The sequence below is a fragment of the Paenibacillus sp. J22FR5 genome (genome assembly GCF_059691975.1).
This window is the reverse complement of sequence record NZ_JCAUAN010000001.1, coordinates 572,991-630,661: the sequence shown is the minus strand read 5'-3', so window position 1 is coordinate 630,661 and position 57,671 is coordinate 572,991. Positions and strand designations below refer to the sequence as shown.

At 44.3% G+C, this 57,671-nt stretch carries 47 protein-coding genes (1 of these 47 only partly in view); 3 read left to right on the top strand and 44 right to left on the bottom strand.

What is annotated here, in order from left to right:
* Nucleotides 1-283: the beginning of an AraC family transcriptional regulator gene (locus AC58P7_RS02980; RefSeq protein WP_497339909.1), read on the bottom strand. Its footprint begins 752 nt before the window's first position; only the first 283 of its 1,035 coding nucleotides appear in the window; it begins with the start codon at nucleotides 281-283; its stop codon lies beyond the left edge, outside the window.
* A gap of 119 nt (nucleotides 284-402) precedes the next feature.
* Here AC58P7_RS02980 and AC58P7_RS02975 point away from each other — a divergent pair, with 119 nt between their 5' ends.
* A complete protein-coding gene (locus AC58P7_RS02975; RefSeq protein WP_497339908.1) occupies nucleotides 403-987 on the top strand; it encodes an NAD(P)H-dependent oxidoreductase in 585 nt (194 codons plus the stop codon).
* A gap of 500 nt (nucleotides 988-1,487) precedes the next feature.
* Here the strand turns inward: AC58P7_RS02975 and metE are convergent, their stop codons facing one another.
* The 12 genes from metE to AC58P7_RS02915 form a co-directional block, all read right to left on the bottom strand.
* Nucleotides 1,488-3,776: a 5-methyltetrahydropteroyltriglutamate--homocysteine S-methyltransferase gene (gene metE, locus AC58P7_RS02970; protein ID WP_497339907.1), complete on the bottom strand. Its 2,289-nt coding sequence runs from the start codon at nucleotides 3,774-3,776 to the stop codon at nucleotides 1,488-1,490.
* A 101-nt stretch (nucleotides 3,777-3,877) separates the two neighbouring features.
* A complete protein-coding gene (locus AC58P7_RS02965) occupies nucleotides 3,878-4,789 on the bottom strand; it encodes a LysR family transcriptional regulator (protein WP_497339906.1) in 912 nt (303 codons plus the stop codon).
* 508 nt (nucleotides 4,790-5,297) lie between these two features.
* Nucleotides 5,298-5,594 (bottom strand): hypothetical protein, encoded by a 297-nt coding sequence (locus AC58P7_RS02960; RefSeq protein WP_497339905.1) that lies wholly within the window; start codon nucleotides 5,592-5,594, stop codon nucleotides 5,298-5,300.
* Nucleotides 5,572-5,802 carry a carboxymuconolactone decarboxylase family protein gene (locus AC58P7_RS02955; RefSeq protein WP_497339904.1) on the bottom strand — a complete coding sequence of 77 codons (231 nt, stop codon included), beginning with the start codon at nucleotides 5,800-5,802 and terminating at the stop codon, nucleotides 5,572-5,574. The genes AC58P7_RS02960 and AC58P7_RS02955 overlap by 23 nt, the downstream gene beginning before the upstream one ends.
* Nucleotides 5,803-5,961: 159 nt before the next feature.
* A complete protein-coding gene (locus AC58P7_RS02950; RefSeq protein ID WP_497339903.1) occupies nucleotides 5,962-7,119 on the bottom strand; it encodes a Ger(x)C family spore germination protein in 1,158 nt (385 codons plus the stop codon).
* Nucleotides 7,103-8,596 (bottom strand): spore germination protein, encoded by a 1,494-nt coding sequence (locus AC58P7_RS02945; RefSeq protein ID WP_497339902.1) that lies wholly within the window; start codon nucleotides 8,594-8,596, stop codon nucleotides 7,103-7,105. Before AC58P7_RS02945 ends, AC58P7_RS02950 begins: the two co-directional genes overlap by 17 nt.
* Entirely contained in the window at nucleotides 8,593-9,687 is a 1,095-nt protein-coding gene (locus AC58P7_RS02940) for an endospore germination permease (protein ID WP_497339901.1), read from the bottom strand. The genes AC58P7_RS02945 and AC58P7_RS02940 overlap by 4 nt, the downstream gene beginning before the upstream one ends.
* A gap of 358 nt (nucleotides 9,688-10,045) precedes the next feature.
* Complete coding sequence (locus AC58P7_RS02935) at nucleotides 10,046-10,687, bottom strand: FMN-dependent NADH-azoreductase (protein WP_497339900.1); 642 nt, start codon at nucleotides 10,685-10,687, stop codon at nucleotides 10,046-10,048.
* A gap of 311 nt (nucleotides 10,688-10,998) precedes the next feature.
* A complete protein-coding gene (locus tag AC58P7_RS02930) occupies nucleotides 10,999-11,196 on the bottom strand; it encodes a hypothetical protein (RefSeq protein WP_497339899.1) in 198 nt (65 codons plus the stop codon).
* 139 nt (nucleotides 11,197-11,335) lie between these two features.
* Nucleotides 11,336-11,533: a hypothetical protein gene (locus tag AC58P7_RS02925; protein ID WP_497339898.1), complete on the bottom strand. Its 198-nt coding sequence runs from the start codon at nucleotides 11,531-11,533 to the stop codon at nucleotides 11,336-11,338.
* 140 nt (nucleotides 11,534-11,673) lie between these two features.
* A complete protein-coding gene (locus AC58P7_RS02920) occupies nucleotides 11,674-11,871 on the bottom strand; it encodes a hypothetical protein (protein WP_497339897.1) in 198 nt (65 codons plus the stop codon).
* Between the two features lie 227 nt (nucleotides 11,872-12,098).
* Entirely contained in the window at nucleotides 12,099-12,725 is a 627-nt protein-coding gene (locus AC58P7_RS02915) for a sterol desaturase family protein (protein WP_497339896.1), read from the bottom strand.
* Between the two features lie 174 nt (nucleotides 12,726-12,899).
* Between AC58P7_RS02915 and AC58P7_RS02910 the strand changes: the two genes are divergently transcribed.
* Nucleotides 12,900-13,505 (top strand): TetR/AcrR family transcriptional regulator, encoded by a 606-nt coding sequence (locus AC58P7_RS02910; RefSeq protein ID WP_497339895.1) that lies wholly within the window; start codon nucleotides 12,900-12,902, stop codon nucleotides 13,503-13,505.
* 769 nt (nucleotides 13,506-14,274) lie between these two features.
* Here AC58P7_RS02910 and AC58P7_RS02905 read toward each other — a convergent pair.
* The 10 genes from AC58P7_RS02905 to AC58P7_RS02860 form a co-directional block, all read right to left on the bottom strand.
* Nucleotides 14,275-15,180, bottom strand: a complete 906-nt coding sequence (locus AC58P7_RS02905; RefSeq protein WP_497339894.1) for an RNA polymerase sigma-70 factor — start codon at nucleotides 15,178-15,180, stop codon at nucleotides 14,275-14,277.
* A gap of 328 nt (nucleotides 15,181-15,508) precedes the next feature.
* A complete protein-coding gene (locus AC58P7_RS02900) occupies nucleotides 15,509-16,174 on the bottom strand; it encodes a succinate dehydrogenase cytochrome b558 subunit (RefSeq protein ID WP_497339893.1) in 666 nt (221 codons plus the stop codon).
* A gap of 143 nt (nucleotides 16,175-16,317) precedes the next feature.
* A complete protein-coding gene (locus AC58P7_RS02895; RefSeq protein WP_497339892.1) occupies nucleotides 16,318-16,989 on the bottom strand; it encodes an SDR family NAD(P)-dependent oxidoreductase in 672 nt (223 codons plus the stop codon).
* 299 nt (nucleotides 16,990-17,288) lie between these two features.
* Complete coding sequence (locus tag AC58P7_RS02890) at nucleotides 17,289-17,543, bottom strand: hypothetical protein (protein ID WP_497339891.1); 255 nt, start codon at nucleotides 17,541-17,543, stop codon at nucleotides 17,289-17,291.
* A gap of 833 nt (nucleotides 17,544-18,376) precedes the next feature.
* A complete protein-coding gene (locus tag AC58P7_RS02885; RefSeq protein WP_497339890.1) occupies nucleotides 18,377-19,990 on the bottom strand; it encodes a response regulator transcription factor in 1,614 nt (537 codons plus the stop codon).
* A 29-nt stretch (nucleotides 19,991-20,019) separates the two neighbouring features.
* The gene (locus tag AC58P7_RS02880) at nucleotides 20,020-21,789 is read right to left on the bottom strand and encodes a sensor histidine kinase (RefSeq protein ID WP_497339889.1); all 1,770 of its coding nucleotides are present in this window, start codon (nucleotides 21,787-21,789) and stop codon (nucleotides 20,020-20,022) included.
* A 141-nt stretch (nucleotides 21,790-21,930) separates the two neighbouring features.
* Nucleotides 21,931-23,481, bottom strand: a complete 1,551-nt coding sequence (locus AC58P7_RS02875) for an ABC transporter substrate-binding protein (protein WP_497339888.1) — start codon at nucleotides 23,479-23,481, stop codon at nucleotides 21,931-21,933.
* Nucleotides 23,482-23,630: 149 nt separating this feature from the next.
* Nucleotides 23,631-24,518 carry a carbohydrate ABC transporter permease gene (locus AC58P7_RS02870; RefSeq protein WP_497339887.1) on the bottom strand — a complete coding sequence of 296 codons (888 nt, stop codon included), beginning with the start codon at nucleotides 24,516-24,518 and terminating at the stop codon, nucleotides 23,631-23,633.
* Between the two features lie 12 nt (nucleotides 24,519-24,530).
* Nucleotides 24,531-25,496: an ABC transporter permease gene (locus AC58P7_RS02865; protein WP_497339886.1), complete on the bottom strand. Its 966-nt coding sequence runs from the start codon at nucleotides 25,494-25,496 to the stop codon at nucleotides 24,531-24,533.
* Nucleotides 25,497-25,722: 226 nt separating this feature from the next.
* Complete coding sequence (locus tag AC58P7_RS02860) at nucleotides 25,723-27,141, bottom strand: MFS transporter (protein WP_497339885.1); 1,419 nt, start codon at nucleotides 27,139-27,141, stop codon at nucleotides 25,723-25,725.
* Nucleotides 27,142-27,272: 131 nt separating this feature from the next.
* On the opposite strand from AC58P7_RS02860, the gene AC58P7_RS02855 reads away from it, so the two are divergent.
* Nucleotides 27,273-28,517 (top strand): helix-turn-helix domain-containing protein, encoded by a 1,245-nt coding sequence (locus AC58P7_RS02855; protein WP_497339884.1) that lies wholly within the window; start codon nucleotides 27,273-27,275, stop codon nucleotides 28,515-28,517.
* 414 nt (nucleotides 28,518-28,931) lie between these two features.
* Here AC58P7_RS02855 and AC58P7_RS02850 read toward each other — a convergent pair whose 3' ends face one another.
* The 21 genes from AC58P7_RS02850 to AC58P7_RS02750 form a co-directional block, all read right to left on the bottom strand.
* Nucleotides 28,932-31,025 (bottom strand): beta-galactosidase, encoded by a 2,094-nt coding sequence (locus AC58P7_RS02850; protein ID WP_497339883.1) that lies wholly within the window; start codon nucleotides 31,023-31,025, stop codon nucleotides 28,932-28,934.
* Between the two features lie 96 nt (nucleotides 31,026-31,121).
* Nucleotides 31,122-32,672, bottom strand: a complete 1,551-nt coding sequence (locus tag AC58P7_RS02845) for a glycoside hydrolase family 43 protein (protein ID WP_497339882.1) — start codon at nucleotides 32,670-32,672, stop codon at nucleotides 31,122-31,124.
* A 216-nt stretch (nucleotides 32,673-32,888) separates the two neighbouring features.
* Nucleotides 32,889-33,140 carry a DUF3502 domain-containing protein gene (locus AC58P7_RS02840; RefSeq protein ID WP_497339881.1) on the bottom strand — a complete coding sequence of 84 codons (252 nt, stop codon included), beginning with the start codon at nucleotides 33,138-33,140 and terminating at the stop codon, nucleotides 32,889-32,891.
* The gene (locus tag AC58P7_RS02835; RefSeq protein WP_497339954.1) at nucleotides 33,127-33,741 is read right to left on the bottom strand and encodes an SGNH/GDSL hydrolase family protein; all 615 of its coding nucleotides are present in this window, start codon (nucleotides 33,739-33,741) and stop codon (nucleotides 33,127-33,129) included. Before AC58P7_RS02835 ends, AC58P7_RS02840 begins: the two co-directional genes overlap by 14 nt.
* Nucleotides 33,742-33,895: 154 nt before the next feature.
* Nucleotides 33,896-35,488 (bottom strand): response regulator transcription factor, encoded by a 1,593-nt coding sequence (locus AC58P7_RS02830; RefSeq protein ID WP_497339880.1) that lies wholly within the window; start codon nucleotides 35,486-35,488, stop codon nucleotides 33,896-33,898.
* A gap of 29 nt (nucleotides 35,489-35,517) precedes the next feature.
* A complete protein-coding gene (locus tag AC58P7_RS02825; protein ID WP_497339879.1) occupies nucleotides 35,518-37,239 on the bottom strand; it encodes a cache domain-containing sensor histidine kinase in 1,722 nt (573 codons plus the stop codon).
* A gap of 99 nt (nucleotides 37,240-37,338) precedes the next feature.
* The gene (locus AC58P7_RS02820; protein WP_497339878.1) at nucleotides 37,339-39,756 is read right to left on the bottom strand and encodes an alpha-L-rhamnosidase-related protein; all 2,418 of its coding nucleotides are present in this window, start codon (nucleotides 39,754-39,756) and stop codon (nucleotides 37,339-37,341) included.
* 24 nt (nucleotides 39,757-39,780) lie between these two features.
* The gene (locus tag AC58P7_RS02815; protein WP_497339877.1) at nucleotides 39,781-40,617 is read right to left on the bottom strand and encodes a carbohydrate ABC transporter permease; all 837 of its coding nucleotides are present in this window, start codon (nucleotides 40,615-40,617) and stop codon (nucleotides 39,781-39,783) included.
* Nucleotides 40,607-41,512, bottom strand: coding sequence for a carbohydrate ABC transporter permease (locus AC58P7_RS02810; protein ID WP_497339876.1), 906 nt, complete (start codon nucleotides 41,510-41,512; stop codon nucleotides 40,607-40,609). Before AC58P7_RS02810 ends, AC58P7_RS02815 begins: the two co-directional genes overlap by 11 nt.
* A gap of 80 nt (nucleotides 41,513-41,592) precedes the next feature.
* Nucleotides 41,593-42,885 carry an ABC transporter substrate-binding protein gene (locus tag AC58P7_RS02805; protein ID WP_497339875.1) on the bottom strand — a complete coding sequence of 431 codons (1,293 nt, stop codon included), beginning with the start codon at nucleotides 42,883-42,885 and terminating at the stop codon, nucleotides 41,593-41,595.
* Nucleotides 42,886-43,123: 238 nt separating this feature from the next.
* Nucleotides 43,124-44,047, bottom strand: a complete 924-nt coding sequence (locus AC58P7_RS02800) for a nucleoside hydrolase (protein WP_497339874.1) — start codon at nucleotides 44,045-44,047, stop codon at nucleotides 43,124-43,126.
* 36 nt (nucleotides 44,048-44,083) lie between these two features.
* Nucleotides 44,084-46,477 (bottom strand): glycoside hydrolase family 3 N-terminal domain-containing protein, encoded by a 2,394-nt coding sequence (locus AC58P7_RS02795; RefSeq protein WP_497339873.1) that lies wholly within the window; start codon nucleotides 46,475-46,477, stop codon nucleotides 44,084-44,086.
* Nucleotides 46,474-47,550 carry a family 43 glycosylhydrolase gene (locus AC58P7_RS02790; protein ID WP_497339872.1) on the bottom strand — a complete coding sequence of 359 codons (1,077 nt, stop codon included), beginning with the start codon at nucleotides 47,548-47,550 and terminating at the stop codon, nucleotides 46,474-46,476. The genes AC58P7_RS02795 and AC58P7_RS02790 overlap by 4 nt, the downstream gene beginning before the upstream one ends.
* A 25-nt stretch (nucleotides 47,551-47,575) precedes the next feature.
* Nucleotides 47,576-48,433, bottom strand: coding sequence for a nucleoside hydrolase (locus AC58P7_RS02785; RefSeq protein WP_497339871.1), 858 nt, complete (start codon nucleotides 48,431-48,433; stop codon nucleotides 47,576-47,578).
* Nucleotides 48,434-48,590: 157 nt separating this feature from the next.
* The gene (locus tag AC58P7_RS02780) at nucleotides 48,591-49,793 is read right to left on the bottom strand and encodes a multidrug effflux MFS transporter (RefSeq protein WP_497339870.1); all 1,203 of its coding nucleotides are present in this window, start codon (nucleotides 49,791-49,793) and stop codon (nucleotides 48,591-48,593) included.
* On the bottom strand, nucleotides 49,790-52,453 hold the full coding sequence (locus AC58P7_RS02775) for a family 78 glycoside hydrolase catalytic domain (RefSeq protein ID WP_497339869.1): 2,664 nt from the start codon (nucleotides 52,451-52,453) through the stop codon (nucleotides 49,790-49,792). Before AC58P7_RS02775 ends, AC58P7_RS02780 begins: the two co-directional genes overlap by 4 nt.
* A 17-nt stretch (nucleotides 52,454-52,470) precedes the next feature.
* Nucleotides 52,471-53,379 (bottom strand): glycoside hydrolase family 43 protein, encoded by a 909-nt coding sequence (locus tag AC58P7_RS02770; protein ID WP_497339868.1) that lies wholly within the window; start codon nucleotides 53,377-53,379, stop codon nucleotides 52,471-52,473.
* An 11-nt stretch (nucleotides 53,380-53,390) separates the two neighbouring features.
* Complete coding sequence (locus AC58P7_RS02765; RefSeq protein WP_497339867.1) at nucleotides 53,391-53,522, bottom strand: Beta-galactosidase C-terminal domain; 132 nt, start codon at nucleotides 53,520-53,522, stop codon at nucleotides 53,391-53,393.
* 190 nt (nucleotides 53,523-53,712) lie between these two features.
* Nucleotides 53,713-53,982, bottom strand: coding sequence for a beta-galactosidase trimerization domain-containing protein (locus AC58P7_RS02760; RefSeq protein WP_497339866.1), 270 nt, complete (start codon nucleotides 53,980-53,982; stop codon nucleotides 53,713-53,715).
* 307 nt (nucleotides 53,983-54,289) lie between these two features.
* On the bottom strand, nucleotides 54,290-55,288 hold the full coding sequence (locus AC58P7_RS02755) for an SDR family NAD(P)-dependent oxidoreductase (protein WP_497339865.1): 999 nt from the start codon (nucleotides 55,286-55,288) through the stop codon (nucleotides 54,290-54,292).
* A gap of 139 nt (nucleotides 55,289-55,427) precedes the next feature.
* A complete protein-coding gene (locus AC58P7_RS02750) occupies nucleotides 55,428-57,353 on the bottom strand; it encodes a PKD domain-containing protein (RefSeq protein WP_497339864.1) in 1,926 nt (641 codons plus the stop codon).
* Nucleotides 57,354-57,671: the final 318 nt, after the last annotated feature.

Below are 57,671 nucleotides of genomic sequence, written 5' to 3'. Positions count from 1 at the left end.
TTCCCAAAGTCTTGGAATGCAGCATGACATAGCCAAGAACCCCTATATCAGAAAGGCTCAAACGCTGGCCCTGATGAAGCCCGAACATGTCATCACCGGTATATCGGGCAGCTGCCTTGACAATTCGTTCAAAGTCACCCAGAACTATGCGAGCTTCCGGGATTCGGAACAAACCGGCATCCATCCCCGCGAAAGCGCAAAAGGAATCCCAATCGTATCCGCCAAGCGCCATCGTCTTCATTATTGGAAACACAAGAGACACGGATACGTCGTCCCTGTTCATTCAACCTCCTCCTTCCATTGCGTGAATGATCAACTTTTTTGCGTTTTTCATCATTTTTTTATCCTGCCTCCGGACTTATTATTACAATATAACTATCATATCATCATAGAGGTGTAATAATGAAGAATAACATTGCAGTAATCATCGGACATCCAAATCCTGAAAGCTTTTGCAACGCGCTAGCGCAAGCCTATACGAAAGGTGCAATAAGCAGTGGAGCGGAAGTTCGTATCATTGATCTCGGACAGATCGAGTTCAGTCCAGTTCTGAAGTACGGCTACCATAAGCGGACGGAATTAGAGCCTGATTTAGTAGCTGCGCAGGAGACGATCCGCTGGGCAGATCATCTTGTATTCGTCTATCCTAATTGGTGGGGCTCGATACCGGCACTCTTGAAGGGCTTCTTCGACCGGGTGTTTCTACCAGGCTTCGCCTTCAAATACGAAAAACCTACTTCTTTTGTGCCCAAGCAGCTGCTTAAGGGGAAAACTGCGCGCCTCCTCGTGACGATGGATACTCCACTCTGGTACTACAATACAATTTTAAAGAGCGCCCAACACACTATTATGAGGCGCAGCCTTCTGCATTTCGTCGGCATCAAACCCGTAAAAATCACCGAGTTCACAATGGTTAAGTTTAAGAAGAAAGAGAAGCTGGATCAATGGTTACGGAAAGCCGAGGGACTCGGAGCAAAAAGGGGATGATCGCGGAAAACAGATGTACATCTCGTATAGCGCATATGTATACTTTATAAGATGGCTAGCCACTACTAAAAAGGGGAATCTAATGCCGTTGAATCTGCGTCAACTGGCTCTGACAAAGAATAGTTGAACAGTTGTCTTCAACCGTCGGAACAACCTTTCAAGTGCAAAAACGGCAGCCGATTTAGGCAGCCGTTTTTGGTTTTTTTTATGAATTGCGGCGAATCAGATTGGATTGAATGGACTTATCCCTCCCGTATAGCCTGTGAACACTTTTGACACGCCATCATGCTTTCTAAAGGTATCTTCCCTCTGCCACAACCAACCACCGCATAATTAGCCGTATTGGAAGGAATAAAAAATAGTTATTGGCTGCAGTGACTAATAATTAGGTGCTGCATCCCCCTTCGACTTTCAATCAAGTCACCGAACCTGTCCGTGAATCTTGCTTTCCAATGACACAAAACTACCTACATTGTAGAATTTAGGTTCTAACATGCAGCCTAGATTAAAGCGGCATGCTTTACACGAGCAATTTTCGTCGCATCCACCATGTTGCGTAAAGAAGCAACAGTCTCTTCGAGTCCGCGGGTTTTCAGGCCGCAATCCGGATTAATCCAGAATAGATTGGAATCCAACACACGCAAGGCACGTTCGATCATGCCCGTCATCTCCTCCACACTTGGAACACGTGGACTGTGAATATCGTATACACCTAAACCAATACCCAGCTTGTAGGTGTTCAACTCGAAGCTATGAATCAATTCACCATGACTTCGGGATGTTTCAATTGAAATGACATCTGCATCCATCGCCAAGATTGAATCAATCATGTCATGAAATTCGCAATAGCACATATGCGTATGAATTTGCGTTGTCTCCTGCACCGTGCAGGTGGCGATCCGGAAAGCTTTGACCGCCCATGCCAGATAACCTTGTTGCTCCTCTTCCTTAAGCGGCAGTCCTTCGCGAACTGCAGGCTCGTCAACTTGGATCATTCCAATGCCTGCTTGCTCAAGCGCCTCCACTTCTTGTCTAAGCGCATAGGCCAGTTGGTAGGCGATTTGCTCCCGAGGGATGTCATCGCGGACAAATGACCAGTTCATGATTGTAATTGGTCCGGTAAGCATGCCTTTAACAGGACGGCTGGTGCGTGACTGGGCATACCTGGATTCTTCCACAGTCATTTTGCCCATGAATGCAACATCCCCGAATATCACCGGCGGTTTCACACAACGGGAACCGTACGATTGCACCCATCCATTTTGAGTGAAAGCAAAACCTGCCAGCTTTTCGCCAAAAAACTCGACCATATCGGTACGCTCAAATTCCCCATGAACGAGAACGTCTAATCCGATTTCCTCCTGGAGCTTAATCCAGATATCGATTTGCTCACGGATGAACGCTTCATACTGCTCATTGCTCCACTCACCCTTGCGCCATAATTGACGCGCCTTACGAACTTCTGCAGACTGAGGAAAGCTGCCAATGGTTGTTGTTGGAAAAAGCGGCAATTGCCATTTCGATTGTTGTGCAACATGTCTCTCGGCAAAAGGACGGGAACGTTCCGGTTGCTGAGCACTAATTACAGCAACGGTCTGCTGAATAACGCTGCGGTTTCGCTCCTCTGACTGCTGGAGTGCTTGAAGGGCACGATCACATTTTTCCAGTTCCTCTATGATCCCCACGCTGCCTGAGGAAAATGCTTTCGTAATAAGAACAAGCTCATCCAACTTTTCATCGGCATAGGCGAGAGCATTCTGCAGTTCAGATGTGAGTTTAGTCTCCCGTTCTGTAGTTACTGGAACATGGAGTAAGCTGCTCGACGATTGAACAATAAGATGTTCGGGTGATACGAGCTCAGCGAGCTCATCCAATAGCTCGAGCTTATCCCGAAGCGATGCCTTCCAGATACCGCGGCCGTCAATCACGCCCGCACCCAAAACTTTATCCGTAGGAAATCCGAACGTTTTAATGGACTGTAAATTACCGTTGAGACCATGAACGAAATCCAGACCAATTCCTTTGACAGGCAGCGAGATAATGTCAGCGTAGCGATCTACCGATTCAAAATAAGTTTGCAACATAATGTTCAAGTTTGGCACTGATACAGCTATCGTTTCATAGATGGTTTTTAGTCTCTCAACGTCAGCATCGCTTAACTTCGTTACGAGAATCGGTTCATCTATCTGTACCCATTGAACCCCTTCTTCCGCAAGCTCCTGAAGGATTTGTACATAAAGCGGAATCAATTGGCTCAACCAAGCATCAGTTTCCGATGCACTGTAACCTTTGGATAGCTTCAAGAAGGTTAAAGGACCAACGATTACTGGCTTTCCTTCGATTCCGAGCTTTTCCTTAGCTTCCCGGTAAGCTGCTAGAGGCTTGTTCTCCGTAATGACAGGAGATGCGCCGGACAGTTCAGGCACGATATAGTGATAATTGGTATTAAACCACTTCGTCATTTCACTTGCTGCGGCATCCTTCGTTCCCCGTGCGACACCGTAATAGACTGACAAGGGCACGACACTACCCTCAAAGGCAAAACGTTTTGGAATAATGCCAAACATAGCAGCTGTATCAAGAATATGATCGTAATAACTGAAATCATTGACCGGTATAAGATCGATACCCTTCTCCTGCTGCTTGCGTAAATGATTTAAACGGATCTCCTGTAGCTGCAGCTGAAACTCCGATTCTTCAAGCTTACCTGCCCAGAAGGCTTCAAGCGCCTTCTTCCATTCCCTGTCAGCACCAATACGCGGATATCCCAAAACACTGCTTCTTACCATCTGACAAAACCCCTCTACAATTTGTTATACAAAAGATATCATAGAGAAGCAGTTATAATGTAACTGGAATTATCTATATCTAGATATAGATAAAAGCTATATCAAAATTTTATTGGGATAATTGCTTGTTGGAGTGCTGCTACGTAAGCTGCGCCGAGCTTGGATAGCGAAACATTGCTATGAGAAATCCAACCGACATTGATAGTTTCATCACAATCCAAAGGTACAGGAATAATCTCATTTCCATTTAAGTCTGAGCTTAAGACCCCGGTTGATATGGTATATCCGTTCAAGCCGATCAATAAATTGAAAAGCGTTGCCCGGTCATTTACACGGATGCTTTTCTTATGTGACATCGTACTGAGAATTTCTTCGGCAAAATGAAAGGAATTATACTCCCCTTGATCAAAGGACAAATACGGATAGCTCTGGAGCTGGTCAATTGTCACCATGGATTGGTTAGCGAGGGGGTTTTTAATGCTGATAAAAATATGCGGTTTGGCGATAAATAAACTGTTGAATTGCAGATTCGCGCTTTTAAGCAGCTTGTTTATAACCTTTCCATTAAACTCATTCAAGTATAAGATTCCAATTTCGCTCCTCAAGTTTTTTACATCTTCAATAATTTCATAAGTTTTGGTTTCACGTAATGCCAGCTCATATTCATCCTGACCATATTCCGAAACCAGACTCACAAACGCATTCACCGCAAAAGCATAATGCTGAGTCGAAACAGAAAAATGCTGCGAAGAAGGCTTAGCATTGAGGTATCGACTTTCCAATAACTCTGCCTGTTCGACGACTTGCCGCGCATAACTTAGGAATTCAACACCTTCCTTAGAAAGTGATATCCCTTTATTGGATCTTTCAAAGATGGAGGTTTGGATTTCTTCTTCCAGATCTCGGATCGCATTTGAAAGGCTTGGTTGCGAAATAAACAGCCTCTTGGCAGCTTCATTAATAGATCCACGGTTTGCTACCTCAATCACATATTTTAATTGTTGTAAAGTCATATCCCACCTCCGACTTGTAATCCGAACCAGCAACTTACTTAATTTTGAATATGGTTGGAAATAATCTCATTCTGTAAATAAAGATATAAATCTCTAAGACATGTCCCCATCAAATCGTTCATTGTAGATGGATATTAATTCTAGCACATATAGTGCGAATTGTTTTCAGGGAAAATAATTGAAAAAAAATTGTCAACTGGTCGTGACCAAGGACTTTATCCCATAAAACAAAAAAACCGCGATTTACGCGGTAATTAATGAGATAATGTTCTTGTTACCCGACAGGAATGTGGATTCTGACCCCGCCAATTTGTCAGTGATGTCTGTCATTTCTTTCTTCAACAATGTCACCGTTCGCTGACTTCCTCCCTTTCGATTTTTCGGTCTATGGGACGGGGTAAGGTAAGAACGCCGTTTTCGCCTTACCTCCCCTTTATTTCTCTGTTAAATCCACTCTTCCATGTTCTTCATTAATAAAATCATTAATTCCTGACTCTGTCTCACAGAATTACACATGAGTCGTTGAGCGGCTGAGCCAATCTTGGAAATGTATCGTAGTGATGCGCACGGGTCTATCGCCATTTGGAACGAGAGATTGATCATTCACCTCTACGGATCCGTAGTAGAGCGCATTGTCGTCTGTGACCACCTGACGTTTGTCTTGAGTTTCGCTAAAGTATTGCCGAACGAATTCGTCCATACGAATCTGATCTGGACCAGCCACATCGACAATGCCATTCACTGGCGCCCCAAGTGTGAAATCGGCCAACGCGGCTGCAACATCATCCGAAACGATAGGCTGCATAACTTAGGCTAGCTTTGGTCAATCCAAATGCAGCATCAGCAGAACCCGGTACAGTTTTAAATGCTATGTTTATGCGGTTCCAAGCATTAATCGCCATAATCGAGAAAGTCAGGTCCGAGATTTCTTTTTCAGACAACTGTTCGCGAACACGATTATACACGTCGTCGGGTACACCATGCTCAGGGAGCTTGTTCAGGATCTGTGTCATAGTTAGTGTACCTCCTATTTTTTTTTGACACACTAATAAGACAGACAATTGGCGACTTCAATGTGTGACATAAAACATTTCTTTTTATTTTCCCATTACTCATATCTGCTATCCAAAGTTAAGTTTTACTCATAAAAAAAGCCGCAATGTATGCGGCCACTAATCAGGAAGCACTCTGCCTTTATATTTTCCGGTTTGCATAATTTTCACTTTGATATCAATCTTATTTAAGGTGTCCTCTTTTAAAACCAAATGGCCTTCGTCTTTTAAGCGATGCCATTGTTGGGGATTATTTCTATAAATTTCTCCGAACAAATTCAACAGGTCCGACTGCGTGGAAAGGCCCTTTCGATACGTCGTTAGGATTTCATCTCGAACTACTTGTGCAGCTTGTTCTTCCATTGTCTTCACAGAAACATTTATGGTCATTTCTTCAACTACTGCACGAGCCTCTATGTATATGTTAAAGCGTGCTTCATCTTGATCAATTAACATCTGTATCTTATGATGAGGTTTAGTTAATACTAACGTTCCTTCCGGTTTTTTGTTATCGGGTATTTTAACAAAAACGCGTTTCGATTTCTTATTAAACCATCTCACTCCTTTGAGATCGTCTTCTGAAAACCACCCCGTCAATTGATGTTCGTTCATTGCGTATGCACCGTTTATTTTAAACATGGCCTTCTCTTTTTGATCTTCCTGCCATTCTTTTTTCGTGATGGAGAGCGTTGGAAGTATAACCGTTCTGCCCTTTTCGTTAAGTTCAGCAATCTGTTTGTAACCATACTGAGGCTGAATAAAGGATCTTTGCGCATAGGTTTCCTCAGGTGTATCCATGATCGTATCCAGGGGTGAAAAATTAAGTAGTGATTTTTGTGTTAAGATTTCGGAAAAGCTTTCTTTCGTAGAAAACAGCAAAATATTATATCGGTTTTCATGGTAGCGATTTATCGCATCGTAGGATTGTCTGAGCGCAATTTTGTTTTTCAATATGCCTTCCTTTAAGACAACTGCTTTGACATGCCCAAAGTATAACCTTAATTGTGATGTTGCATAAATTGATGATAAAGCTTCAATAACCGTCGTCCCCTCTCCCTTGCCAATCCATACGGGTACATTTTTACCAATTTCTAATTTCTCGCTCTTTGCCACATTCGAAAAATTAAGAATCTGTATATACGTAATAAAATGTCCATCCTTATAATCAAGCCCAAGAGCCGTAACATAAGCCATATTTTGAATGGTTTTGGAATCCCAACATCCTGATACCACTAAAAGTACAGTCAGAACGATATACGATTTAATGATTACTTTCATGCGAAGCTTCCCCTTGCTTATCAGAATCTAAGGTGTTTAGGTCATCAGGTCTTTTTTTATATTGGCTCCAAGGAAGTCGCAAAAAACCTCTTGCCATCTCTTTAAACAGCGGGGGTGACAGAGGCGACATGTAAGGAACTCCGAAGGAGCTCAGTTTACACATATATCCAATGAACAGCACAACACTAACGATTAACCCAAACATTCCGAAAACGGCAGAAATGAAAAAAAACGCAAATCGGAGGACGCTAACGGCTCCGCTTAAATTTTGACTGACTAACGTTGCGCCCGTTACTGATACAATGGCCCCAACAACAATGACACTTGGTGAAACGAACCCTGCTCGAATGGATGCATCCCCAATAATTAACCCGCCTACAACGGTCAATGTCTGGCCAATGGTACTTGGGAGGCGAAGGCCTGCTTCTCTAAAAATCTCCAACAACATCAGTAATATAAACATTTCAATTTGTCCAGAGAACGGCAGGCCAATGCGTGCCGTGGCAATGGTTGCCATCAAATGAAAAGGAATCTGATCCGGGTGAAACGAAGTGAGTGCTATCCAAGCGCCCGGCAATAAGATTGATAAGAGAAAACTGATTACACGAATCAAACGTGCAAACGAAATATACTGGAAACTGGTATATATATCTTCAGGTGATTTTAGTAAAAGTAAAAAGGTCCCCGGCCCAATTAAAACCTTTGGATTACCATCCACGATAATGACAAATCTTCCGTTCAGTAAGCTGGTGACTACCTTGTCCGGCCGGCCTGTATAATCAAATAAAGGCATCAGGGTGTACGGCTTATCGGCAATATTCTGCTCAAGTTGATTGATGCTTTGAAGTCCGTCGACATCAATCATATTCAGTCGTTTTCGAACTTCGTTCAACACCTCGGGAGAAATAATATCCGTAAAATATAACAAGCCTACCTTTGTTCTTGTTCTTCTTCCCAACGTAAATATTTCATAACAGAGGGAATGGCTGCGAATACGTTTTCGAATTAAGGCCACATTGACACCGATATCTTCCACAAATCCATCCTTTGGTCCATTGATGGAAATCTCCGTGCTTGATTCCTCGGGAGTGCGCTCTGGACGACTGGCTATGCACATTCTAAATAAAAGATTCGTCTGTGAGAACAGGAGAAGGAGATCGCCTTGAAAGATCCATTCGGATATTTGCTCCTGCGAGGCAGTGGCTTCTATCGCTGTTAACGGCAATGGAATGGACATATAATCCAATTGCAAATCACATAACCTTTGTTGCCGGTACAAGCTTTCCAGCTCTGGAAGAATGACTTTTGCAATCTGTGAGGAATCACATAATCCTGCGCTATAGATGAGAATAACTTCGGCAGTGCTGCCCTCTTCAAATTGATATTGCTTTATTTCAACGTCCGCTGAGTGAAGAAATTGAGCCTTGATTTTCTGCTTGTTCCAACCTTCTACTGGTTCAAGTTCAGTCCCAGTCATGCAGTTTCCTCCTTGAACTTCTTGGAAAATAACGAGATCGATATACAAACTATCGATACGAACAAAGCCACTACTAAGGAAATTGGAAAATAAAATCGATACATCCATAAATAAAGCGTATATTTCTCAATGGAAATCATTGGTAGTGTTATATAGCTGATCGTAACCAAAAGGTTAAACCAATTGCGTTGTTTCGAAGTTGTAAAAGGCATCATTTCCCCCAGTAAAAATTGCGCGAAGCCGACTCGAATAATCGCGCCAGACATCCACTGGAAGACGGATAAAAAATCGACATGTTCGATATTGCTGCCCAATTTAACCAAGCGCCATTGTTCATACGGAGGCTCAGACTGTTTAGCAGCTTCAACAGGACCGAATTCGGTCACAGCTCCAATTATGGGACCAATCGAGATATACACCATAAGCACTGCGAAAATGGCGATTTTCCACACCCGAACACCGGACTTCAGTCGATGTTGAATTGCTATGATCATCAGCAGTTCAATAAACCCGCCTCCGGCATAAAGCATGCCATGTATGACGGGCTGCCATCCATGCTCCAGAATCGGCTTTAAAAGCGTAAAGTCTTTCTGCGGGGTATTCGAGAAAGCCACAAAATACCCTAGGGCAATCACAATGGGAAGCAGGATACCCGCACTGCTAGCTATCATCCGTAAGCCAGATGTAGCGTAAAAGTGACATGCTAAGCATAAAACAATGAGCAATGCAAATTTGGGTGTACTTGGCGAGTAATCAATATTTTGCCAGATTGCGGTATACAAGACAGTCGACAATCCGATCAGGAACAAATGCAAGCAGATCGGAATTACTATCATCCAAGATACTATGTTGTTGGTCTTGCTAGCTAACCAAGGCTGTAGCTTCTGCTGGCCTGATCTCTTCATAAACAAAACAAGGAGAGCACACCAGGGAAGATATAATACCCCCGTTAATAAAATAGAGATCCAGGCATCTCTTCCAGCTGCATCAAGGAGCAACGGGTTGATCATTACATGACTCATAAGTCCATTCATTAGCATAAAAATCATGCAGACTTGTAAAATACTGATTTTACCGATTGCCTTATCCATTGCCATCACCCATCTGAACCACTAATTATGAAACATATATATTGTTCCTCATGGTACACTATTTATACTTTAATGGAAGGGAATGGAATATAACGACCACCTTCGTTAAGCGATCAAGACTGTGGATCTGATAGTCAACCGATTTGCATAGACAAAAAACACCCTTCTAGTTTGGTATCTTGGAAATGTCGAGCATCCATGCGAACAAAGAAAGGGCTGAGAAGCCCTTGTTACAGGTGCCCCCAGCCCTACTTATATAACTTACATCTTAAAAAGCAAATTCTTCTTTATTCAAATACTTCCAATTCCCTAGATCGTAACCGTAATGGAATAAACAGGCTTCCTGTAGTCTTTGCTATTAAAACTTTCGAGCTAATTCACGAGCTTGTTGAATTGCTTTCTCTTTAATTGCCGGTGCTTGATCAGGTGTTGCAGCAACACCTTCTATAAAGATACCTTCGAATGAAGGAACACCCAAAAATTTCATAATCATAGTTAAGTGACGATGCCCTATTTCAAAGTCTGCAAATGGACCCCCTTGCATATAAAAGTTACCAGTTGCTTGTATATGCACAGCCTTTTTATCGCCAAGTAACCCGACAGGACCTTTATCCGGAACATATTTGAAGGTTTTTCCTGCAACACATATAGAATCAATGTATGCTTTCATAACTGGTGGGAAAGAAAAATTCCACATTGGATTGACAAATACATATTTATCAGCTGCAACAAATTGGTCTACCAGTTCACCTAGACGACTTACTTTCGCTTTTTCTTCTGAGTTCAACTGATTAAAATCAGTGCCAGAACTTAATTTTCCCCATCCGCTAAATACATCTGCATCAATTTGTGGGATGTTTAATCGATAGAGATCAAGATGCACTACTTCATCGTTGGGGTTAGCTTCCCGATATGCATCGATAAATTCTTTTCCAACAGATAAACTATAAGAGTTCTGGTGATCATGCGGATGAGCTGTAATATACAATACTGTTGCCATTTTTGTTAATCTCCTTTATTTTGCTTTTTTTGGGTCACTAATAAGACAATTGGCGACTTCAATGTGTGACATAAAAAATTTATTATTTATATCACTTCGTTTTGAAGTATTTGATTTTCGGCTATTACCTCCCTGAACCAGTGCCTAAACGTTTAATTTCATCTACTGTTATACTGCCTCAATCGACAAGGAATTATTACTTCTCCTAAAATAAGAAATGAAAATGTATTCCTATAATTTTAGGCGCGGCGGATTAGGCCATGATGCCACATACCTACCTTTTAAAACGATCCTCTCCATACCGGATTTGCTTATCTAAAGTAAAGAATGATAAACGCAATTACTCCAAGACCGATCGACCACCACGCTAGTCCCTTTTTAGGGGTAGCTAAGCAAATGAGTCCAAGGAGAACGGCAATGCTGCCCATCCATATGGGTGCATAGAAAAATCCGATAATAGCTAACACGATGCCGATCCAGCCAAGCCATTTTCCTGTCATTTCATTCATGTTCAACATCTCCATTTCAAATTAGTTTTGTATAATCAAGCGAGTGCTCCGAAAAGAAAGTTAATTAAGTTTTCTCTTCGGGAGTTCATTGATGTCACATACCTACCTTTCAAAACGGTCCTCTCCGTACCGGGTTTGCTTATCTAAAGTAAGGAATGATAAGCGCCATCACTCCAAGACCGATCGACCACCACGCCAGTCCTTTTTTAGGGGTAGCCAAGCAAATGAGTCCAAGGAGAACGGCAATGCTGCCCATCCATATGGGTGCATAGAAAAATCCGATAATAGCTAACACGATGCCGATCCAGCCAAGCCATTTTCCTGTCATTTCATTCATGTTCAACATCTCCATTTCAAATTAGTTTTGTATAATCAAGCGAGTGCTTTCGAAAAGAAAGTTAATTAATTTTTCTTTTCGGGAGTTCATTGATGTCACATACTCACCTTTCAAAACGGTCCTCTCCGTACCGGGTTTGCTTATATAAGGTAAGGAATGATAAACGCAATCACTCCAAGACCGATCGACCACCACGCCAGTCCTTTTTTAGGGGTAGCCAAGCAAATGAGTCCGAGGAGAACGGCAATGCTGCCCATCCATACGGGTGCATAGAAAAATCCGATAATAGCTAACACGATGCCGATCCAGCCAAGCCATTTTCCTGTCATTTCATTCATGTTCAACATCTCCATTTCAAATTAGTTTTGTATAATCAAGCGAGTGCTTTCGATTTTACCGAAGGTATTATTGAATGCAGGATCCTGAAGTGCAGAAACCACTTCGCTTCGCTCAGGGATAATATCAATGTCTAAGCAAATACTTATTGTTGACGGCTAAAGCCAACATTACAATCATCAACCACTTTCAACATATATTCAGATATTCCCGGACTCAAGCATCCGTTTTACGATAAGGGCATTCCTTTGTCGTTATAGGAAGTTGATGGCCGCGATTTGGACGCTTTAGGCCGGTTTGTTCTCATGACGATATCCAACACAGGATTGGTTACGCTGTACAACGCTTTCTCATCCAAATGATGGTGCAACAGATGTCTTTTCTTCATCCATTTGCCCCAAGGGGTCAAAGGTTTGATTGGGCGATGGGAAATATAGTGCTTCCATTGATAATAGATTTGAAAGCCAGATGCACCGAACACGACGGCAAAAGACAGATGCCAATCAAACCCCGTCACCATAAACGCCGCCCCAAAAATGACCAAATACGCATATACATCGAAAGAGACTGGTCCGAATAGATATTTCACGTCATTGGGAGATTGATGATGGGCAACATGCCCCTTATATGCAAAGGGAGCAATCTGCGGAAATTCATGCAGAATGTATCGGTGAACCATATATTCGATAAAGACAACAAAAACGGGACCTATGCACATTGCTGCCGCCGTCCGAATACTGCCGAAAGTCGCAATGACTCCGCAACAGCTAAAGAAACAAACAGAGAATAGAAACAAAATAAGACGCTGACCCATAAATTCTTTTACATATTGCATAAAGGGCGTCTCCGTTCTCATAAACGATCTCCTCCTCTTTAATGAACTTAATGTTGATTCATGGTTACACAGCTTATTATAATTAGTTGGAGGTTAAATTCAATGATCAAGATACCCGCAAAAGTCGCTTACCCGACACGTTGCATAAACGATGTTCATTAGTTCACTAAATAGTTACCGGAGAGGCGGAAGAACATGCAGGACAAGACAGATCCTAGAATCATTCGAACGAAACTATCGCTTAGGAATGCCTTAATCGACTTAATAGACGAAAAAGGCTTCGAAGGCACTACCATCCGGAATTTGATGCAGAAGGCCGGCTTGAATCGGGGTACATTTTATTTGCACTACCGCGATAAATACGATCTACTGGAACAGAGCAAAGAGGATATGCTCAAAGTTATTCTAGAAATTGTCAAGGACATCGACCCTATTCAAATAATGAAGTATGCCGCACGTAACGAACCTCATCCGATTTTCCTGGAATTGTTCGATTTTTTTACATTGCATGCTGTATTTTTCAAAGTTCTCTTGGGACCTAAAGGTGATCCGGCATATACTGCCCAAGTGAAACATATTATGCAAAAGCATATTTATAATAAGCTGTCCTTGATTCAGCCCGAGCATATACCGGTGCCGCGCGAGTTCATTATTGCTTATTTGGCATCCGCAAATTTGGGTGTCATTCAGCAATGGTTGGAAAGCGGTATGCAGCTTTCTCCTCGAGAGATGGCCTTGCTGATAACCCGCATGGCCACCTTCGGTCCCTTGCAGACCTTCGGACTGAAGGGAGAGGCATAAGTTATCAGCCAACCATCTGTATAATTTAAGACCTCTCATCACTGGATTAAGCATAAAAGTTCACTTATTAGGGAAGCACCTGCTTCAATCTGCAAAGTCCCGGCCCGTGCCCCGTGCATAACTTAAAAAGCCCGCCCTAAGGATCGCTTTAGTTTGACTATAAATATTGCCATAGTGCCTGTGTGCAATAGACCTTTATTTCTTGATTCCCATTTCCGTAAGATTCACCTTAACTTTCAACGTTCGATATTCTTGTTTCCAATCCTCTTCGTTCCAATTTCGCATTTTACTCCTATCAAATTCCCCTAATCCGAGCGAGCGGGTCGATCCCTTCTTTTTTTAAACAATTGAATTAACTAAATTAGGAGACGTTTTACACGCTTGTAACCATCGCTTTTTGGGAAACGCGTTTAACCGCGGTAAAATCCACATCTAATCCTACGACTGGTTCATTTCACCATTCCTTAAAGAATTTTAGCCGGCATTCCCACGATAGCTCCAACGCCATAGATTCGCTTGTGTTACGAGATCTAGGTCTCTACCAGCTCAAATATGGTTATTGGGTGGCAGTGGGAGAACAGTTTTTGTTCCGGAGTTTCCCCCCTAAAAGCCGCTCGTTCTCCCAGCTACCGCCATCTTATACCGAACATACAAAAAAGGCCGGCCAAGTATTTCTGGCTAACCTGATAATACGAAAAGCCGCAATCAAGCGGCACTCTATAACACTATAGCCCCAGCGACTTAAGCAAATCCGCCACTAATTATTTCTTCAGTTTAATTGCTGTAATTTATCTGGATTCACAATAAAGTAAATTCGTTGAATGGTCATCGTTTGGACATCCCATTCAAAACAAATAACCCCGGTTGGAGTGCCCTCTTTTGTTAACAATATCCCTGGTTGATCATTGACCTCGACCAGCTGTGCCTTTGATTCGGGAAATCGACTTGACGAAAGAGCCTTCAATAAAACGAGCACGCGTTCTCTGCTATATATAGGATTGATTGCGGCGGAAACTTTTCCTCCACCGTCGGCAATAAATATGACATCCTCTGTTAACATGTCCACCAGTGGTTGAAGGTTACCATTCGAAATGGCAGAAATGAAGCGATTCACTAATTCCTTTTCCTCCAGAAGATGCGATGATAGCATTTCATCTTTTGGGGAGGATAAATCTACTTTTTTCTTGACACGACTAAAGATCTTGCGGCAATTGACCTCTGATTTGTTGAACATTTCGCCAATTTCACTATGTTCATATGCAAAAACTTCTCGTAAGATAAACACAGCTCGTTCCAATGGTGTAAGTTTATCCATAAGAATAAGAAACGCATAAGAAATTGTATCATGACGCTCAACGCTTTCTAACGGACTATGATCTTCGAATTGCACTGTTGGTTCTGGAAGCCAATTACCCACGTAGCTTATTCTTTTTTTTCGTGCAGTTTTTAATTCGTTTAAACATCGATTAATCATCATTTTGCTTAAGTACGATTTGATATTATTAATATTGTCATTTAGATATCCATGTATGCTTATAAACAAATCTTGAACCATATCCTCTGCATCTGATCTAGAACCAAGCATACGGTAAGCAATTGAAAATAAATGAGACTTGTAGGTTTTATACAAATCTTCAATGGTATTAGATGATGAATCAATTGTATAACTTTGCATAGTATCCGCCTTTCTTTCATACGAAAAATCTCGCCCCTATCTACTTATTATTAATAAACAGATCGAAATGATTCATTTTATTAAATAAACTATCTAGGTAAAATAAATACTTTCGGAATTGCAGATTGGAAATCATTATGTTACTCCACTGTTGTTTTCCTCCATTTTTTGTTTTGTCACTTATAAGACAATTAGCGATGTCAATGTGTGACAAAAATCTTAACGTAGAAAAGACAACCAATTCAACTGGCTGCCTTTTCCATTAATTATTAAGCTATTGTTTATACAATATTCGCTTTCCATAAGTCAAGCTATAACAAGTCCGCCGTCAACTCCGATTAATTATCCTGTGTTCCAAGCCGATTGCGAATTCATCGCCAGTAAAAGCACAGAGCGAAAGAAAGAACAGCAAGGAGATAAGTACAAATACACCCATACAAATATTAGAAGAAATTTTTTGTGAGCGTGGTGAAATCGTAATGCCCCAGCTGATCAGGAATGCCCAGAGGCCATTGCTGAAATGGAATACTGCCGACAATACGCCGATGACGTAAATGATAAAAAGCACTGGATTTATAGCAATTTGATGCATCGTCGAACCAAGCTCCTCATGCGTAATATTACCCAAGTAAACTTGAAAACGAGTATTAAAAAAATGCCAGAAAACAAAGATAAACGTAAGAACCCCAGTAATGCGTTGCAGAGTGAACGCCCAGTTACGGCCGTACGTGTATTGTCCGGAGTTCAGATTGGACTGATAGGCCATGTACAGTCCATAAATGCCGTGAAACAAAATCGGTAGGTATATCCCAAAAATCTCAAGCAACGGCTTAAGCGGCAGACTATTAATGAAATGCACGTAGTTAACGAACCCTTCTGGTCCGCGTTCAAACGCTTGAAAGTTGATCGATACGTGCACAAAAATAAACCCTCCGAGAGGAATTACCCCGAGTAGCGAGTGGAGTTTGCGCCAGTAATATGAATTTCCTTTCATTTTTCACCTCTCTAAGATGATTTACTTTCCGTTTCGTATGATGCCGCGCAATAAAAGGATCATAATAATGGGTATGCAGGGAAAAGACCGCAAATTTGCATTTGTAAACTTGCCAGCTCATCATATTCTTTTCGGCTTTCCTGTTAATTCAAGTTTTTCATAATGCCTTGTGGGTAAGTCTCTTCAATTACGGTTTTCTTATCATACAGTTGAAACCACGCATCAGCTGCAATATCAGGATCGAAATTGGTTCCTCTTCTTATCAAAGGACTAATGGAAAGATGGCCTACGTATATCCCTTTCGGCGCCAATTTGTCATGTAGATTGAGGACGTAATTTCGTAGCCCCGCCATCGCGATTCCAACATTTCCAAAAATTGCACTCGGATGCATCGACGATAGGTCTGTTGTAAATAACAAAGCCCCTCTCCCTCTCTCAATCATTCCAGGAATGACTTGCCTCGCACTATTAATGGCACCAATAACAAGGTTGTTGTAAGCGTGTAATACACTTTCATCTGTGGTATCCAGTACCGATGTGACCATATTTCCACTATGCGGACTATATTCCAAGACATCAATGTTACCATAGGTATTATTAATGCGCTGAAAGGCCTGGATGAGCTGCATTTTATTGGTTACATCTGCTGCAAAACCTTTTGCTTCAATTCCCATTTTGTTTAATTGCTCACTATAAAGATCTAGCTTTTCCTGCGTTCGTGAGACTAGTGCTACTTGAAATCCATGATGCCCAAACTTTTTGGCTAATGAAAATCCAAGACCTGGACCAGCTCCGATGATAGCGATGGTTTGCATTGTAAATAACCCCTTTTTATACGTTGTGTCATAGTAGTACTTCCTGTGTATTAATATTTATGACACTAATAAGACAATTAGCGACTTCAGTGTGTGACATAAACCAAGTATCAATTTTTATGGATATTTGAGAATGACAGTTCAACGGGCAGCAAGGTAACTTAAAAGTTGCAAAATCTGAAGAGTAATTGAAATTATAGAGCTTCAGGATTTGCAGCATTCGATTTTTCTGCTCCTCCAGCGTCTCGAAGACTTTATTCGTTAGTCGTTTTTGGCCATCTCGTGAGTACGAAATCGTGTTATTGCATTTGCCGTGTTCTTTTTTCAAGCGATAGAATGAGATCCTTCAATAATTTCTTTGCCGGAGTAAAGGATTCCGGAGCTGCCCCCATACTTACATGCTGACAAAATCCCCGACTACACATTGCGATGGTGATTATTTCTTTTTTTGTCGGTGGAAATTGGCCAAGTTTGAATTCCAGTGGTCCCTCCTTTAATTCAAAGTAACCAATTGGCTCAACAATACCTACTAGGCAAACAGGACAATTGCTCAAGGTATCTTCCTCCCTTTCTTTTCTGATTGTTCAAACTCTGATATCAGCAGTAAATTGAAAAGCAACAAGAGAAGAAAAGCCTTGTATTTCTCCAGTTGTTTGTTATTTTTGTTTACACTAATAAGGCAATTGGCGATGTAAATATGTGACATAGTTCAACTAAATTCCAAAATCTACATAAACAGATATGGGCGTGATCGACCTTGAGTTCAATTAGTAGGGGTAGGCCGATTATTTTCAGCGAATTACACGCAAGGAATAGATCGGGTTTGTATCCGGATTGATTCTTAATGTACTCCTATGAACATAAGAAAGGGCCGAGAAGCTCTTGTTACAGGTGCCCCCAGCCCTACCTATACAACTTGCATCTTAAAAAGTAAATTCCTCTTAATTGAAATACTTCCAATTCCCCAGATCGTAACCGTATTGGAATAAACAGGCCTAAAAATTTCATAATCATAGTTAAGTGACGATGACCAATCTCAAAGTCTGCATATGGACCCCCTTGAGCTTAAAAGTTACCAGCAGCTTGAATATAGGCCACTGAAGAACTTATGGTTTTTTAGGGGCGTCTCGCACAAGTTGCAAAAAAGACATCCACCTCCATTTTTTAGGGGGCGGATGTCTTTTTTGGGGGTCTCTAAATCGCTCTACTCGCCGTGTTTTCAATCTATCGGTTTCAATATTCACTTAAGATTTACAGCGAACATAGTCATTGCACCTTGCATTTCCATGCCAAGCAGACCCGAGGATGTGGCGACATCATACCCGTGTCCGTGTTTAAGTTCGCTGTTCTTTGCTTCAATTTTGTACCCCTTCCTTATTTCAACACCTTACATTTTACTTTGATCCCCAAATTGGGATCTGTATTCCATTGGACCAAACCCCGTATATTTTTTGAGAGTTTTCCCGAAATGCGAAAAGTTCGTGTATCCTACCGATGAAGCGATTGCGCTTACGGAAATATTCGTCTGGGACAATAACTCCTTTGCGATATTAATCCTTTCAGTCGAGATATATTCTGTTATCGAGGTGCCTATTTTTTTCTTAAAGAATCTCGAAAGATAATCGGGATGCAAATATACCATTTCTGCAATAGACTCTCGGGAAATGTCTTGATCAATATGATTGGAGATATATCGCTTGATCGTCTCTATAACGGGATCCGTCTCTTCGGCAACTTCGGCTCGATTAAGCGCCTTGCTTATTGCATGATGAACCCAAGTTAACATATCAGCAACGCTTCGTACGGCTTTCTCCGACAAACTTATGGATTCTTCGTCCCCAAATAGTTGATGAGCTTGAATACCTTGTAAATTAAGGTATGAATAAATGGTTTGCATAATATCATGATGAAGCTGATGTAGGGTCTTTACATCGATATTATGGTTTTGCACAAGATCGACAACAAAGTTCTCAACCTTTTGAATAATGGGCTCTTTTTCCCCCGCTTTTAACAAGGTCGTCCATATATGTAGAGCCGGCAGTTCGACGGACTGTGATGTTAAACCTCCTTCTTCATAGAGATAAACGTTCTTGTAGAAGGCTACATTATTACGATCGCGTTCTCTTAAGAGCGCAACCATTCGTGCCATCTCTTGCGCTTCAATAGGTTGACCTAAATAACAAGAGATATCGCAGTAAAAATACTGATTACAAGATTCGATATATGTCGTACACAGGTTAACGAGATGAGCCATATTCCAACCAGACCCATTATGGTTAGAAGTGAAAATACCCAGTAGCTTGCCTTCGTCAAGATGAATGAATATCCCATTCATTTGCTCGTACAAAAAGATTTCATCAGCTGAGTTTTTTAATGCATACTCCATTATTTTCTCGCCGCGTGCATCCAATTCTTTGTTCCATCTCTGCACCGATATCAGCAATGGCATGAAAATGGAATGCTCCGTAATCGGGATTTTATGGCGCTCCACTTTATCGAGGATTGAGGCCGGATTGCTCGGTATCGTATGATTGATAAGGTCTAGCCAGAACCGCTCGATAATAAGGGATTGATGCTTCATCCATAACTGATGAGACTGACTATTCCGATTCATTTCACTGTTGTGATCAATCGCGTTTTGCGCTTTTCGGATCACGACCTCTAAGTCCTTCTTTAGCACTGGCTTCAGTAAATAATCCAAGCTTCCCAGATTCATAGCTTCTTTCGCATATTTGAAATCGGCATGACTCGTAAAAATAATCGCTTGGGTATTTGGAGAATGATTCTTGACCCAAGCCAGCAACTCCAAACCGTTCCCTTGAGGCATTTCAATATCACAAAGCAAGATATCGATACTTTCTTTCTGAAAGATCTCCTTCGCTTGCTTCACTGTAATTGCAATGAATAGCTGAGAAACCCCCAATTTTTCCATTTCCAGATCGGCTGTTACGCCTTCAATAGCAAGCATCTCGTCATCTACAATGAGCATTGTGTAAGACATCTGTTTTTCCTCCAAGAGATCAATTCAAATTATTCAAAATTCGATAGGCTATCCGGGTTGATTGGAAGACAGATCTCAACGACCGCCCCTCCGGCAGCTTTATCATTGCTATACTGGATGGACGCGGTATCGCCGTATAGCAGTTTAATCCTCCGGTGTACATTCCAGATCCCCGTTTGTTCGCCTCGCTCGTTCACGATACTTCGGCCCGCCTGAAGCTTTTCAAGAACATTCTCCTCGAATCCTTTTCCGGTATCTTGAATCCGGACATATATCCGAGAGCCCCTCTTATCGACTGCTTCGAAGTCGATACTGACTTCGATATGAACGGGATGTTCTAAAGTGACCGCATGCTTAATCGAATTCTCCACGAACGACTGAATAAGCAGAGGAGGCACGGGGATATCTGTCAAATAAACAGGGACTTTAATGTTCCATGTCAATTGATTCCGGAATCGCAAGTCCTGAATACGCAAATAATTTCGTGTGTGATCAAGCTCGTCCGACAGCTTGACGAACGATGTGTTGCTTCGGAACATGAAGCGGAAGTATTGAATTAAAGATAGCGTCATCTCCAGAATCAGCTCGAAGTTCTTGACTTTGGCCAGGTTATATATGATGTTGAGCGCATTCAGAAAAAAATGGGGATTCACTTGTAGTTGCAATCGTTGCAGCTCTTCCCTTTGCTTATTAAGCTGCTCCTCAAAGACGTTCACCCGAAGAATCTGAATCTCGGTCATCATGGAATTGAACGAATCGCCGAGCAATTTAAACTCGTTCGAAGATTTATCCAATTCCACCCGAATGCTCCAGTCGCCGCCACGGACCTTCTTCATGACACTGATAATGCGGATCAGAGGAATGACTATCGAACGCCTCATTGAGTAAAGTCCTAACGGAATAAAAAACATGGCGGCAATCGTCATAAACCAAATAATTCGTTGCAGATAGGGAAGTTTGGCAAGTATATGTTGATCCGGTATGAGTGCAACCAGATTAATATTCCCCTTTGTAGAGTTCGAGCCGACGATTAAATATCTCTCGTGCGCACCAGACAAGTAATACTCGTTAAGACTGGCTTGCAGTTGGATACCATTGTCCCGAATGAAAGTTGTATCTGAGAGCGGTTCCCCTTCTTCGTTGGAGAGCAGGATCATTCCTCCCTTACCCAGATCTAGAGACTGCAGAGGACTTAGCAGTTTCTCCGTTCTCAACCAGGAGCCAAGGTAGGCGTGTCCGAATTGAACGATATTGACTAAATAATACGCAGATCCGATACGGTAATACTGCCACCGTTTCTCACGGCTCCCTTTGGGAATCCTTTTAGTGTTGATCAAATCTGAAATAAAGTTTTGAATCTGCTCATTCTCCGCATTCGTTATATTTTGGGCGGTAGAGACTGTCATGAAATCTTTTCTTTGCTCTTCGTAAACGAAGAAGCTCTCAACAGAGCGATATAAATAGATGTCCTTGATTAACTTATTGTACATATATAACTTCGATGAGTAATATTCCTCCTCCGTTACCGCTTGGGACAGTAACTGCATATCGTAACCGTTGCCAACAATGGAGCTCATGTAAGAATCCGCATCGTTCAAACCAGAATCAATCTGACTCATATAGAGATTCAACGAGTTCTTGTAAGAACCGGATACCTGTCCACGAACGACGTCGATCGCGTAGAAGTTATTGTAGATAAGCATAGCCACAAGAGGGACAGTCATAATGATGACGCTGACTGTAAGCTTGGTCCTAATCGAAAGTGTCCACCAATGCAATCTGAGGCGTAAGTTGTTCATATCTCCGGCTCCCCGCTGCTTGAAAATGAGATCTTCTTACTAATATTATAACCAACTCCAATTCCTGGATTCTACTGGATAGGCGCAAGAGACTCCAACCAACATGCGATTGGAGTCTCCCTATTTAAGACGGTTTACTAATTACTTCTTCATAGCAGCCCAAGCGTCAAGTTGCTTCTGCTTCTCAGTGATGACTTTATCAACACCCGCAGCCTTCAACTTGGCGATAAAGTCCGGCAAATTACTGGCTGGATCTAGCGTTCCTGTCTCAAGCCCTTTTCTATACTGACCCAATACATTCTTGATGGCTGTTATTTCGTTTCGGACCGGATCCGGATTGAATATAAATCCGAGGGCTTTTGATTTTTTGGTTCCATCATTGAATGCCTTAATTTTATTCCAATGCTCAGGGTCATCCGTTTTTTGCGTGTAAGATAGAAACGGATTGCCCATGAGCCAATTTGTACTGGCATAACCAACTGTTTGCGGAGTTATTCCAGCCGGGTAATCGATCACATTATCCGACACCTTCACGTAGTGTTTTCCCTCGATGCCCCATATCAATAAATTAGCAATGTCTTTATCGCTATACATGAGGTTGAGGAACATCATGGCACGTTCTGGATTTTTGGAAGTTTGGGGAATGGTCCATAACCCGGTAAGCACATCGGAAGTTGTCGTATAGTTACTCTTCAGGAAGTCAACAACGACCGCTTCCATCCCAATCTGACGATTTGTCTCCTCGAGAGACCCAGGTGTAAACCTGCCAAAGTAAGCAAACGCCTTATTCCCTTTCATGATATCTTGGGCTGATTGTTGAGTCGTAGCTGCATCCTTGTTGATGTACCCCTCTTTGAACCAGCTGTGGAACCGATTAACCCAATCGGCATATTCCTTGGATTCAAAATAATCTTCTACTTTTAATCCATTATCATAACCAGGCAGAACACCGATGCGATCAGAAAGAATATCATGTGTATAAAATGCGTCAAGTGGAGTACCGCCTAAACCTAGCGGAGTGATTCCGGGTTCGTTCTCCTTGATCGTCTTAAATACTTGATTCAAATCATCCAACGAATGGATGGAAGTCACATCGATCTTGTATTTAGTAACCAAGTCCTTGCGCATATAGATTACGGAACCTCCGCCATAATCGTGTAGGGTAGGTACGCCGTACAGCTTCCCGTTGAATTTAGCGCTGTCCAAGAAATTGGTTCCAACTGCTTGCTTAATCCCATTGCCGTATTTCGCTACCAGTTCATCAATAGGTTTGAACTGATCAGCTAACGCTTGTTTAGTGTAGGAGCCATCTGCCCCAAAAGTAATAGCCAAATCAAGCTTTTCATTGCTGGACATCATCAAATTCATTTGTTGCGCAAATTGTCCGATGCTTATGGGTACCAACTTAACGGTAGCATTGATTTTAGCTTGTGCGATTTTGCTGATTTCGGTTTGAACAGTTTCCTTATCCTTCGGGATTGCTCCAAAGACCGGATAGGCAAGCGTTATTTCATAAGGATCTTTCGTTGCATTGTTCGGAGTTGTACTGGAACCTGGACTAGCCGTCTCAGTAGTTGATTTCGGAGACGCGGTACTGTCACCGTTGGACGACGAGCATGCGGTAAGCCCACTCATTCCTAACGCCGCGACAAGGGCCAAACTAACAAGATTCATTTTCTTTTTTAAAACCACTGTACTTCCCCCCAGTTAAGTTTGTCGACTACATCATTATCATAGCTTGCAGTCACTTACACCGCTAACACTCGTCTGACTTTTTTATTAGCGTTTTCATGACTTTATTCAACAATTCCGACATACAATACCGAATCTCAGAGATCACCCTATCCCTTCACAGCGCCGTTCATAATCCCTTTAATAAAGTACTTCTGGAAGAACGGATACGCGAGCAGAATAGGGAGTACCCCAATCACAGCCATCGCCATCCGAATCGAATCCGACGGCATTTGAGCCAAAGCTTCATTGGCGTTGTTCCCCACCATATTGGTCTTGATATAGTCAATGTCTTGCATAATTCGGTTCAATAGATTCTGAATGCTGAACAACTTCGGATTGGTAATATAGATCATACCAAGCGACCAATCATTCCAATACATGATGGACTGGAACAATCCGATCGTCGCCAGAATCGGGGTCGACAGTGGTCGCACAACCGACCAGAAGATTCGTAATTCTCCTGCTCCATCCAACTGCGCCGATTCGAGCAATGCTCCCGGAATGGACGCCTGGAAGAACGTTCTCATGAGCATCACATAAAATCCGTTCATGAGCATACCTGGCACAATCAGTGCCCAGATCGTGTTCTTAATATGAAAGATTTGCGTATACACGAGGTATGAAGGTATTAGACCTCCTGAAAACAACATCGTAATGAAAACAAGGAACATAATCAAGTTGCGATACGGCGTTACGCTCCTGGAGAGAGGATACGCCAATAATGTCGTGAGGACTAAGCCTGCGGACGTTCCGACCACGGTAACGAAAATGGTAACACCGTAAGCACGTGCAATTTCCGATCCTGACTCTATCAGATAGTCGTATGCAACAAAACTGAATTTTTGGGGAATGAAGGAATAGCCGTAGGCGGTGATGGCATTCTGGTCCGTGAGCGATGCTGAGATCAGCAACACGAATGGTATGAGGCAGGCAGCTGTGAACAGCAACAAGACGATATGGCTGAACCATGTCAAGCCTCTGCTTTCATTTTTCATAAGGTCAACTCCTTAAAATAATGCATTTTCTTTACTAAAACGGCGTACGATATAGTTCGTAAGAATGACGAGTACAAAGCCGACGATAGATTGGTAGAATCCCGCCGCGGCTGTCATCCCGAGATCCCCGCCACCCAACAATCCTCTGAATACATAAGTATCAATGGTTGACGTCGTGTTGAACAGAGCCCCGGAAGCCATGGGAATCTGATAGAATAATCCGAAGTCCGAATAGAAAATTCGGCCAATGCTGAGAATAGTAAGCATGATGACAACCGGCCTCAGAATCGGCAGCGTAATATGAAAAATCTGACGCAGGCGGCCTGCACCGTCGATCCTCGCCGCTTCGTAGTATTCTTCTTCAATGCCGAGCAGAGCGGCAAAGTAGATGATGCTGGAATAACCGATGCTAGCCCAGAAATGCACCAGGGTCAGGATAACAGGCCAATACTTGGCTTCTGAGTACCACGAGATCCCATCTTTGATTCCAAACCAGGGAAGTACCGTATTGTTCATAAAACCAGTTTCCGAGCTAAGCAAAGCGTAAACTAGATAACTAACGATGACCATGGAAATCAAATGAGGCAGCGTAATGATACTCTGGTACGCCTTTAGTAGCCTTTTGTTTTTGATCTCGTTCAATAGGATCGCTACGGCTAAGGCTAGTACCGTTCCCAGCACGATGAACACGAGGTTATAAAGAATTGTATTTCGCGTTATGATGAACGCATCGGAAGTCTTGAAGAGGTATTCGAAATTATCGAACCCGACCCAATCGCTTTTCAGAAAGCCTTTTGCGAAATTCACTTTCTTGAAGGCAATGATGATTCCAATCATGGGAAGGTAATTGTTGAAAAAGAGATACAGAAGGCTTGGAATCATCATCAAAAGGAGTGTCCAATGTTTCTTGGAATGGGCCTTCTTTTTCTTTACTTTCACGCCTGTTTGTACGGCAATTGGTGATGCTGCTTGTTCCATATTAAGTTCCCTTCCTTTTGTTTTTATTGTGTGTCTTAGTCCTTATGATAAGTGAAGGGCATTTCGCTAACTAACAATATGATGACTTCTTCAGTATCATTTTGCTGACTTCTTTAAGCTCTATCGTCCCTGATTCCAATCTTCTGTAGGCCGAATTCAGTCCATGTATGCAAGATCCCCCCAACCTTTTCATTTCAGTGGCTGGGGGGATTGATTAAACAGCGTATTAAATGGCTGGATTACTTTCCGCATTTTTTCTTCGCTCTGCAAGTTCTTTTGCAATTTGAATTTGTTTTTCTTCAGTTAGATCAAACCATACGATGGATACTGCAAGTGAACCCAACACTACGGGCAGAACAAATATTAATACCTTAAATCCAAAAAGTGTAGAACTACTTTGTTCAACTCCCGGTACATATCCTATAACAGTCAGTGCCCCAGCGGCTATTGCACCTGACAAAGCAGTTGCAAAGGTTTGAATAAAACCATTGAAAGAACTCATAAATGCATTGATATTCAGTCCAGTCTTCCATTCGGTATAATCGATTGCCGCCGGCATCAATGCCCCTTGGGCAGGACTACCTAATGCACCGAATAGAGTAGTAATAACTGATATAACTATAAAAATCACTAGACCAGTATTATTAGCCGGTATGTATAACAATATGGGGCATGTGATGAGACCCACTACAAAGCTGGCTAAAATAGTAGCTTTCAAACCAAACCGCTTAATTACCAGTTGACTTAAGGCTACGCCAATGAGAGACGGAACCAAACCCACGATTCCCATAATAGCCATCAAGCCTTCATTGTGGAAAAAATATTTAAAAAAATGAATTTGAACAGATGACCTTACCCCAGCTGACAACGAACTTCCAAATAAACCTATATATATGATTACAGCAGCTTTATTTGTAAAGGTAGCTACATACATTTGTTTAAATGAAGGCGATTTTACTTCCTTACTCTTCTGAACGATATATCTTTCCTTTATTTTAGTTGCCTGATATATTGCCGTTAAGACTGTAAAAACAGCAGCTATTCCCATAAATATAGATAATCCCTTGGCATCATCACCGCCACCTAAGGCTTTGTATATGGGCACTGCACCAACTGCAACAATTAGAGCTCCTGCAATAATAAAAAGAAATCCAAATTGCCCCAGAGATACCCTCTCGTCAACTCGTTTAGTAACAGTAGGTACTATCGCATTAGCCGGTAATGTGATAATTGCTGATACTACACTATAAAATGTATACGTTATTACTGCATACACTAAATTTCCGGTAGGACTTAAGTTAGGGACTGTAAACGTTAACCATCCAGTAATACCAAAAGGTACACCTAAGAGTACAAACCACGGTGTGTATTTTCCCCATGGTGTCTTTATCTTATCAATAAAAGCTCCGAAAATTGGTGCTGCTAGAGCATCAATTATACGAATAACTAAAAATAACAGGGCTATATAAGTTGGATTAATTCTCATAAAATCAGTATAGAAGAAGAGCAAATACGTTTGAATCATTTGATAATGAAAAGTATTCGGTGCGTTGCCGATCACGAGGGCTATCTTTTCACTTAACTTTAGTTTTGGCTCTTCAAATTCCCCAATATCTACAGGTTTTATTGCTCTAGTTGCACCCATAACATTTTCCACCATTCATCGTTGTATTTGGGATAGTTAGTGTAAACACTTTCATAAACGATTATGACATACATTCGATTTAATATATGGTATAATAGAGAGATAAATTGTATGAAATAGAGGTACGAGCAATGTCCACAACTAATGATCTTCCCGACTTGGATTTTTTGTGCAAACAGATTCATGAAAGCTTACAGCTTCCAGTTTATTGCAATCCGGTTTCAGACTTTCATGTGGAAGCTATCTGGAGCGTCGACCTTCCAAACCATCCTTTCTTTTCCGATCAGACTGAACTTTTCCGATCTGTGGCTAGTCAAGGAACAAACCTCAATGGTCCGGTTATTCGCGAAACCGATTTGATGGAGCTATTTATCATTCTGCCAGTAAAACGAAACGGACAATATCAAGCCGACATCGTTATTGGCCCCGCTATCCGGCAAAAACCCAGCGACGAGATTTGCGCCAATCTTATGAACGATTACGGAATCCCGAATCAGGAGAGAACGACATGGATGGAATATTGGCACAACCTTCCGATCATGAACCGCATGCGAATGCTGCATATCAGTGTGTTGACAAATTGGACGATCAATCAGGAAACTTTGGACATCACGGACGTACTCCAATCCAGCTTGCAATATAGATTACTGAATCAACAGAAGCAGAAAGTCGAACTTGCACTCGCGGATCGCAGAGAGTCTTCCCTCTTCAATGAGGGAATCGAAGGTGCGAATCAACTTCTTGCCTTAATTCGAAGCGGGAATAAACCAGAGTTGATGAAGCGGCTAGCTGAAGTCCCACCCGGTGAAAACAAGGGACTCTCGAAACGAAGCCAGCTTAGAAACGTTAAGAATCTCGCCATATGTGGTGTCGCCATTAGCATGCGTGCGGCTGTTGAAGGAGGGCTGTATGAGGAATTAGGCTATACGCTCTGCGACTTGCATGTTCAGCATATCGAAGAACTGAACGAAGTCACCATGGTAGAGGCAGCAGCGATTCAAGCATTGTTGGATTTCGCAGACCGTGTCGACCACTGCCGTAAAAACAGTGTTACCAAATCGGTCCATGTGTGCAAGGAATACATCTACCGTCATCTATTTGTAGAAATAACAATAGAGAAGCTTTCGGAGCTGTCCGGACTCAACCCCGACTATTTGTCAAAGTTATTCAAGAAGGAAACCGGCTTAACATTGATGAACTACATCCAAAGGGAACGAATTGAAGAGGCAAAGAAGCTGCTTGACTATTCCAACGACACGATTTCATCGATTGGGGCGCGGCTCACTTTCTATGATCAATCCCATTTCGTTAAAGTATTCAAGAAACACGCAGGAGTAACGCCTAAGCAATACAGGAACGGAATTCGTTTGATCTGAATATACTCAAGGCTTATATCGAAAAGTCGGGACCTTATAAAGACCAGAGGGCTGTCCCAAAAGTCATCTTTGCCTCACCGCTCTTCCCGAAGTCCCGATTCACCTTACTTAGCATACGTATCACGCCTGCGTTTTAAACTATGCTTCGTTTTTTAGAACTAATGCGATCCAGATCAAAACCAGTTTTAAGGGAACGGATACACGCTGAACATTCGAATTCTCCTCTAATCTTCTCATGGTTTCTTCGGTAAATAAGATTCGATATAAATTCCCACAGCCAAATGCTCCTTTTTCAATTCTCTGATTAAAACACAAAAGACCCACAAGAAGGCCACTTTTTCAAAGTTGTCTTTCTTGTGGGCCACAGTCCGGAATATTACCTTCTTGAGTCCATTAATCCGTTTTACTGCAAGGTCATAGTGATACTTTTGGTTCATATAAACCGTATGCCTTACGTTTCAATATCCGAATACCGTTGATGGGCAGCGACAGCGAACCTTCTATGGGCTGGCCATTCTCCAGATCGGTGTAGCTGCGTTCATCCAGGTTAACCTGCAGAGCTTCGCCGCTGAAGTTCATGACGAATACATAATCCGTCTCTCCATCTGTCCGCAATTGAGCCGTTACGCCTGTAGGAAGCTCCGCGTTCAGGACACGGGCTACATCCGCTTCACGAACGATCTCTTTATAGAAAGCTTTAAGGAAATCTTGCTTCAACCGTGTCGCCATATAATACGCTCGCCCCTTGCCAAGATTATTGACTGTCAGAGCCGGACGGCCCGCATAGAAGCTGTCCGTGTACACCCCCAGTAATTCGGCGTTCTCTGCATGGATCAGCTCGCAGATTTCGTGAGCCTCAAAGGTTCCGGTTAGGCCAAGCTTATTGTCAGGTAACATCGCCAATCCGTTCCGGTCTTCATCGTACAAGCCTTCGATTTCCTCAGCCCATATGCCTAACGTCTTACGAAGCGGTCCGGGGAAACCTCCGAGATGGCACAGATCATGCTCATCGACAATACCTGACCAATAGGTTGCTACCAAAGTTCCACCGTTCTCGACGAATCGCTCCAGCTTTAGTCCGGTATCTTCACGGCAAAGGTACAGCATAGGTGCGACAATCACTTTATACCGCCCGAAATCGTCTTCGCTTCCGATGACATCCGTTGGCACACCATGTTCCCAGAATGCACAATGATGAGCGATAACCGCCTCCTCGTAATGGATCCCCATATTGCGTGGACCTTGAGCATCCTTTATTGCCCAACGGTTATCCCAGTCGAATAAGATCGCCGTTTCGGCCGGCGTCGATGTCCCTGTCACTTCCGAGATGTCTCCCAACGTTTTGCCCAGATCCGCCACATCCCGGAAAACGCGCGTATGCTCGTGCCCCGCGTGGTCCACGACGGCGCCATGAAACTTCTCGCTGGAGCCGCGGCTCTTACGCCACTGGAAGTACTGCACGGAATCCGAACCGTGGGCGATCGCCTGCAGGGAGGACAGACGATGCATGCCCGGCTGTTTCAGCTTGCTGGCAGGATGCCAGTTCAATTGGCTGGGCGTGCTTTCCATCAGAAGGAACGGCTTCCCCATGATTGAGCGGAATAAGTCGTGATAGAACGCCACGGAAGCGCCAGCCTCGATATCATTCTTTTCTTTATGCCAGGACGGGTATGCGTCCCAGGAGATCACGTCCAGTACGTTCGCAAACTTACGGTAATCCAACGTTTCGACCATATGCATATTTGTGGTAACCGGCAGCTCCGGATTGGCTCCCTTCACCGTTCTAATCTCATGCTGGCAAAAATTGATGGTTTGATCCGTCACGAATCGCCGCCAGTCCAGATTGTGTCCATGAAGCTCGTTCTCGCCATGGGGAGCGGGAGATTCCACTTGAGACCAGTCCGTATAGGTATGGGCCCAAAAGCTCGTCCACCAGGCTGCATTCACTGCGTCCAGGGTCCCATATTTTTTCTTCAGCCATCCGCGGAAGGCATCCTGACAATAGAGACAATGGCAATCGCCGTGGTATTCATTGGAAATATGCCAGCCGATAACCGCAGGATGATTGGCATAACGCTCAGCCAGCTTGCCGTTTATGATAGCAGTCTTCTCCCGATATACAGGGGAGGTGTAGCAATGGTTAGCCCGTTTCCCGTGAAGGTTGCGGACACGATTCGCCTCTACGCGCAGCACTTCCGGATATTTGGCGGACATCCAGGCCGGACGGGCAGCTGTCGGCGTTGATAGCCAGGCGTATATCCCGTTCTGCGCAAAGCGTTCCAGTAACTGATCCATCCATTCGAAATGAAAAAGGCCTTCCTCGGGCTCAAGCATAGCCCACGAGAATATACCGATCGCCATTACGTTGCACCCGGCCAGCTTCATCAACCGAATATCTTCCTCCAGCACCTTCGGATCGTGCAGCCATTGATCGGGATTATAATCGGCGCCGTGCATGAGGACAGGTAGCTTTCGGCTTATCTGAACGTGTTTCGATGTCGATGTCATAAATATCGCTCCTAAAATCGTAATACTCACTTATTGTTCTTAAAGTGCCATGACTGAAATTCCAATCAAGATAGCTATTGGACAACGTTTTTTCCTTTACGTCAGCGGCGTGTATTGGAACCAGTCAAAATAGGCAGGGACCGTGCACGATCGTCCATTCCCCGTTGCATAAAGCCCAATGTATACACCCGTGTATCCGCCAGCCACTTCAGTGGACAGCATAGAACATTCGCCGGAACCAAAGAGCTTTCGTTCCCCATTAGGTTTAGTATAGAAAAAAGAGTAGTTGGAAGCATCGGCTTCCAATCCAAGAATAAGCTCACAGCCTTCAACCGCTTCTTCGAGCTCGACCTTCCATAAGGAACCAAGACGGCGCCGAAATATCATTTTACGGCCCCCTTCCGAATCATAAGCCAGCGCGATCTCATAGTGGAATCGCTCACTCATATAAACAGTTAGTCCTGCTTCCTCACCTTCCTGAATCGGTTCAAAGCTTAACAGCGTTGAAACGGAGCATCGGAAATGCTGCAGCCGCCTGCCTACGAACGCGGGAGACCCGATATCGTTCAAGGTAGTGGATGAACCGCGAAGGGTCAGCCAGCCAGGCCGTTCTTCAAGGGACCAATCCCCGGCTCCCGGATTCCTCAAGAAGTTCCAATAGGGCTGAAGTTGATTGTCTTCAAACTCATCCTTTTCCACCCAAGGCGTCTCGGCTTCGAGTTGAAGCGTACCAGCATCCATCCGCTCCGACACCTTTCCTCCATCTCCGAAAACGGGCCACCCATCCGAAGACCAAGTGACTGGAGCCAGAAAAGTCTCGCGTCCCAAGTGATGATGCCGTCCTTCGAAGGGAATGGAGACCGGGCGTATGCCCAAGAAGACAGCCCACCAGCTGCCGTCCTCCAGTTGAACGAGATCCGCGTGCCCCGTAGCTTGAATAGTACGATCAGAGCTCCGGTGGGTAAGAATCGGATTGCGAGGATTGCTTTCGAACGGTCCATTAAGGCTGCTGCTACGGGCAATCGTGACCATATGGCCATAGTCGGTTCCGCCCTCCGCAATCATCAGGTAGTACTTGTCCTGGGTTCGGTATAAATGCGGTCCCTCAGGCGCTAAGCCGCCAGTGCCTTTCCAAATCAGACTGCGTTCGGACAAGAGCTTTCCGGTTTCCAACTCAATCTCTGCTTGGTAGATTCCAGCAGGCTCTTGCTCTGTGAAACTATTCGTCCCAGCAATATAAACACGTCCATCCTCATCAAAAAACAGAGACGGATCAATACCCGGCCAATCAAGCCAAACCGGCTCGGACCAAGGCCCCTCCGGTTTTTCGGCCCAAACGTAAAAATTGCGGAAGCTTTTCATATTCGTGGTGATCATATAGAACCGGCCTTGATGGAAACGTAGGGTCGGAGCGTATATCCCCAACGAGCTTCTGCATCCTTCGAGATCCAGCTGGCTCTGTCGGGTCAAGCAGTGTCCGATTTGTCTCCAGTGAACGAGATCACGGCTATGGAAGATTGGTACCCCGGGAAAATATTGAAATGAGCTGGTAACTAAATAAAAGTCGGATCCTACTCTACAGATGCTTGGATCCGGATGAAAGCCCGGAATAACCGGGTTTGTATAATGCTGTGCAGCAATCGACATATCGAGCCTCCTTACATCGCCATAAAGTTTGACGTTAATTCCTTCATCAGGCAGACATTATAACATGAGCCCTTTTCGATATATGGTACAGAACACAGTATAATTGTATGAAATCGATGTGTGAGTTTTATTTCACTCAAAAAGTGCTCCACGAATCGTGGCAGCACTTTTTGTCGGCAATATAAAGTTTACAATTCAGTCAGCTTATTCTTTGTGTTATTTCGACGTCTTCCACTTATCAATTTGCGCTTGTATCTCTGCGATAATCTTGTCGATGCCGGCTTTCTTCAGCTTCTCATTAAACTCTGCAAGTGCTTTGTCCACATCTTTTGTACTGCCTGTATCCAGCGGCGAATAATATTCTTTGATTACCGCCGTGACGTTGGCAAATTCCGTTTGCACATTGGCAGGATTAAAGGTAAACCCGCTCAGAGGGTTCGGTCGAGCAGATTTCTCAAGTAAATCCAATACCCTCTAGAAAGGCTTTAGCCAAAATCGTATGGCCGACATGATTCGGATGTACTCGATCCCAAGCCAAATGAGCCGGGTAGTAGGATTGAAGGACAGGCTCGAAAGCAGCTTGTGTATTTACGAAAATGGCCCCTGTTTCTTCCGCTATCTTTTTCACTACTCCACCGTATTGATCCATCGCAGAACGCATGGCATCCTGCGGATTCGGTTCTATGTAAAAAGGAGTCATCAACACGATTCCTTTGACCAGAGGACGCGTTGTATTCACTAATTCTCGTAACGTCTTTTCATAGTTTTCAAGATTGACATGTATTTCTTTTTGCAGCGGTGAGTCAAACTGCCTCCATACATCGTTAATGCCAATCATAATGGATAACCAATCCGGATTCTGATTAAGCACATCGGTTTGCCATCGTGCTTTAAGATCCTGTACCGTATTTCCGCTTATCCCCATATTTACCGTGCGAATTTGCAGCTCGGGATAAACCCCATTCAGCAACCCATCCACAATGGACACATACCCTTTGCCAATTGCTCCAAACAATCCCTCGCCAACCGGTTTGGCGCGCTCACAATCAGTTACCGAATCACCAATCATGACCAGCTTATCAAATTGCTCGATCTTCACTTCACGTTCATCCTCTCGACAAATAGATTAGTTTTTTTTGATCAATTCTCGATTCACAGCTATACATGCATACTCTTTAAGCGAATCGCAGTCCATTACCGAATTGGGGAAGAACTACAACTATTTAGTTTCTCCTTAACTCATCTTCCGAAGGCTGCCTCCTCAATACGGCAGGCGGATAACCCTCTATTTTTTTAAACACCTGCGTAAAATAAGTGTAATCAGAAAAACCGACTTTCTCGCTAATTTCATAGATGAGATCGTTTGTATGGATAATGAGTTCTTTCGCCTTCGCTATTCTTAATCGTGCTACATATTCCTTAAAGGAGATTCCAAATTCGCGCTTGAACAGATGGCTGAAATAGTTTGGTGTCTTGCCCACATGCTCCGAGAGCATCTCTACCGTAAGTTCGCGCGTAAAGTTTTTGCGGATAAACTCGTCCGCACGGATCATCACCGGACTGAGATCTTTGGAGAAGTGCGTGCCGGTCTCCTCGAAAACAGAGACAACGATTTCCCTGAATTCTTCGATCGAAAGGTAATCCGCATTTCCTTCAATAAAATCAATTTTGCTTTGAATCTGTTCGCTCCGATCAGCAAGAACGTTTCTATTCGTGACCGTGAAAAAGTGAAGCAAATTTCGCAAATAGGCGGCCACACTTTTTCTGCTATATTCACGTTCTTTCTTCATACGCTCAAATTCGTTATTCACCATCGTCGTAGCGGAAGCAATATCCCCTCGGGACAATTGCAAGATAAATTCTGCGTTTTCCAGCAAACCGACAATCGTTTTATCACTTAATTCAGCTGTTTTATTATAGACTTGGATTGAGCCGTTGCCCTCGTATAACCTCAAAGAAAACGCCTGATAAGCTTCCTGATACAGCTTTACGAATTCCGAAACATTGCCCGGGCTGCTGATTCCGGCCGAGAACGACATTTGACATAGGGACCTCGTCTCGCGATTCCAAGACCGCAATCGAATCACCAATTCATTCGCATATTGGCGATAGAATAAGTAGGACTTCGTTTCTAGCGTCACCAAGAAAACCATTTTCTCTTCTTTTGACCTTAAACAGATCCCCCGCGCAGCTAAATCACTAGATGCAAAAAGACTGTAAATGGTGTCCGCGGCGATCTTCGATTGATCCGAATGCTTTTTCCAATCACCATCAAGGTTTGCTGCTATACAGATGAGTGATTGCGTTCCATCGAAACCATAGTACTGCTGCAAGCCTTCCAGTATGATCAAACGGTCCGTAATATTGCCATTTAGAAGTTCTTCTCCGAAATTGCTCTTAAAGGACTCCAGATATTTTTGAAACTCTTGCTCCGAAACCCGTTCTCGAATAATGTCATCCTTAACCTTTTGGATCAAAGCGATTAAACTTCGTGCACGAATGGGCTTCATTTCGTAATCTACGGCATCCAATTGAATCGCTTTCTTCAGATACTCGAAATCGTTATAACCGCTTAAGATGATGACCCTTGTTCTAGGATTGATCTCCTTTATTTTCTCCAGAAGCTTCATTCCGTCCATTCCGGGCATTCTCACATCCGTGATCACGATCTCCGGCTGCAGTTCGGTAAACCGTTCCAGTGCCTCAAGGCCATTTGAAGCTGTAATGACCTGCTTGATGTCCAAAGCGGACCAATCGATCCCTTGCTCAATGCCCGATCTGATTTGTTCATCATCGTCTGCGATTAACAGCTTCATTCTGACTCCCCTGCCTTTCCGTTAAACAGTTAAACGATAAGTGGAATGAGCACCTCGACTTTCGTACCAACCCCGACCTTGCTTGTAAAATAGAGACCAAATGGTTCGCCATAACTGGTTTTTATTCTATCATCGATATTTTTCAAGGCAAATACGTGTTTCGCTTCCTCGATATTGCTCATCATTTTATGGATTTTAGTTGCATCGGTCCCCATACCGTTATCCATTACCATTAACCGAATCCCCTGGTCTGCTCTAGTTATTTTGACTTCGATTATGCCTCCCTCGACGACCTGCTCCAACCCATGAAAGATCGCATTTTCAACCAAAGGCTGCAGAACCAATTTAGGCATTTTATTGTTCATAAGGTCTGGCGCGGCATCGATATAAAGCTTAATGCGTTCCCCATACTTCCGTTTCTGAATAAACATATAATTTTCCAAAAAATCAATCTCTTGACCAATGGTGACAAACGGTTCTCCCTTATTCAGAACGTGCCTGAATATTTCTGCAAGGGCTTCAATTTGCTCGCTGACATCGTAGTTTTTCTGCTTGATAGCCAGCCAATGAATCGAATCCAAGGTATTGTATAAAAAATGAGGGTTGATTTGTGATTCCAGCGCCTTGAATTCGGCTTCTCTTTGCTTGATTTTGGTCAAATAAACGTCATTGATCGTTTCTTTCAGCTGCTCTACCATCCGCAGGAATCCGTTGCTGATCTCACCAATTTCATCTTTAGAATCGATCCTCAAAGAAATGTTAAAATTGCCGGTCTTAAGCTTCATCATTTCTTTACGCAATTGCAGCAACGGCCTAAGCAAATATTTGTGCAGAACAAAGGAGAATAACATGCCAAAGATGAGGCATAGCACAATAACAATCAGCAAAACTGTGTTTATTGTTGATTTCAACAATGTAAATGACTTTTCCGGGATGATCTGAACCAGCGTCCAGTTAGTTTCCTCGATCGTATAAAAGAGCATAATATGTCTCGCATTTTCGATATCGGTGGTAAAATAACCATTTTTCATTAGAATTTTTTTTTGAAATAAATCGAAGTGATCAATCTTGTCTCCAATCTTGTTTCTTTCCGTTGAAGATAAGACGATTCCGTTAGAATCCAAAAGAAAAATGTGAGATCCCGCATAAGAATTGATGTTTTTATAATATTGATAAAGAATTTCTTCGTTAATATCAAGTCTTTCTACTGCAATCATTCTACCCATTTTTTCAAAGTCCATAATTCCGCGATAGTAGGAGATCGTCCCTGATCCTGTCCGCCAAAAACCTTTCCCTTGTTCCTGCACCGCATGTTCCATTGCGGACTGATCCAATTTCGGAACCGAATTTCCTTTTTGAATGATCAAATCATTGCCTGAGTACAGACTGATCGAACGATAATTTTTTTTGGATCCTACGACATCATCCAACCAAGAGTTCAAATTCCAATAGATTCTGTCATAATCGAGCTCTTTGTTGTATTCGCCTTTAGCGAACTCTTGAACAAGCTCATTGGATAAAATTCGGGTCGAAATGTCGTTCGTATCCGCGAACAATGATTGAAAATTTTGTTTCGTCTGCTTCAATGTTTGGAGGGCGATTTCATTGGATTTATTTAGTGTCAAAGCGGCAAATTGGTTGTTTAAGTAAAATCCCATGACGATTAAGGGCAAAATAATCAAAACCGCTATGCATAGAGTTAATTTAATGATTAAAGGCAAGTCCTTGAATTTCATTCTGATGTTGATCACGCTCCCGGGAGTAAGCACCTATCAATAACGAATAGAACGGCATAGTGCAAACCAAGCCGCTCTACTCATTTCTATTTTACCCTTTCGCCGTGCTGGATGTTAAGACAGGAATGAAAGCGTTTCGTGAAATGCACCGCCGTTTTCGTAAAAACGTTCGATTTTTCCATTCCATCGAATTCTGAACGAAATGCCGTCGGGCACCTTGCCAGATATGGAAAATGAAGTTTCCGTCTGATTCCAAGCGATGGATACCATGCCGACCGGCGTGGAAATGTCGCCGTTCATCTCCGGGAGATTCAAGGTTTGAGGCTCGATCAGAATCTCGCTCCATCCGGGTTTTGCGCCTTTAAGGCCCAATATACAATGGACGAATTCGTACAAAGGCAGCGCGCTCCACGCGTGGCAATCGCTTCGCGACTCCCATGGCGTCTCAGGAAGAGTGGTCAAATTAAATGGAAGTAGTTCAATCCAATCATTCAGCAGCTCGGCCGTTCGTTCATACAGACCGGCTTTTTCCAACGCCCGAAACAGGAAATACGCCATGGAGAACGAACATTTCAATACGTGCGGCTCATCAAGCGCCCGGTTCAAGACGCTCTTTGCTTTATCACCCTCGCAGAGTCCGGTAAGCACCGCCCATAGCTGCGCATGCTGGCTGTACTCCTCGAATGCAGGACCTTCACGGTACATTCCCTGTTCCTCTGACCAGCAGAGACGTTCAATGGAGGTAAGGATGCGGCGGGCACGCTCTTCGTATTCCTCGCCGACTTGCTGCCGTCCCGTAGCATAGTTTAACTGCGCACCTGCCTGCAACGCGCTGGCGTAAACCAGGTTATGGACGGTAGAAGGTCCCTTCCTGCCGGCGGACGGCTCTCCCCACGACCACTCCTTTACCCAATCGATATACGCCCAATACCCGATCCTCTCCACAAGACCAGAACTGCCTACCTTACGGTCAAACCAATCCAGGATAGCGTCTACAGTGGGGCGATATTTTTTGATCAGGTCCGTCTCGCCCGTGTGCCAGTAATAATCGTGAAGCATAAAAATCACATGCAGCGAAAACGAGGGGATAATTTGTACCATCGTACTTGGGAACCGATTCTGGGTTATCCCTTCGGGAAGCAGCGAGCTGTGAAAGTCCTCCAACGCTTTTCGAATAAGACCGGTATCGCCTCCGACACTATACGTAAATAAAGCCTGGAGTCTTGTATCCATAATAAACTGCATCTGCTCGTAATATGGACAGTCCTCATAGGTCTCATGCATGCAGAGCTGCAACGTTCTCAAACTGATGTTCCATAAAGGCTGCACCCAGGGCACTGTTGAACGAACAGAAGAACGAGGCTCAAGCGGATAGGCGCTTTCTCTGTACGAAGGACGCCGCATACGTACCGGCTGTTCTGCCGTTTGTACCTCGATCCTGACAAAACGAAACGTTCTGAGCCAAAAGGGGGCGTACAGCTCGGATCCGCCGGAAGGATAATAAACATCTTCATAACCTTTGATGACACCGTTCCTAGCATCGTCCCTTAAGGTATTGTCTTTCTCGTGACCCAGCTGAAAGTAACGTTCTGCGTAGCGAAACGCGATACGCGCCCCTTTACCGAGCTCGATTGAATACGCGAGGTAACCTGTAGTTAACTCTCCCGCATCCAGCTCGACGACAACGTGGCTGTGCTGTGGAATCTCGACCCAACCATTTTCTTCCTGCGTAACGGTAAAGCTGAAAGGTCGGAAGTCTTCATTGCGAATAGGCATTTCACGAAGAAATTCACGCCCCCACTCGTACAACAGGGGAACGGGTCTCTGAACAAGAGGAAGCTGGGGGACGATGAACCAGGGATAAGGATCTCCTATTCCAAGACAAGGCTCGCTCTTCTCCGCCGCTAGCCAAGTCCCGCCAGGCTCATTCCGATGCTTCCATCCTTCCGGAAGGCGCTCCGCATTCACCCGTTCCGCAATCGCCCCGAGAAATATCGTATATTTGTCGTCTGAGTGGAACGTCACCGCGTCGTCAACCCATACGCGCCAATCGGCCAAGCCGGTTGTAATTTCCGCCATAGGCTCTCCGTGGGGGTTCATACAAGTCCCGCTTATGGCAAGTCTCGGACCGACCGGCAACGATGTGATGGAAAATAAAGGTTGATCGGACCGTTCCGGATCATTAACTAAGTAAGAGTTCAGCGACCACACTTGAACGGCGAATAGGTTAAGCCCCGGCCGCAAACTGGAACTAACGTCCAGCGTCTCGTAATAATGTCTCCAGCGATCTCCCTTTAACGGTCCGGAGACGACCGGCTCTCCATTGATCCACAATCGATAGCGACTGTTGGCGCTGATGGACACTTCCAATGAAGCGGGCTCATCCAGATGCACGACATGCCGGTAATAAACAAACCTATTTTCTTTTACATCAGGTGTAAGGCCTTTAAACTCATAAGCTTCCCTTGAAGGTATAATCCAGTAGGCTCCGTTAAGCTTGCACTCCTCTGTTTGTGCTTTTGTATGTGTCATTGCGTCTCCTTTCCGCCGATTCGGTCATCCTTTCACCGCCCCGGAAGTTAAGCCTTGAACGAAGTATTTTTGCAAGAAAATAAAGAGAACAATAAGCGGGAGAAGAACCATACACATGCCAGCTGTCATTAAGGGCCAGTTCGTCGTGTATTGTCCTTGAAAATTAATCAGGCCAACAGAGATCGGCACCCCTTTATCTGTCGTCAAGGTGGCAATTTTCGCCCACATCAATTCTCCCCATGCGAAACCGAAATTAAATACGGTACATGTGGCGACGGCTGCTCCCGAGAGTGGAAACACGATCCTGAACATCGTACTGAGCTCACTGCAGCCGTCTATTCTCGCCGATTCCAGCAATTCATTCGGAATGGAAAGGAAAAAATTGCGAAGAATGACGATAGTCCCTGGCAAAAGCCATCCAACATACACGAAAACGATAGGCAAATAGATGACTTGAAACAACTTCAACTTTGACATCATCATGTAAAGTGGAATAATCATGGACTCTGCTGGCAAGATCATCAAGATGAATAATATGCCTACGATTGCCCCTGTGAAGGGAACGCGCAATCTCGCCAGCGCATACGCAGCGAATGTCGCCAAAACTGTTGCGGCTAACAGCGTCACAATCACAATCACAATGCTGTTAAAGAAATAATCGCCCAGATGCCCAACCTTAAATGCCTCGATATAATTCTCAAAATGAAATCGACTCGGAAACGACCATAAATTCGAATAAAACTCTTCGGTTGTCTTTAATGAGGTGAAAACAGTGAAGAGAACCGGGTATATGTTTACTGCCGCAAATACAATCAGGATCAGACGTATGAGAAGAGTTGAATTCCAGCTTTTAATACTCATAGACATCCCCTTTTGCGATTTTTTGTGAAATGTACATAATGACGGCCACTAGTACGGTAAACAAGACTCCGATCGCGGCGGCATATCCAAATTCATTGTAAAAGAATCCTGTATCCAGCATCTGGATCGGCACGATTTTCGAGTAATCGCCGGGCCCACCCTTGGTCATGGTATAGACAATATCATAGGCTTTAAAGGAACCTATAAGGACTAACATCGAGACCAAACGGATGGTCGGCATAATAAGCGGCAAGATTATGATTCGAATTTGGCGGAAGTAGCTTGCCCCTTCGAGACGCGCAGCTTCAAACATGGAAGCCGGAATCGAAAGTATGGCCGTATATAACAGCATCATCACGCCTCCGCAACCTTTCCAACCATTTACCACGGATATGGTCCACAGTACAAGCCCGGGTTCGGAAAGCCAGGCGTGCTCAAGACTTTTCATTCCGATCAACCGGAATAACTGATTGATAAGACCCATATCGGGACTTAACATAAAAGCAAACAAAAGTCCGATGACTATAAAAGGCATCATATTCGGAGCAAAAAAGATCAACCGTAATATCGCTCCCTCCTTGTTGCCGGTCCTATATACCAATAATGCCAGCAACAGCCCTAACAAAAGGGCAACAAAGGAAGATACAATCGCAATCATAATGGAATATTTGAACCCTTTAAGGGTAGTAGAATCCTGAAATAGATGAATATAATTATCCAGACCGACCATTTGAATGTTTGATAATGGGCTCCATTTCGCAAAAGATAAGATGAAATTCCACCCGATCGGGACGATCATCGTAAATGTGATAAAAAAAGCCGCCGGAATCAGTATCGCAATCCCCAACATTCGCGTCTTGATATGCAAGGACTGACCTTTTGCTAGTCGTGGCACCTTATGTCCTCCTTCTGCTTGGAACAATAACGGGCATAAGACAAGTCGCTTATGCCCATGATCGATTTAATTTTTATTTGTTATTTTTGCGGCTGGATGGCTTCCAATCTCAGTTTTTCAAGCTCTTCCAGCGTTTTCTTCGGATCGAAGATGTAGTTCGCTGGCATTCTAGAGTCAAGATATTCGCTTATTTTCGGAGAAAGAGCACTGATTTCTTTCTCAACATAGAGGTTACCTGCATCCTTAGCATAAAGTGCCATTTTAGGATCGGATATTTTCACGCCTTTGACCGAAACCGGAGCACCGCTATCAACTCTGTTTTGAGCAATTTCCGAACCCGTCAAATATTTCAAGATCTCAATTGAAGCTTCCGGATGCTTCGCATTTGCCGGAATCATGTATCCGTTGGCATCGCCCGGCACTTTTGTACGCGATCCCATATGAGGCCAGCTTAAAACCTGTACATTTTTCATACCCGAATCCTTGATTACTTGACTTGCTTGAAAATTGATGTACGCCATAATCGCGATCTTTTCGGACTTGAACGCAGTTAATACCTGGTCCTGAGTCACGGTAAGCGCGCCTTTGCCCGGATACGCATATTCCTTATCGTAAATCGCCTTTGTTTCATCGAAAGCTTTCACAACTAATGGATCGGTAAAAGGAATTTGGCCTTTTGACCACTGCTGCAATTTGGCATCATCCGGCCAAATCGAGAAAAGAAGACCTCTATGCATCCAACCCACCCAACTATTCCCAAAAGGTGTGATACCTAGTTTTTCTTTAACGGTAGGCAGCACATTCTTAAATTCATCCCATGTCGGTTGGTCCGACAAGGTGACACCTGCTTTATCCAGGAGGTCTTTATTCGCCAACATCATGAAATATACGGGGGTAATCGGGACCGCATATGTCTTGCTGTTGTAGACTCCCTTATCCAAGGTGCCGTCTATGAAAGTATTCTTCCATTCGCCGCCATTGGCATTCAGATAAGGCGTGAGATCCAGCGCCATTTTGGCGTTAACGAAGGTGTCCATGGCGCCAGTCCAATAAAATGCGAGATCAACCGGTTCGCCTGATGCGATCGTTGTTTTAATCGTCTTTTCAGGGTCAACGACTGGTTTAAAGGTGATGTCATATTTGTCAGCGAAATGCTTGGCCACTAACTCTTCTTCTTTTTTCCCGATTGCATCCCCCGGCCAGGCAATCATCAGCGTGAGCTTCGTCTTTTTGCCTGTAGAGTCGCTATTTCCTTCTTTGGAAGCCCCGGTTGATGTCGAGGAACTGTTCGTTTGACTGCCGCAAGCGCTTACCAATAGTGCTAAACATACTGTAAAGCTCAGAACAATGCTTGATTTCTTAGCAAATGCCATGTTAGACCCTCCCGCTACTATTTATTTTGAATGCGCGCGCTTTCTAAGCCTTATTATACGAGTATAGGAGTCCAGCTTGTATTTAGAAAATCTACAATAACTTTAGTTTTTCTTTGATCCGGATGGAAACTTCCTTTGTTATTGTCTCCTAATTTCGCTCATACTTAACCTAGCTCCCAAACAAAAAAAGGGCAGACTATAACGTCTCCCCTACTCATTCGGCTCCGTTTATTTTCACTCACCGTATTTTTTGTTTTTCAATAAACATCGCCAGTTTAACATAAAAATCTTCCAGGATAAATCTGCTGTTAACATCTTTATAAACGCGAATCGGTCGGTTATTTCGTTCGTGTATATACCTCATATCCTGTGTGAACTCCGGCGCCGGTAACCAATCATAATGGTATTCATGATCACAAAGCAACAGTCCTACAGTAGGAGAATCACCCAAGCACCAGCATTCGCCTGTTCGAATTGCGGTATTGATTGCGGCCTCGGTATGTCCAAATTCGACAAGCTGTTCAAAAAGATAGTTCCCCAGTTCCCCATGCGGCTTGACACGGTACTCCAACTCGGCCATCGAAACCATGACACGCTGATAGACGTTTTTGGGTACCTGCCACAATGGGACCTTGGACTTAAATACGACGTTTGCCGCATGAATATCGTTCCACAAGTTATATTCTGCTTCACCAGTTGGATATGCGCCTCCACCGATCCAGATCACAGTTAATCTATCAGCGATTTGAGGCTCTATTAACAGTGCGGAAGCCATATCCGTAAGAGGTCCTAAAAAAGTGACAAACAAAGGCCTCGGATCTTCGGACATCGCTTCTTTTATGATAAGCTCTGCTCCTGCAGAGGGGACCGGTGTCAATTCATCCGAAAGCGCCTGTGGAGCACCCTTGAAAATAAAATTATCATTTTTAAACTTCATAAGTTCCAGAATCTTTACGATTTCATCATAACTGTCATTCATGCTGGTTTGAGATCTCCATTGCCCAAAATGCGCAGCGATAATCCCTCTATTATCGAATTTCGGACTAAGCAGTGCATGAACAATCGCATATTGATCGTCCGCTTCATTCTTTGCATCTGTGTCCATAATAACTCGAATCTGTTTTTGGCTTGGTACCGTATAACTGTACTTATCGTAGATCATGTTTTAACCTCCTAAATCAATTGTAGCAAGCATTCTTTATATTGAATAAAATTTTCTATTTTTACCCTCAATAGAAAAATCAGATATAATTCTAAAACTGTCCTCCAGTCTGATATCATGAGAGGAGCTACCGATTTTTACATCTATATCTCCAGCTTCAATTAGCCACTTCATGTTCTGATCCAGGAATGCCATTTGGCTAGGCTCAACCTGGAAATTGATTGTTTGCTTTTCTCCAGGTTTTAAATCAATACGTTTGAACCCCGCCAATTCCATGACAGGTCTAGTCATACTAGCATAACGATCCTTTAAATAAAGCTGTACTACTTCTTCTCCCTGCATTTCACCAGTATTTTCAATATCAAAACTAATCGTGATTACGCTGTTTGGTTCTGTTTCCGTACTACTTAATTTCAGATTGGAATACCCAAAACTAGTATAAGAAAGTCCATGTCCGAAGTAATATCTTGGAGTATGAGACATATCCACGTAATTGGAAAAACCTATGCTTTCACCCTGATGGTAACTGGAGCCATTCGGATGATTGTAATAAACTGGAGTCTGCCCAGCGGAACGTACTACAGATAGTGGAAGTTTCCCGCTTGGATTATAGTTACCAAGTAATACATCCGTAATAGCCTCTGCACCTTTTTCCGCCGGATTCCACGCCTCTAGAATCGCATTCGCATACTTGTCTGCTGCATCACTGGAGATGGGACGACCATTAAAATGTACTGCTACTACCCCTTTGTGCAATTCAGATAATTTTTCTAAGAAGATTTCCTGACAGATGGGCAGATTGATATCTGTACCATCTATGCCTTCTCCCATGGAGGCAATGGAGCTGGTGCCATGCTTGCCACCTAAGGTAAGGATAACCATATCGGCCTCCAGGGCTATTGCTAAAGCCTCTTCATGGCCAGACATATCATTTCCTGCAACTGGATATCCATAGGAATATGCAATTTCAGTCTGAGGGAGACTTTCCTTTAATTGCTCCAGCAAATTTTTGATTCCTGGCTTTTGTTTCTGTAATAGTGCCTCAAAAGCTGGATCATCATCCACCTGTATAGGGGTTCCAGGGATTGTCTTCATCACAGATTTCTTTTCGTCTGCCTTTGTTTCCAGACCAGCCATAGTAGAAATAGCAGCTAACAGTCCTTCAGCCATACTAAAATGGGTATAGCCTCCAAAGAAAATTCGAGCGTCTGAAGCATGGCATCCTATTACAGCAATTTTTTTCACACTCTTTTGAATAGGCAGAGTACCATCATTTTTTAAGAGCACTAGCGATTCTCTAGCAGACTGCAGTGTGACGTCTACATCCTTGGAGCCATGAAAAGCCTTTGTCAACTCTTCACCAGATAAAGCATATGGATTCTCAAAAAGCCCCATTCTAAATTTAGTAGCCAAAATTCGCCTTACAGCCGTGTTCAAAATATCAATATCTGCTTTTCCATTAGTAAACCATCCCGCTAACTCGTCATTAAAGCACTTCTTAAAGTGAAGCTCCATATCCATACCAGCACTTAATGCACGAAGTCCTGCTTCCGTATAACTTTCAGACACCTTCTGAACTTGATGAATATTCATAACAGCACAATAATCTGATACAGTGATTCCATCAAAGCCCATCTCGCCTCGCAATAATCCTGTCAATATTTCTTTAGATGCGGAAATCGGTTCTCCATTAATGGAAGCATAACAAGGCATTATACCCCTTAAACCAGCTTCCGAAATAGCAGCCTGAAATGGCTTCCCATAGATTTCTTGCAATGGTCTGGGCGGAATATCACAGTGGGCTCCATGGATTCCACCATCAGAACCATGAAAGCCCAAAAAATGCTTAGCAACACATTCTGATTGCAGATTACCTGTTTTTTCTGATTGGATTCCTTTTGTATAGGCAACCCCCATGGCAGATGCTAATGTAGGGTCTTCACCATAGGTCTCGCCTTGTCTGCCAAAACGAGAGTCCCTTGAAATATCTAATACTGGTGCAAAGACTTGAGAGATACCAATCGCCCGCTCCTGCCTGCCAACAATTTTCCCGATTTCTTTCTCTAAATCAGGATCCCACGAAGATCCTCTTCCAATCCCAGAAGGAAAGCTGGTTGCCCCTTGCACATACGCACCACAAAGACCTTCCATATGGAAAATTGCCGGAATGTGATGCTCACTCAGCGCCATGACTTTTTCCTGTATTTCACGCTGGAACCTTGCGGCATCTTCTAGTGTGCCCAGCGCCCTCATCTCAAGGGCACTGACCTGACCAACTCCTTGTGAATAATCTTTTTCTAATTCTTCATATTCCGATAACTTTCTAGGGAAGTAGCAAACGATCTGCCCCATTTTTTCCTCTATACTCATACGTGCGAGGAGATCACTCGCCCTTTCCTCCGCAGATAGTTCAGGGTTTAAATATTTCATTCGAAATCCTCCACTTTCCATTCCTCTTTCCAATCCAGGTACGCCATTTCTCCATCGAAACGTATAGGAAGCCATACATATTCTGAAACTGAAGTATCGATATCTAAAGTACAGGAATAATGAACTTCTTCCATGACATAGTCCGTATCCGGTTCAAAAATAGCCTTATAAATGTCCGCAGTTTTCTGATATCCTTTTCCGCTTGCGTGATCTTCACCCGCCAAATCCGGAAGATTCGGCATCCATCTGTCGGCTAGTGCAATATACAAGTCCTTCTTAAACGGGTGCTTAAATACGGATGTAATCTGAGAATTATATGATGTACAGGAGTTATCCTCCGGGTGGGGATTCCCCAAGACTGTCCATGGACCATGGAAGGCTTTCGCACAAGCGACTTCCGAAGGGTTCGGATGATAGCCCGTAGTGCCTGAAGTGAACAAATAATGCAAGCCTTTTCTAAAAAAATATGCCGGAGCTTCTCGAACAAATGGCGGTTGGACATTTGGAAAATGCGTCGAGTAATATCCCGTCACATCCGTATAGTCATCCGTTAAATCAGCACAAATTAGCTCACTATGAACTCTTTCGAAATAATAGTAGGCTTTGCCATCCGAACTCACAACCAAGTCGAAATCTCCTGCGCTCATATTTAAGGGACGAAGATCACTTTGGACCATCGTGTATGGACCCAGAATATGGTCTGCAATCAAAACGGTTGACTGCTGAGTCCCATCTTTTTGCATCACTTTGATCCAGCATATAAACTTACCCGTTTTTTGATTGAAGATGATATGTGGTCTGTCCACATACTGCGCAGGATGCATTGGTGAAGATTCATCAAACTCATTTGGGGGAATAATAATCCCTTTATCTTCCCAATTATACAAGTCTTTTGATGCATAGCATCTTACTCCCCAATGCCAGATGCCGCTTCCAGGTTTTGTTTTTTCTTTATTTTCTCCGTACCAATAAAAGGTGTCCCCTACGGTAATAATGGACCCTCCGTGTGCTTGAATACGTTTCCCCTCAGTGTCTAACCAGACCTGTCCAGGTCTTATGGCGTTATATTTCATTTTAATTTTCCTTTCTAAGTAAAAATCACTTCGCGTAATGAAGTTGGAGCTTGGCAAACATGTCCTCAAGTGTAAAACGCGGGTCGATATAGTGATACCAACGCACCAAACGTTCATTCTGATAATGAACGAACCGCATATCTTCAGTGATGCGCGGTGCAGGTTTCATTTCATAACCGAACATGTGAGAATCCAGAAGCACGCTGACCGCCGTAGAATCGCCCATGGACCAACTCTCTCCGTTTGTCCAGTCCGATCTCCCATCCGTCATAAGATTGAAATCAACCAGTTGCTGATATAAATATTGTCCTATTTCTCCATAAGGCTTCACCTTGACAGCAAGCTCCGATATGCTGACCCGCGGGGTTACATATACGTTTTGCGGAATAATCCACAGGGGAATATCCGAGCGTAAAACCACGTTTGCCGCATGAATATCGTTGGACAAATTAAATTCCATGTTCCCGTGCGGCCACATACCGCAGCCAACCCAAACCGCGGTTAGTTTGCCTGCGATCGAAGGTTCTTTTAGATAAGCTGCTGCTAAGTCCGTGATCGGACCCAAAAAAATGACAAAAAGCGGCTTCGAATCATCAGAAAGTGCTTCACGGATGATGAACTCTGCTCCTTCTGACATGGCCAGAGTTTGCTCATTCGGCATCGCTCTTTCTGCACCTTTAAAAGCTGGGATTTCGCCTTTTAACTTCATCAACTCCAGCACCTTCACAACCTCATCGTAGCTTTCCAACATCGAAGTTTTCGTTCTGTGTTCACCGAAATGGGCTCCAATAATCCCTTTGACTTGAAAGAGAGGCGTCAACAGTGCATGTACGATAGCATATTGGTCATCAGCCTCATTTTTGGCATCCGTATTGATAATCAAACGTTTTTTTTATTTTCTGGTACAGCAAATGGATGTTGAAGCATTAATAACAACCTCCAAGTACGAATTTAAAGTATTACATAAGCCTTCTTGGTTTCTGCATCCAGTCTGCATCGACCTCGTCAAAGTTCAAATCCGCTGTATCATTACGATTGGTTCACATCCGCGAGACTTGCTGACGATTCGAAGCCGGCCGAGATCTGACCAGTCCTACATAAGTAATAATAGACAACAAACAGGCTAGAAATAAAATGATTGCCAACGGTACGGCAGAATACTCTCCCGCGACCCCAACTAACGGAGCAGTAATAGAGCCAAATAAAAATGGTATGACTCCCAGCATTGCGGAAGCACTACCCGCTATGTGCCCTTGTGACTCCATCGCTAATGGAAAAATAGCCGAACCTGTGATTCCGGTTGAGGCAATAAAAAAGAAAAGCGGTATAACCAGTGCAATTAAAGGGCCATGAGAAAGGACTACGACCAGAACCGAAATGCTGCTAATTACAGCTAAAAACATCCCCAGCTGAAGAATACGCCGTCCTGTCATTCGCCCTGCCAATTGTTTAACCAACTGAGAACCTAAGATCAAGCTGATACCATTCAACGCAAATAACATCGAAAAAACTTGGGGTGTCACACCATAGATCTTTTGATAAATAAACGGTGTTCCTGAGATGTAGGCAAAAACGCCTGCGACTATACTCCCCTGGATTAGGGCATAACCCATAAATATCCGGTTTTGCAGCAAGGTTTTAAAGTTTCGCAATATCTCCTTAAAGTTACCTGGGATGCGCTTCTCCGGTGGCAAGGTTTCCTTTAGACGCCATTTGGTTATACCCGTTAAAAACATTCCTAAAAACCCTAAGAAAAGAAATACACCAACCCATGAAGTGAAAGAAATGACAATACTCCCTGCAATCGGCGCAAGTAGCGGAGCAACGCTGCCAATCATGGAGATGAGCGTATAAAACTTCGTTAGTTCAACCCCGCTATAGGTGTCACGAACGATTGCACTGCAAATCGTACCAGCGGATATAGCAAAACCTTGAATGAATCGTAATGCAATAAAAATGATAATATTGGGTGCAAAAGCACAGCCGAAGGAGGAAATGACATACAATATCATAGCAATCAATAATGGCTTGCGTCTGCCATATACATCGCTGAGAACACCCGATACGATCTGACCTACGCCTAATCCTAACAGGCAAGAGGTTAAACTAGCTTGGATCATAGATGCATCTGTCCCAAAAAAAGTCATCATTTGGGGAAATGATGGCAGATACATGTCAAAGCTAAAGGATCCTAGAGCAGAATATACGGCTAATAGCAGGGCAAATCTAAGCGGATGATTCATAGCACCCATACAAATGTAAATGAATATTTACCCGATCCAATGAGAATCTTCTGACTATCAAGGCTTTGTTCCATTCCCAGTAAGCCTGTCATTTGCTCCAGCGGTTTCCCGCTCTCCTGAATATCGCCGTCTTGGCTCGTAGGCAGGATAACTTCAGCTGTCGTATTCGGAGGAATAATCACATCCATTTCCACCGAACTATTATTCTGTTTACGCCAAGATACCTTGATTTTTCCGTGAATGGAATGGAGAGAAGCCTCAGCCCACGAAAGATGTTCGCCGATTTGCGGCTGGATCCGTATCTTTTTATAGCCCGGTTCCATCAAGTCAATTCCGCCGACTACGCGATAAAGCCAATCCCCGATTGCGCCATACGCGTAATGGTTGTAAGAGTTCATATCATCGCTCCAGAATGTTCCGTCCTGCTTGATGCCATCCCAGTGTTCCCATATGGTAGTTGCTCCTTGGACAACGGAAAACAGCCATGACGGATATTCTTTCTGTAGCAGCAATCGATACGCCAGATTTGTATAGCCAAATCTTGAAAGTACCAGGTTAAGGTAAGGTGTTCCTACGAACCCGGTCGAAAGGTGTGTCCCATTCTCTTCGATATGCTCGGCTAACATCTTGGCAGTCCGTTGTCGATCCTTTTCCTCCAGTAAATCAAACATCAAAGCCAATACGTATGCAGTCTGTGTTGGAGAAGCTACCCGACCGCTCGGCGTAACGAACTCTGTACGGAATGCGGATACAATCCTTTCATGCAATGCATGATACTCCTTCGCGTCTTCGGTATTGCCAAGTACGACAGCAGTTTTCGCCAGCAATTCTGTCGAATAAGCGTAGAATGCGGTGGCAATCAAATCCTTTGGCGTTGCCCCGGTATAGCTGTTTTCTTTGGCGTCCAAACCTAGCCAATCGCCGAAGTGAAATCCTGTATTCCACAGAAACTCGTTATCGCCTTGCAATCTAATATACTCAACCCAAGCTTTCATACTTGAATACTGACTATCTAGTACACGAATGTCTCCATAACATTGATAAAGCGTCCAAGGACAAATTACAGCGGCGTCTCCCCATGCAGAGGAACCGTATCCAGCAGCAGGAATATCAGGAATGACGTGCGGAACTCTTCCATCTGCCTCTTGGTCCGCAGCCAAGTCCTTCAACCATTTTCCAAAAAATGGTACTACATTCATATTGAAGGCGGAAGTGCGAATGAATACTTGAGCATCTCCTGTCCAACCCAATCTTTCGTCCCGTTGCGGACAATCTGTCGGAATATCCAAGAAGTTCCCCTTTTGCCCCCATAAGATGTTGTGCTGAAGCTGATTAACTAGTTCATCCGAGCAACGAAAGCTGCCAGTTTGCTCCAAGTCCGTATGAATGACACAACCAATGAATTGTTCCAGTACTTGATTTTGCGGTACTCCTGTAACTTTTACATAGCGAAATCCTTGGAAAGATAAATACGGTTCAAACGTTTCCGCTCCGCCGCCTCGACAGACGTATTTGATGGTCTGCTTCGCCGAACGAAGATTTCCGGTATAGAAATTTCCGTTGCGCTCCAACACTTCTGCGTGCTGGAGCGTAATGACGGTTCCGGCCTCAGCATTTACCGTAAACTTTACCCATCCGACCATGTTCTGCCCCATATCAAGTACTGTCTCCCCATTGGGAGTTGTAATGACGTCAATAGGCTTGATGGTCTCTATTATCTTGGTCGGCTCGTTTTCTTGAGCAACCAAAGTCGAATCTGGAGTGTTAGTAACAGCTGCCCTTACCCATTCATGATCGGCAAAACCGGGAGATGCCCATCCGTCCATTTCAAGCCCGGCATCATAGGTTTCACCATGATACAATTCCGACATAAGGAGGGGACCTGATGAAGTGCTCCAGTTACCATCCGAAACGATGATTTGTTCAGAACCATCGGACAACGTAACGTGGAGCTGGATAAGCACAGCACGATCTGTACCATAAAACTCTTTCTTACCTTCCCAAGCTAAGTACCCTTTATACCAGCCATTTCCCAGAATACAGCCAAGTGCATTGTCGCCTTCGGTTACCAAAGAAGTCACATCATAGGTTTGATATTGTAGTCTTTTGGTATAGCTTGTCCAACCAGGATTAAACAGCGTGTTATCAGCCGGAACACCATTTACATAGAGCCGGTAAAGGCCGAGCGAGGTCGCATAGACTCGTGCTGAAACTATGTTGTCCGGTAGCGTAAAGTCCGTACGCAAATAATCACATGGATCATAATCTAACTCCTCGCGGCGAACTGGTGCTGTGATCCAGCTTGCCTGCCATTCGTCGGCCGACAATAAAGCTGTTTCCCAGTAAGCGGGCTCACTCCACTCCGATACGTTCCCCTGACCGTCCCACACTCGAATCCTGAAATGATATCGAGTACGAGATTGTAAGATAGGGCCTTGATATTCAACATGAACGTTGAGATCCGATTTTATTTTTTCGGTATCCCAAATGATTTCCGATGTAAAGTCGGTATCGTATGCTACTTGAACTTGATAGGCCGTTTGGACAAAGCCTCTTGTTTCAGAAATAATCTGCCAGCTGAGCCTGGGATGGAAATTGTCGATGCCCAACGGATTCTTTCTGTAATTCACCCTAAGATTGGAAATTGTAAAGCTATTCATCTGTATCGCTCCTAGATTTATTTGTTCATAACAATAAGTTGACCTTCAACTTCCTTCAGTTCGGTGAAATTAGGCCGTTCGTTAGGCGTATCATTCGGGGTATGAAGCGCCAACATCAGCCGGCCATCGAATGTCGTAAAAATCATGCCGTGTCCGCCATCGCTCTCAAATAATGGAGTTTTCTTGTGTTTCCAAGGACCCATTATATGACCGGATGTTGATACCGCGATGCCTTGTGCATATCGATCGTTTTTGAAACTGGACCAAAGCATTAGGAGCGTTCCATCCTTACAACTGTGGAGGAAAGGACCGTCTGTCACGTATGCCGGGCCGTTGATACCGCGGGCTTGGAGCTGATCTTTCGTCAGCGACAGACTGTCGACCCACTCTGCATCCGAGGATGCAAATAAAGTAATCGGTTCGCCGATCGAACGATCAAGCGACTCGGAGAGCCGGATGGCATTGACCGAGCCATTCTCGATTTGCACCCACTCATGGCAAAATACCATCCAAGGTTGATCATCGGCATTCAGGTACAACGTCCCGTCCAAGCATTCCCAACTCCTTGGCGTAATGGGACCATCGCTGTGTGGGCGAAATGGACCAAATGGTCCATCCGCAACTAAAATCTGTGTCCCTCGGCAAACGCCCTCCGCCTTGAAAGTAGCGAACATGTAGTATTTTTCCTTGTATTTGTGAACCTCAGGCGCCCAATAATTCGTTTGAGACCAAAATTCAGGTTCCGGGCGAAATGCAGGGAACGGCCCCTCCCACTGTTCCAAATCTGTACTTCTGTATACATCAAAGCCCGTTGCAGGACCATCCCATATGTTCTTATCCGTTGAGCCGTACAAATAGTAACATTGTTCCCGATCCTCCCTTAAGACGAAGGGATCGCGTATTTGAATTTGGTCTTTAGTCAGCACCAAAATTCCTCCTATCGATTTACTTTCAAAACCAATACGTCGTACGGTTCCATCTGTATTTCATTCATCACTAACGTTCCCGATATCAGGTCCTTAAGCTCCTTCTTGAAATGGATAATGGCTGGTCGATCCGAAAAATTCAATAAAAACTTATAGCCCGCTCCGTTCTAAGCGCGAATCCCAAACTCGACTTCCGCCGGCGCGTCCAACCAGTCGGCGGACGGCGACGTAAGTCCTAAATCGTCAATAAGCGCATCGACTACCGGTTCGTTGAAAGCAGCCCGGTATTACCAAACTTTTCCTTTACCTACCGCGCGCCTTGTCAATGCCGGTTTAGCCCGTATAGTATTCGCTTTCGTACTCTGCTACGATCTCCACCTGGGGATTCTTTACACGCAAAATCTCGTTAAAGCCAACCGCTTTTGTTCCTGAAGGCAAACGACCGCCTATCCAATTCAGTTCCACTGGAGGAATTGTGCCCTTAATTAACGTATAATCTTCGATTGTGATTCCGCATAGCTCGGCAACCGACCCTGGAAACGGACGCATGTAACAATGTCCGTTCGGATTCTTGTACCCGGTACGTGCGCCGAACAACAGCATGCCGCCCTGCTCCACGTATTTCGTAGCTCCGCTCCAACTCCGCGAGACTCACCCGAATGGTGCCGTATACATTTCGAGGTACCTGCCAGAGGGGGATACGTGAGCTCATGACCACATTAGCCGCGTGTATTTCGCACTTTTAATTCATTAAAATTATAGGACTACAAAACTCCAGCATGTACTATTAAAAACTACAAATACTTTAGTTTTTCTTCGATCCGTTCTTTTGCGCAAAGGAATCGAAGGCGAGAATCAGATTCTCGCCTTCAATCGAAATGGGAATAAACCCGAGTTTGATGAAACTGTATTAAGCCCACTCATTACGCGTGGCCAGGGACACATAATCTTTCAATAGATTCTCTGGAGCTGCTTTAATCAATTCCTCCACAGTCCACAGGCCATCGTTTTTCTTTATCTCAGCCGTCGGTACAGGATCTGAGTAAAGGGAAATCCGTCCGTTGGCAGTTATCGAAAATACTGCTCCACTTATAAAGGCTGCTTCCTGAGTTGCCAAGTAAGCTACGAATGGAGCCATATGTTCTGCTGGTCCGTGGGCGTCTTCGACTTCTTTCATTTTGGATTCGTCCACCTTTATCGTGATACCTCGCTCCTCCATCATCTCTCTCAACGTAGCACGAAAGTTAACATGCCCCCGTGAAGCAGCTTGGGGACAGAAGGCATTGCAGGTCACACCAAATTGCCACAATTCCTTCGATGCCGCCTTGGTCAAACCGACAATCCCCGCGTTCGCTGCGCTATACGCACCGAGTCCGGATATTCCCACCCAAGCGTCGGAAGCGACATTCAAGATACGTCCATACTTTTGCTTCACCATGTATGGAATCGCATGACTCATACAGTTGAATGCCCCCTTGAGCTTTGGCACCGTCTGATAATCCCAATCTGCTTCCGACGTATCTGTCAACATACCAAAACCTAAACCTGCTGCGTTATTGACCACGATGTCAATCCGTCCAAACGAATCGACTGCCGTTTGAATCAGCCTGTCTGCCGTATCATAGTCGGACACATCACCGTAGAAGGGAACTGCTTCTCCACCTTCCCTGATGATTTCGTTCGCGGTGCTCTCAGCATCGCCTTTTAAAGCAAGAAGTTTTTCCCTTTCGGCTTCGTTGAACTGATCGTCAAGCTCCTTCTTGAAGGAAGCTGCTCCGGTCGAGCCTGGTTTGCGGTTGTTGGTGATTACCTTGGCTCCTTCACGAGCTAGGACAAGTGCAATCCCTCTACCTACACCTTGTCCGGAACCTGTTACAACAGCTACCTTACCCTCTAATCTTTTGGTCATTGTCGTTTCCTCTCTTTCCATGGCAAATGATTTTATAAATTGATCCACAAGAACATTTTTTTAAATCCTATACGATTTTTACAAATATTGTAAAAGTCATTCCGTAGTTCAGAAGACAAAAATGAGTGGTTTGACGCACCTAGCGAACCACGACACGAACGCGGCCCAGATTCTGGATCTTCGCGAAAGGGGTGCTCATGTCGCCTTCACGGTGGGAGCTCGCTCGCAGCGAAGGAAAGTAAGTACCGGGTGTTGTGTAGGTGAATGTCACTGACACCTCCACCGTCTCCGAAGGACTTCCGAAGGGCGATGCCATGAAGTTGCCTGTCCCGTCGAAGTCCCACTCGATACCGACAACCTTGCCAGCCCCTGGCGGAACCTGGATCTTCGCCACGAAGGTGACGGTCTGGCCGGCAGTGACGTCGATCCGGTCGGCGCCACCCACGGTTAAGTCGACGACCGGTTGGATGCCTTGGCGCTCCGCAGCGTTCTCCGGCACTTTGATCTGTGCGTCGACCACGTCGTAACAGGTCGATCGCGCAGGCGCCACGCCCCTCTCTGCCCAGGCGCTCGCATCTCGAAGTGCTTGCTGGAGGATGCCGTTGAACTGCACGAGGCGGTGAGTGCGGGGACCGCTATCGATATGATCGGCGCTGTCGTTGTACCAGAGCCGGAAGTTGTCGTCGTATCGCTCGCCGAGGGACTCCTTAACCTTGGAGCTGTACCAGTCAGCATGCCATGGATAGGCGTCGACGTCGAGCAAGTTGGCGACCACGATGACCTTGCCGTGGATCAAGCCGCTGTGCTTGCCGCCACCGGTCACGTTGCTGGAAATGACCGGACCGATTTCGATCGGTCGCTGAGGGTAATGCGGCGTTCCGTCTGGTGCCCTGAACTGGTCCCAGCCATAGAAACCCGGCCGCTTCGGAGCCTGATGCCGATGGTACGAGAGCAACGCAAGGGACCATCGGTTGTCGATCTGAAGCTTGGCGCCAGTATCGATGGCGCTCAGCACGTTGTCAGAGTTCCCGCTCGCGATGGTGAAAAGCGTCCCAGTCGAGTCTAGTGAACCGGACAGTATCCCAACCTTCGTTATGCCGTCGGCTGAATAGAGCGTGTAGTCAAGAGCGTTTGTCGTCGGGATCTCTAGCGCACCATCGAGGACCAGGTTTGTCGGAACGTTCTGCGCATCCCGGTTGACTTCGGTAATAGCGGTGAATCGGTCGATCTTAGCGGAACGATACAAATCCCCGAGGGCCGACTGTTCCGTGCCGAGGTAACCCGGCTTGCTCCAGAAGTCGTCGACATAGGTGGGATCGATGCCCCGAACAGCATTTGCGAAGCCGAGGAGGCCCTGAGCATCGTTCAGACCGAGCAAATATGCGTAATCCTCCCAGCCCCTCAGCGTTACGCCCATATTTGTCACCTCGAGCAACACGGCCCGCTCCACATCATTGAGCTCTTCGTAGGGGTTACCGCTGCCGCCTGGGCTCACCGCGTCCGCTATATGCTGTACCTTATCCTCAAGCACGAAACGTGCGAAAGCCCGTACAAAGAAGTTGCTCGGGATCGAGATCGGCACACCTGGAATAAACGGTACCGCGCCGTCCCACACTCCGGAGCTGTTCTCCATGGCACCGATGGTCTGGTAAGAACCGCCGCTGCCGCCATAGATGTAGCCATAGATCCGTCCGGACGAGCCGTAGTAGCTCGCCGCTACCGTCTTCGAGAACTTGGCCGCGGCCGCATCGACCCGGTAGCCTCCGCCGCCGTTCGTCTGCACGGTGTACGCCCCGCTGTCCGCACCGAAGCTGATCGTCTCATCGGTTGCATTCTCGTCATAAAGCGGATACACCAAGTGGAAGAAGCGGTCCTCCCACTGGCTCTTCGGCGGAAAGTAGAAGTTAAACTTCTTGTCGGTGCCCTCGAAGTGGCCCGACACCTTGTGATGCGCTACCGGGGTGGTCAGATCGGTCCTACTGTCAATCACCGGGCGGTTGTACAGCGGGTCGAAACTTTCGGCAGTTACCCAAATCGGCCCATCGTTTGGCAATTCTTTTGACATCTAACTATCACTCCTAGTTTATAGATTTCATCTTTATCATAGCTTCGGAACCCTTACATCACTAACACTAGACTGACTTTTTTAATAGTGTATTCCTGACTTCATTACTAAACCGGCCTTTCCCCACTTTCTTCGTGGAGTGGAAACTTGTTTGCAGTATCCGCCCGGCTGGTTCGTCCATTTTCTTTGTATAGAGTCCGACGTACACTCCTGTGAAACCGCCAACTACTTCGGTGGACAGCATGAAACATTCACCGAAGCCAAACCGCTGATTTCGGTTTCATGGACTTTTGTCAGCGGTATGTGATTTTAGATCGA

Coding starts and splice junctions, on each gene's coding strand:
- AC58P7_RS02975 (WP_497339908.1), top strand. CDS start 403: ATGAAGAATAACATTGCAGTAATCATCGGACATCCAAATCCTGAAAGC.
- metE (WP_497339907.1), bottom strand. CDS start 3,776: ATGGTAAGAAGCAGTGTTTTGGGATATCCGCGTATTGGTGCTGACAGG.
- AC58P7_RS02965 (WP_497339906.1), bottom strand. CDS start 4,789: ATGACTTTACAACAATTAAAATATGTGATTGAGGTAGCAAACCGTGGA.
- AC58P7_RS02960 (WP_497339905.1), bottom strand. CDS start 5,594: ATGCAGCCTATCGTTTCGGATGATGTTGCAGCCGCGTTGGCCGATTTC.
- AC58P7_RS02955 (WP_497339904.1), bottom strand. CDS start 5,802: ATGACACAGATCCTGAACAAGCTCCCTGAGCATGGTGTACCCGACGAC.
- AC58P7_RS02950 (WP_497339903.1), bottom strand. CDS start 7,119: ATGAAAGTAATCATTAAATCGTATATCGTTCTGACTGTACTTTTAGTG.
- AC58P7_RS02945 (WP_497339902.1), bottom strand. CDS start 8,596: ATGACTGGGACTGAACTTGAACCAGTAGAAGGTTGGAACAAGCAGAAA.
- AC58P7_RS02940 (WP_497339901.1), bottom strand. CDS start 9,687: ATGGATAAGGCAATCGGTAAAATCAGTATTTTACAAGTCTGCATGATT.
- AC58P7_RS02935 (WP_497339900.1), bottom strand. CDS start 10,687: ATGGCAACAGTATTGTATATTACAGCTCATCCGCATGATCACCAGAAC.
- AC58P7_RS02930 (WP_497339899.1), bottom strand. CDS start 11,196: ATGAATGAAATGACAGGAAAATGGCTTGGCTGGATCGGCATCGTGTTA.
- AC58P7_RS02925 (WP_497339898.1), bottom strand. CDS start 11,533: ATGAATGAAATGACAGGAAAATGGCTTGGCTGGATCGGCATCGTGTTA.
- AC58P7_RS02920 (WP_497339897.1), bottom strand. CDS start 11,871: ATGAATGAAATGACAGGAAAATGGCTTGGCTGGATCGGCATCGTGTTA.
- AC58P7_RS02915 (WP_497339896.1), bottom strand. CDS start 12,725: ATGAGAACGGAGACGCCCTTTATGCAATATGTAAAAGAATTTATGGGT.
- AC58P7_RS02910 (WP_497339895.1), top strand. CDS start 12,900: ATGCAGGACAAGACAGATCCTAGAATCATTCGAACGAAACTATCGCTT.
- AC58P7_RS02905 (WP_497339894.1), bottom strand. CDS start 15,180: ATGCAAAGTTATACAATTGATTCATCATCTAATACCATTGAAGATTTG.
- AC58P7_RS02900 (WP_497339893.1), bottom strand. CDS start 16,174: ATGAAAGGAAATTCATATTACTGGCGCAAACTCCACTCGCTACTCGGG.
- AC58P7_RS02895 (WP_497339892.1), bottom strand. CDS start 16,989: ATGCAAACCATCGCTATCATCGGAGCTGGTCCAGGTCTTGGATTTTCA.
- AC58P7_RS02885 (WP_497339890.1), bottom strand. CDS start 19,990: ATGTCTTACACAATGCTCATTGTAGATGACGAGATGCTTGCTATTGAA.
- AC58P7_RS02880 (WP_497339889.1), bottom strand. CDS start 21,789: ATGAACAACTTACGCCTCAGATTGCATTGGTGGACACTTTCGATTAGG.
- AC58P7_RS02870 (WP_497339887.1), bottom strand. CDS start 24,518: ATGAAAAATGAAAGCAGAGGCTTGACATGGTTCAGCCATATCGTCTTG.
- AC58P7_RS02865 (WP_497339886.1), bottom strand. CDS start 25,496: ATGGAACAAGCAGCATCACCAATTGCCGTACAAACAGGCGTGAAAGTA.
- AC58P7_RS02860 (WP_497339885.1), bottom strand. CDS start 27,141: ATGGGTGCAACTAGAGCAATAAAACCTGTAGATATTGGGGAATTTGAA.
- AC58P7_RS02855 (WP_497339884.1), top strand. CDS start 27,273: ATGTCCACAACTAATGATCTTCCCGACTTGGATTTTTTGTGCAAACAG.
- AC58P7_RS02850 (WP_497339883.1), bottom strand. CDS start 31,025: ATGACATCGACATCGAAACACGTTCAGATAAGCCGAAAGCTACCTGTC.
- AC58P7_RS02845 (WP_497339882.1), bottom strand. CDS start 32,672: ATGTCGATTGCTGCACAGCATTATACAAACCCGGTTATTCCGGGCTTT.
- AC58P7_RS02835 (WP_497339954.1), bottom strand. CDS start 33,741: ATGATTGGTGATTCGGTAACTGATTGTGAGCGCGCCAAACCGGTTGGC.
- AC58P7_RS02830 (WP_497339880.1), bottom strand. CDS start 35,488: ATGAAGCTGTTAATCGCAGACGATGATGAACAAATCAGATCGGGCATT.
- AC58P7_RS02820 (WP_497339878.1), bottom strand. CDS start 39,756: ATGACACATACAAAAGCACAAACAGAGGAGTGCAAGCTTAACGGAGCC.
- AC58P7_RS02815 (WP_497339877.1), bottom strand. CDS start 40,617: ATGAGTATTAAAAGCTGGAATTCAACTCTTCTCATACGTCTGATCCTG.
- AC58P7_RS02805 (WP_497339875.1), bottom strand. CDS start 42,885: ATGGCATTTGCTAAGAAATCAAGCATTGTTCTGAGCTTTACAGTATGT.
- AC58P7_RS02800 (WP_497339874.1), bottom strand. CDS start 44,047: ATGATCTACGATAAGTACAGTTATACGGTACCAAGCCAAAAACAGATT.
- AC58P7_RS02795 (WP_497339873.1), bottom strand. CDS start 46,477: ATGAAATATTTAAACCCTGAACTATCTGCGGAGGAAAGGGCGAGTGAT.
- AC58P7_RS02790 (WP_497339872.1), bottom strand. CDS start 47,550: ATGAAATATAACGCCATAAGACCTGGACAGGTCTGGTTAGACACTGAG.
- AC58P7_RS02780 (WP_497339870.1), bottom strand. CDS start 49,793: ATGAATCATCCGCTTAGATTTGCCCTGCTATTAGCCGTATATTCTGCT.
- AC58P7_RS02775 (WP_497339869.1), bottom strand. CDS start 52,453: ATGAATAGCTTTACAATTTCCAATCTTAGGGTGAATTACAGAAAGAAT.
- AC58P7_RS02760 (WP_497339866.1), bottom strand. CDS start 53,982: ATGCTGTTGTTCGGCGCACGTACCGGGTACAAGAATCCGAACGGACAT.
- AC58P7_RS02755 (WP_497339865.1), bottom strand. CDS start 55,288: ATGACCAAAAGATTAGAGGGTAAGGTAGCTGTTGTAACAGGTTCCGGA.
- AC58P7_RS02750 (WP_497339864.1), bottom strand. CDS start 57,353: ATGTCAAAAGAATTGCCAAACGATGGGCCGATTTGGGTAACTGCCGAA.